Below are 57,671 nucleotides of genomic sequence, written 5' to 3'. Positions count from 1 at the left end.
TCTGTAAATACTCCAAATGAATCTTCTACTTGTTGCAGTTGCTCATCTTCGCCTTGGATCATTTCTATTTCTTTTTGAAGCTCGTCTTCTTTTTCTTTCTTTATTCGATTTTTATTACGAATGCCTAAGAGGATAATTGTTCCGCCAACGAGTGCGAATGGTAGAAACGGTAGCGGAGTAAAAATACCCATTGCGATAAATAAACCACCGAGCGCATATACAACGACTTCATGCGCTAATAACTCTTTAAAGATACCTTCTGTTACTGTATCCGGTGAGCCGTCAAATACACGCGTTACGATAATACCTGTTGAAATTGCAAGCATTAATGAACCGATTTGGTTTACGATTCCGTCACCGACAGTTAACTGTGTATAATGAAGAGCTGCATCTGCAAAGCTCATTCCTTGCTGCATCATTCCGACAATTAAACCGAAAATAATGTTTACAAATAAAATGACAATCCCGAAAATAACGTCCCCTTTAATGAACTTCCCGGCACCATCCATCGCTCCGTAAAACTCTGTTTCCATATTTAATTTTTTACGTTTTGCTTGTGCATCTTTTTCTGAAATAATACGCTGGTTTAAATCAGCATCGATAGACATTTGTTTCCCTGGTAAAGAATCAAGTGTAAAACGAGCTGCTACTTCAGCTGTACGAGATGCACCGTTTGCAACGATAAACTGGAATATGATTAATACTGTAAAAATAACGATACCAATTAATAAGTTTCCGCCAATTACGAACTGGCCGAACTCTTCAATAACATGACCGGCATTTCCATCTGTCAAAATCGCTCGCGTCGTCGAAACGTTAATCGATACGCGGAAAATCCCGATTAATAACAACATCGTTGGAAATGACTTTAATTCATCCCACTCGTTAATACTTGTCGCTCGCATATAAATAAGCACTGACATACTTAGTAGAAAAACGATAATAATATCAAGTATAAATGGTGGAAGTGGAATTAAGAGCGCCACTACGAATGACGCTGCTAAAAAGATAGAAAAATAGGTTCTTGCAGAATCTATCTTAAACAAAGAGATCTCCTCCAAACGCGCTATTATACTTCAAGTTCATTCGTCTGAATTAAATAGCGCATAACTTCAATTACAGCTACATATAAATCTTCTGGAATCGCCTCATCTTCCTCGACTTGATAATATAAAGAACGAGCAAGCGGACGGTTTTCCACCATTGGTATTTCTTGTTCACGGGCAAGCGTTCGTATATATAATGCGAGCTCATCTTCCCCTTTTGCAACGACAATTGGTGCTGCATCAACGTGTTTATTGTAACGAAGTACGACCGAAATATGAGTCGGGTTATTTACAATAAATGTTGCGCCATCCATCTTCTTCGCAATTGTTCCTTGCAAGATTGCATGCATAAAGTTTTTTCGTTTCCCTTTTACTTGCGGGTCCCCTTCATTATCTTTATGCTCTTGTTTCACTTCTTCTTTTTTCATCTTAATATCTTGTTCATACTCCCATTTTTGATAAATAAAATCAATAATAGAAAGAACGATTAAAATAATTAAAATTGCTAAGAAAATAAATTTAATTTCCCTAATAATTTCAGTAAGTGATGCAGTCCAGTTAAATCCAATCATACTGACGATTTTCTCTAAATTCTTTTTAAAAAGAACATAAGCGACGTAACCGATTAATCCCATATAAAATAGTGATTTCAAAATATCAACTAAACTTTTACGACTAAACAGTCTCGTAAAATAGTTTTTCGGATTAATACGTGACGCCTTCGGTTTAATGACTTTAGAAGAAAATAGGAAACCGACTTGAATCATATAATTGAATAAATGAAAAGCGTATACGAGTATTAATATCGGAGCCGATACTTTCAGTAATAAAATCCCCATTAAATAAAAATACTCGGTTGAATCTGTATTTTTTCCAATTTGATCAAACAGCACCGCTACGGAATTCGCAATCTCATACCCTAGCCAATCTCCGAAGAAATAAACGACAACTGCTAATACGAGAATGGAAAATAAATTATTTAAATCTTTACTCCGGGCAATATTCCCTTCTTCACGCGATTTTTTACGCTTCTGCGGGGTGGCCTTTTCTGTTTTATTATCCTTTGCCATGCGCGTCCCCCTACTTCGTTAAGAAAAAGTTAAATAGTTTCGTATATTCTTCAAGTAATACATCCGTCATATTTTTAAACACATAACCGAGCATCGGTACACTCATCGCAATAAACAAAATACCACATGTAATTTTAATTACGTATGCATTCATAAAAACGTTTAATTGCGGAGCGTTTTTTGCAATTAAAATTAGAACAAAGTTAATGATGAATAAACTTCCCATCAGCGGCAGAGCAATTTCAACCGCTGATGTGATCGCAAATAATAGCGTTGCGAGTAGACTATCTAAAAAACTAGTCGTCAGCAATTTTGAAATCGCCTCTGTATATTGAAACGACTTTAAAATAGTGGCAACGAAATAATTAATGCCGCCAAGTGAAATAAAAATAATGAGGAAGAACATATCAAAAAGTGTTGAAAGTAAAGTAGACTGTGATCCTGCATTCACATCAAACAAACTTGCCTGTGATAAACCGATATCAAAGTCTAAAATATGTCCAGCCATTTTCGGAATGTTCCACAGCATTTCTACAATTTTTGAAAGAGATAATCCAATTACAATTTGCGTCGCTGCATAAGCAGCTACATCCCAAACCGTCTTTATGTGAGAAACATCAACTTGATCGGCAACTGTAATCGACAGACCGAGCCCAAATGTAACCTTCGCCATAGCTGGAATGGATCGTCCTGAGAAAAACGGTAAAAAATATAAAAATGAAGTAATGCGGCAAAACGCAAAAAACGTCGCCGCCCATAATTCCATATTCATTTCAGTTCACCTATCTTAGTACGAACGCAATAGCGATGGGATTTTATCAAATAAATCTAAAATAAGCGTCGTTAACTCTTGGAACATCCACGGACCTAAAATGATAATAACGAGGACGATACTCGCCATTTTCGGTAAAAACGTCAGCGTTTGCTCTTGAATTTGCATCATCGCCATAATGACAGCGATGATAATAACGACAATCATACTTACGCCGGCAACCGGCATTAAAATCATAACCCCTTTATAAAAAAAGGTTTGAAAAATATCTATAATTGGTGACGTATTCATTTATATGACTCCTATCACATAGCATCAAACGCTTCAGGCGACCGTTTTAAACATAATGTCGACGATTTTTGTATATCCACCTAAATATACGAAAACGAGTATTTTAAACGGTAAACTTAAAATCATCGGCGGTACCATCATCATCCCGAGGTACATTAAAAGTGTACTAATAATCAAATCTATAAATACAAACGCTAAATAAATGAACATCCCTGTTAGTAAACCTTTTTGAATTTGCGTTAACGTAAAGGATGGTACGAGCGTAAATAGTGAAAGATCCTTTAAATCTTTCGGCAACTCTTCTCCGCGTACTTTCAACATCATTTTTAAATCATGCTTATACGTATGCTTTGACATATATTCTTTCATAATAGGAGCTGTCGTTTCCGCAGCTTGACTTACTGTTATTTTCTCTTTCGTCATCGGATCCCACACATCACTCTTCAGTTGCCCAAGTACAGGCTGCATCGTAAAGAGTGATAAAAATAATGCAAGTCCAACAAGCACTTGGTTTGGTGGTAAATTCATTACCCCAAGTCCTTGACGTGTAATCCCTAGAACGATCATAAAATAAGTAAAATGTGTAAATAATAGAACGATAGAAGATGATAATGATAAAAGGGTAACGAGCGCAAATAGTTGTACACTTGAATTACTCGTAAACTCTTTTCCATTTTCGAAATTAATAAAACCGTTCGGGGCTGCATACGCTGGATTTACAAAAATAATTGAAAAAACGATAGAAAATACGAAAATAACGGCTAATAATGATAACTGTTTCTTTATTCTCATGATGGATCCTCTACTTTTTTCGTTTCACTCTTCACCGCGTCTTCTAGTGCTTGTTGAAACTGATTTCCTGTTCCGGTTAATTGCACAGACTGTACACCGTTATTACTAATAACAGTGAACACTTGCTTGCCGTCCACTTCAAATAAAAAGGCACTCGTTTGATGATTTAAATAAACGCCGTCTTTTACTTGTATATGGCCATTTTCACCCTGCTTAAAAAACTGCTGTTTGCGCGTCTTTTTCGTCATATAATATGCACCGTAACCGAGCGCACCAAACAGTAAAACGACTTGAAATAAGGTCGTCATATACGACATATGACTCCTCCTCTACTCTTTATCTTGCATTTGACTTTGCGCTTTCATAAGCGCCGCTTGTTTCTTATCAGCTTCAATTTCAGAAATGATAATACCGAATTTCTCGTCCATTACGATTGCTTCACCGATGCCGACTTTCATATTACTTAAATACACATCTACTTTATGTCCTAAGTTTTTCTCTACTTCCAGAACATCGCCAACTTTTAACTGCTTCACATCACCAAGCGTAATAGATGACTTTCCAAGCTTTACACCAAGTTCAATCGAAATATCTGAAACAGTATCAATATGTGCTTTACCTGCTTCATTTCGCTTTCCTGCAAAATCTTCTAATCCCATTAATGACACAGGAGATACTTCATGCTTCATATGGATCCTCCTACTCTACAAAACTTTTAAATAGGAGCGCCTTACGCGTTCCATCTTTTCCAATAAAACAATTAAATTTATGCTTTCCATCTACATAACCAAGTAATTCATCCGAAACTTTCGTATGAAGCGGAATAATATCGCCTTCTTCAATTTGTTCAATTTCACTCATTGTCATTTTCTGCTCACCAATTGCAACGTGAACAGGTTTGTACACTTGATTTACTTTCACTTCCACTTCAGACGTATACTTTTTGCGCTTGTCTGAAGAATGTTCGACAATATTTTCAGACGTTAACTTATCCATAATTTCTTCAACAGATAAGAATGGAATCCCGATACGCACCGTCGTATTCCAAAAATCTGTCTTCATATTTACGTTAAGTAATGAAATGATATCGCTCGCTGTCGTAATCTTTAGTGCATTCGGATCTGTTTCTGTCGTTACAAATTTCGGTTCAATCGCAACAACACTTTCAAATGATTGCTCTAAATTTTTACAAAGAAGCAAGAATATATTATCAAGCGTTAAAAACTCAAACGCTGTTAACGGTCTGCGCATCGTAAAGTTACGTTTACTATCTCCGCCAAGCCAACATTCATGAATATAAATAACGAATGCTAAATCAATCTCAATAACAATTTCTCCAAGCTCTGGTAAACCGAGATCAATTACGCAATATAAATAATAATCTTTCGGCATCTTCTCCACATACTCACTCGTAAATGGAACTTGCTCAACTGTTGAAGGCTCTAGTTCAATCGGAATACGCATACGCGCTGATAACGTCTGTGACGTCTGCTTTCCAAACGTAGAAGCAATCGCTTGCAAACTACGTAAATGCTCAACACCGAACTTCTCTGGTCTATTAAAATCATACTCTTGAAATTTCTCTTGCTTTCCTGCTTCTTGTGCGAAAGCTGGCATTTCCTCGCCTTCATTTACCGCCTTCAGCAGGGCATCAATTTGCTCTTGGCTTAATTTTTCGCCACTCATGACAATCCCCTTCCCTACCTTTTCAATTCAACGATTTCAACGTACATTTTTCCATTCTTCGTTAAAATCTTTCCGGTTCCAATCTCTTCATTCTCAAGCATAAGACGCACCGTATTTTTCGTTGAATTTTCAAGACGATACAATGTACCTTTCGTAATATGAAGCAGATCTTCAATTTTCTTTTTCGTATTTCCGATTTCAAAATAAATTGTTAACGGAATATCATCTTGTAATTTCAAATCTAGCCAACTCCCATATCATGTTCACGAAAATTTCATGTTCTCTCTATATATGAAACTTCTTATTTTGAAACGTCGATATTTAATATTTTTTTAATATATCCTTGCGTTTCTTTAAATGGCGGCACGCCTCCGTACTTTTTCACATTGCCAGGACCAGCATTGTAAGAAGCAAGTGCCAATACTAAGTCACCGTTATTTTTCTTTAAATAACCACTTAACTCTTTCACGCCACCTTCAATACTTTCAGCTGGTGAAAAGGGATTCTTCACACCCATCTCCTTCACATTCGCTGGCATAAGCTGCATAAGACCCATCGCACCTGCATGTGACACCGTTTTCGGATTAAAATTAGACTCTACTTCAATCATTTTTTGAATTAACGTTTTTGGAATTCCATATGTACGACTTACACGATCAATAATATCCTCATACTTCCCTTCATTGGAAGAACGTATTTTTTGAATATTATACTTCTTCGTTAATTCCCACGTATCAGCAGCCTCATTTTTCGTTTCTGGGAAACGTCGTTCAAACTCTTTTTGCGCAACTTGCACTTCATCTGCTTTCTTCGTTTCAACCTTTTCTTCAGGCTTACTCGCTTCCTCTACTTTATTAATAGATTCTGTCGGTTTATTAACAACCGCTTCTATTTTCGTAGATTGTACCGGCTGACTCATATCTTCTACTTTTGCCGGCTGCGTAGTAGCCTTCGTCTCCTTCGCAGGTTCACTCTGCAACTTCTCTTGAAAACGACTACTAACAAATGCTTGTGGACTACTTAGCTTTTGCTGAATTTGCCCTTTCTTATATGCAAGCACTTCTTTTACTATATTTCCAACTATCATAATATCACCTTTTCGGTAAACAAAGATAATCTAATATTAGAGTTTTTTTTTAAAGTTTGCAATAATCCTTTTGATAATATTGTAATAAAAAAAATGAACAAATAGGAAATTATCATTTTTTTATATTCATTAATTACAATTATTCGTTGACACGATATATACCAAGGATTACAATTAATCTCGAAATTGATTTTTTTGCATATTTACGTTTAACAATTAACAGAAAAATCAATATAAAAAAATGGGGGTTTCTTAACATGAGAATTAATACAAACATTAACAGCATGCGTACGCAAGAGTACATGCGACAAAACCAAGACAAAATGAATACTGCGATGAATCGTTTATCTAGCGGTAAATCTATTAACAGTGCAGCTGACGATGCGGCTGGTTTAGCTATCGCTACTCGTATGCGTGCAAAAGAAGGCGGATTAAACGTCGGAGCACGTAACACGCAAGACGCTATGTCTGCTTTACGTACTGGTGACGCTGCTTTGGGATCTATTTCTAACATCTTACTTCGTATGCGTGACCTTGCTACACAGGCTTCTAACGGTACGAATAACACTGAAGATACTGCTTCTTTAAACAAAGAATACGAAGCATTAAAAAGTGAAATTGATCATATCGCTAACAAAACATCTTTCAATGGTATTAAATTCTTAAGTACTGATAAGGGTGGTGCGGCTGATATTAAAGTTCAACTTTCTGATGCTTCTGGCGATACAATGACAATTGACTCTCTAGATGCAAAGAAAATTACAACAGCTAATCTAACTACTTTAGCAGACAGAGGAACTGCTGAGACTGAAATAAAAGCTCTTGACACTGCTATCCAAGAACTAGCTGACGCTAGAGCAACTTTCGGTTCTCAATTAAACCGTTTAGACCATAACTTAAACAACGTAACGAGCCAAGCTACTAACATGGCAGCAGCTGCTTCTCAAATCGAAGATGCTGATATGGCAAAAGAGATGTCTGAAATGACTAAGTTCAAAATCTTGAACGAAGCTGGTATCAGCATGCTTTCTCAAGCTAACCAAACACCACAAATGGTTTCTAAATTATTACAATAAGCCATTTGATTATATAAATCTCTTTGTCTACAAAGAGATTTATATATAACTAAAAAACTAAAGATAACAATGGAGGTTCTTAACATGAGAATTAATACAAATATTAATAGTATGCGTACGCAAGAGTACATGCGACAAAACCAAGACAAAATGAATACTGCGATGAATCGTTTATCTAGCGGTAAATCTATTAACAGTGCAGCTGACGATGCGGCTGGTTTAGCTATCGCTACTCGTATGCGTGCAAAAGAAGGCGGATTAAACGTCGGAGCACGTAACACGCAAGACGCTATGTCTGCTTTACGTACTGGTGACGCTGCTTTGGGATCTATTTCTAACATCTTACTTCGTATGCGTGACCTTGCTACACAAGCTGCAAACGGTACGAATAACGCTGAAGATACTGCCTCTTTAGACAAAGAGTATGTTGCCTTAAAAGATGAAATTGATCACATTGCTGGAAAAACGAATTTTAACGGTAATTCTTTCTTAGATACAACTGCCACTCCTCCCGGAAAAGATATCGAGATTCAACTTTCTGATGCTTCTGGTGATACAATGACACTCAAAGCCATTGATACAAAATCATTGACAACTGGCACTTTAACTAATTTAAAAGATAGAGCCACTGCTGAAACTGAAATAACAAAACTGGACACTGCAATTCAAAAAATTGCTGATGAAAGAGCAACTTTCGGTTCTCAATTAAACCGTTTAGACCATAACTTAAACAACGTAACGAGCCAAGCTACTAACATGGCAGCAGCTGCTTCTCAAATCGAAGATGCTGATATGGCAAAAGAGATGTCTGAAATGACTAAGTTCAAAATTTTAAACGAAGCTGGTATCAGCATGCTTTCTCAAGCTAACCAAACACCACAAATGGTTTCTAAATTATTACAATAAGCCATTTGATTATATAAATCTCTTTGTCTACAAAGAGATTTATATATAACTAAAAAACTAAAGATAACAATGGAGGTTCTTAACATGAGAATTAATACAAATATTAATAGTATGCGTACGCAAGAGTACATGCGACAAAACCAGGACAAAATGAATACTGCGATGAATCGTTTATCTAGCGGTAAATCTATTAACAGTGCAGCTGACGATGCGGCTGGTTTAGCTATCGCTACTCGTATGCGTGCAAAAGAAGGCGGATTAAACGTCGGAGCACGTAACACGCAAGACGCTATGTCTGCTTTACGTACTGGTGACGCTGCTTTGGGATCTATTTCTAACATCTTACTTCGTATGCGTGACCTTGCTACACAGGCTTCTAACGGTACGAATAACACTGAAGATACTGCTTCTTTAAACAAAGAATACGAAGCATTAAAAAGTGAAATTGATCATATCGCTGACAAAACATCTTTCAATGGTATTAAATTCTTAAGTACTGATAAGGGTGGTGCGGCTGATATCAAAGTTCAACTTTCTGATGCTTCTGGCGATACAATGACAATTGATTCTCTGAATGCAAAAACAATTACAACTGATACTTTAACTACTTTAGCAGATAGAGCCACTGCTGAAACTGAAATAACAAAACTGGACACTGCAATTCAAAAAATTGCTGATGAAAGAGCAACTTTCGGTTCTCAATTAAACCGTTTAGACCATAACTTAAACAACGTAACAAGCCAAGCTACTAACATGGCTTCAGCTGCTTCTCAAATCGAAGACGCTGACATGGCGAAAGAAATGTCTGAAATGACTAAGTTCAAAATCTTGAATGAAGCTGGTATCAGCATGCTTTCTCAAGCAAACCAAACTCCACAAATGGTTTCCAAATTATTACAATAAGCCATTTGAGTTAGTTTCCTGAATAAACCTCTCTGCTTGCGGAGAGGTTTATTTTTTATAAAAACTTCTTTTTTTGATGGAAGAGAGCATCTGCGGTGCATAGAAGCGGTTAGTGCTTATCTTGATCCCCTCTTATGTTAAAACACAAATAGCAAATAAGCATAAGCCTTTTTATCTTTTCATAACCGTTTATTAACTTTAGAACACTGACTATATCAATCTATAAGGAGTGTCTATTATGCGTATTGGTACGAATATTTTAAGTATGAATGCTAGGCAGTCGTTGTATGAGAATGAGAAACGTATGAATGTGTCAATGGAGCATTTGGCGACTGGTAAGAAGTTAAACCATGCTTCTGATAATCCCGCTAATATTGCAATTGTGACTCGAATGCATGCGAGAGCAAGTGGTATGCGCGTGGCGATTCGTAATAATGAGGATGCGATATCAATGCTTCGCACGGCAGAAGCTGCCCTTCAAACTGTGACGAATATTTTACAGCGTATGCGTGATTTAGCCGTTCAATCTACGAACGGTACGAATTCAAATAAAAACCGTGATTCACTGAATACAGAGTTTCAATCTTTAACAGAACAAATTGGCTATATTAGCGAGACAACTGAATTTAATGATTTATCCGTATTTGACGGTCAAAACCGCCCTATTACATTAGACGATATCAGTCATACGGTACATATGACGAAACATATTCCCCCTTCCCCTACACAACATGACATCAAGATTTCAACAGAACAAGAAGCAAGCGCGGCGATTCTTAAAATTGAAGAGGCTTTACAAAATGTATCACTTCACCGTGCCGACCTTGGCTCTATGATAAATCGTTTACAGTTCAATATTGAAAATTTAAATAGCCAAAGTATGGCGTTAACAGATGCTGTATCTCAAGTTGAAGATGCGGATATGGCGCAGGAGATAAGTGATTTTTTAAAGTTCAGATTGTTGACTGAAGTTGCGCTTAGTATGGTTTCACAAGCAAATCAAATTCCGCAAATGGTTTCTAAACTACTACACTCGTAAAAATTCATCTTCCTTCTTTGGAACGATTCCATACAAAATAAAAGGGAGATACATATAAACTATGTATCTCCCTTTTATTTTGTACCCAAATTTTATTACTGTGTTACGGTCATAACTTGTCCGCTACGATCAACCATAATTTTCATTTTACCGTCCTGTGCATTATATAGCCCTAGTTTATGTAATTCCATTTTACAATCTTGTACGAAAGTTGGTAATTTACGTATTTGATCAATATCAGAACTTGTAATGAAATGAATTAAAAGCTGCGTCATACCTTTAATATCTTGTACAAGATCTTCTTTCTCTCGTTTTAGCCTTTCATTTTCTAGTTGTAACGACTGCAATTCATCTTCTAAGCTACGTGTATTCTTTGCTTCTCTAGAACGCCCTGCCGCCATGCTAGAAAGCTTATAAATACCTTCCATAAACTGATGTAGTTCGTCTTCTTTCCTTTCACTACACTGATTAATTGTTTCAAAGTTATCAACGATACCAGATATAACTGTTACAAGATTTTTTTCATCCTCTTTATGCTGGATTTCTTCTTTTAATTCGTACTCGTTTTCTTGTTTTCTTGCAACGATTGTCTCTTTTACTGGTATATATTTTCGCTTTCGTCCCGGTTTTTGTTTTTCAATATTTTCAAACGGTATTTCACGTTTTTTCAATTTATAATACGTATTTTGCAATTGACTTTCCGTTTTAGGAAAAAGATTTAGTTCATTTTTACTTACGTATTTTGAAATATTTAAAATGTTTAAACCGTGACGCTGACAAAATTGATACACTTCATACAGTAGCTCTAGTTCAGACTTCAGCCATGTAATTGTTGATTTTTCATATGCTCGCATCCCGCCATTTTTTTCTATATCTATTTGGAATAATACCATTCTATTATGTAAATCAACTAATTCTTCATACTTTACTTGGAATTCTTTTTCTATTTTTTTAAATTCCACCTCTAGTTGCATATCGTTCATTTTATTATTTGACATGTTTTGTAAAAGACCTAATACATTAATTGCTGTGTGGTGATACATAATCTGTGCCACTCCCCCTCATCCTTTCACAATTCTCATCTGACTCCCATGTCTTTTAAGAAAATAGCAATTTTTACACATCCATATTATAACAGTTCAAAATTATCTGTCAAATAATAAACATACAAAAATGTATAGAAAGTATAAAAATTTGGAAAATATTTTTTGATTAATATGTAAAATTGCATATTAATTACATTTAATTATATTATATGGTATTTTAAATGTTTTTTCACCGAAAAAATTTGCGTTACCACGAAATATTACTAAAATAACAATCGAAAATACGTTTGCCTATATTTTTAAATCAAAAATCTCTAAATAAAGATTATTCACACATACAGCGACAAACACCCAAGAAACCTTTCATTTTTCTACCAGCTTAAAGTATAGAATACTAAAAAGGAATTAGCCATATGTAGCATTGGCTAATTCCTTCCTCTCTCTAACAGAATAGAGTTATAAACCCAGTCTTCAAATCCTCAATCGAAGTCTCACTTCTTCTTACCTAAAACTACTTCATACCTCTGAACTCACATCGCATGAGACTCTATTAAGCACTGAAAACTTCCTTACATAAGTAGTTCCTCTATTCCTACTAAATAGAAAAATGTTATACACCAGCTCTTCTAGTTACCTATATCTCAACATCGCATAGGGCTCTATTAAGCACTGACCGCTCAACACTTGGCTAGAGCTTCTATTCCGGCTAAATAGAAGCTTTTAAAGCACTAACTTATCAACTAAACCAATTAGCTCTTGAATATCTGGCTTACTTACTTGAGCATTTGCTCCTACAGCTTCACCTTTATGGAATAATTCATTTGTAATTAATGAAGAGAAAATAATGACTGGTAAACGATTCATTACTTCACTATCCTTAACCACTTTCGTTAAATGATGTCCATCCATTTTTGGCATTTCAATATCCGTAATTAGCAAGTGAATATGTTCAAACATTTTTTCGCCTTGCTCTTTCGCTAATTTTTCAATTTGTGCTAACGCTTCTGCACCATTGCTGAAGAAGTTCATTTTCGTATATCCAGCTGATGATAATGTTTCTTCTAATATTTGGCGAAGCATCGCTGAATCTTCTGCAATGTAAATTACTTTTTCAGCTCGATCTGTTTTTTGTTCTAATCCTGCAATTGATTTATTGTCATAACCAGTGCCGCTAATTTCACATACAATTTTTTCATAATCTAATAGTAAGATGATTTTTCCATCTAGTTTTACAATACCAGATGTCGTTTCTTCTAGTCCCATAGATAATGAAGCTGGTTCATCAATTTGTTCCCACGAAATACGTTGAATACGATGCACTTCATCAACGCGGAAAATAACTTTCATTTGGTTTAATTCTGAGATGATAAATTTCGTTTGATCAAGTGGCTTTGTTGACTTTAAATTAAGAGCCATCGCTAAGTTAATAACAGGTAAAATTTCACCACGTACTTGAACAACACCTTCAACTACATGATGAGATTCTGGCACAGTTGTAACAGGGAATGGATTAATGATTTCACGTACTTTCATTACATTAATACTAAATAGGTTTTCACCAACAGTGTACGTAACAATCTCTAATTCATTTGTTCCGCTTTCTAATAAAATACTTTGTGCTTGTGACATAAAGGTGTCGCTCCCCTTCCATTAATTCCGTATATCTAATTATTAAGCTTTATAAAAGAGAAAAAGTCAACTACCTATATAAAAAATATAGATAGTCGAACGATTCATTTTATTAAAAAACAATTAATCTTGTATAAACGAAGCAAGTGCCTCTAATAAAACTTCTTGTGCACCTACAATTTCCGTCGGCATTGCTTCCCATTTTTTCGAAAGCTCTGTCTCTACTCTTATTCTCAGTTCAGAATTCATTTCTGCTAGCACATATTCTTTCGTTGCTATATCAACATCAAGTAGCGCGAGTGCATATAGTTCCGGGTCATTTATTTTTTTAAATAATCGTTTTAATACCACTGGTGCTATATGTTTTAATTTTTCAATATGAATTTCCTTATCCGAAAATAGTAACTCATATTGAATAAACGTAACATTTTCTTTAATCACTTTAAAATAGCAATTATTTTTTTTATCGTTTACAAAATAACCGTTTGGATCTGCAATAATACTTTCTACTTTACGAATTAAATCTGGCAAACTATTCGCCGCCATTACAGTCCGCTGCTCAACCTCACTCGGCGAAATGAATGTAACGCGATACTTATTTTGCGCCATCCTCTTCACCTCTCCTTTTATAAAAATCTATCGTCACAAACATATGAAATGAAACTAGCATACTCTCATTTCATTGCCCTATTGTCACAACTCACAGACTATAAAAAGTACTGACTTGCTATAAAGAGATTATTGTTCAACCATTCCAGTACATTTCTATAGTTCTCTTCTTACAGCTCCGAGCCACCTAAGACTAAAAACACTTTTAAGCGCCTTTAAGCAACTCGATATTGTTGAACCAAAACGCAATTTGCTGATCCGTAATGCCTGATAATGTAACAAAAAACTCACGGCACTTCATCTCGTCCTTAAACAGTTGATACTTCCATGCGCCATCACTGCCAATACTGACGAAATAAAACTCATGAATACGACCAATAATCGCTTCCTTTTCAGCAAATGAATACGGGGGCACTTGCTTAATTTCAAATTGATCTGGTAAATATACATGCTCTTCTCGTTCCATTTTTAGCACTTGCTCAGCAAGTTCACGTTTATTCTCGAAAAATGGCAATTGTAAAATTCGTTCTTGTCTTGTCATACGAATAAAAACCCTTTCTACTACATTACGATCTTTCTTTATAATACATTATCGAATTAAGTTTACAACTTCATTTAATACTTCATCTGACACTTTAATTACTTTCGCATTTCCTTGGAATCCACGTTGATATAACATTAAGTCAACGAATTCTACAGATAAATCTACGTTTGAACTTTCTTTTGCTGAACCTCTTACATTACCTGCACCATTCTCACCAGCAACACCTATCCCTGGAATCCCTGCTGATGGTGTGGCAATGTAATTGCCATTCCCAGTTTTCATTAATCCACCTGAATTAGGGAATGTAGCTACAGCTAGTTGTCCTACAACCTTCATACTACCATCCGAATATCTCATCATAACGAAACCACCGTCAGAAATTGAATAGTCATTTGCAATTGCAGCTGGACGCCCCGTTACTTCTGTTGTAGAAATAGTTTTCCCTGTTGGATAATTTGTTAAACCACTTAAGTCCAGTGTCAGTCCCTTACCAAAAGGAATTTTAACCGTTCCACCTTTAGTAATTTCACCAGTTACTGGATTTTTTTGTACAGCTTCATCTGTCTCCTTTAGATTTCCTAATGTATCAAATTTAAGATTTTTTTCGCCCGTCATGCCTTCAACCGGCTTAAACTCTTTTTCGTTTTTAGAATCATTTCTTACAGAAACCGTATACGTATATTCACCTGGCACAGGCTTTTCAACTTCTTTACCATCTACAGTCTCTTTTGTAGTCTTTTGTTTAATATTTACACGTAACGTTAACGAGTTCCCTTCCTCATCAAAAACTGTGAATTCGTGAGATAATGCATTTTGATTTCTAGGAAGGTTTCCACCTATTGTTGCTTTATCTGTTTGAATCCCACCAACAGCTGATCCCATTGGAATATGAATTGGACTTGGTCGTGAAGAAAAATCTATTTCTTGAGTTCCTGTTTTCACACCATACCCTAGCACATACTGACCACTTGTATTTGTAACATAGTTATCTTTCGATACACCGAAAGACCCTTTTCTCGTATACTCTACATTTCCGCTATTACGATCGCCAACTAAAAATAAACCATTTCCCTCTATTGCTGTCTCCATCTTATCACTAGTTAAAGTAATAGAACCATCACTAAAATCTGTAGATGTCCCACTAAACTTTACACCGTTACCGATACTCTTTGGATTCGTACCAGCATAAGCACCATCCCCACGTGAACCAACCGTATTATTATATAGCAGATCATCAAAAATAGCTTTTTGCTTTTTATATCCAACTGTTTGTGCATTTGCAATATTATTTGAAGTAACACTTAATGCATTTTGTGCCGCATTCATCCCTGTAATACTCGTATATAACGCTTTAATCATAACCTATATACACTCCTTTTATTAATTTTGCTTAACCTCTTCATTTTTCTCTATATCATCTTTCTTCTCATCTTCTGGATTTGTTTCTGCTATCGGTTTATCTGAAACCCTTTCTACAAAACGAAGTGAGACAACTTGATTATCAACAATAAGTTGTACATCGTTATTTTCGGCAAGTCGAACTGTTTCCACTTGACCAGTCACTTGCTCCCCCTTATTGTTTATACCTCTAACATACTTTCCTAAAAATTTCATCCCACCATCAAGAGCTGTCGTATACATCGTTGATTGTAGTTTATCTACTGCTTTCGTCATATTTTGTACTTGCTCCATAAGCGATAGTTGAGCCGTTTGATTCATCATTTGGTTCATATCCATCGCATTAAACGGGTCTTGATGTTGAAAGCTCGCTAAAAAAAGTTTCAGGAAATCATCTTTATCCATAATACCGGGTGTTTTTTGATTACTTGCTGATACTCCGTTTGTTTGTTGAACTGGCGATTGCACACCATTTACAGATGCGTTTTTTGTTTGCGCTCCTGCTTGTAACGGAATATGATTTGTACTCGTTGTATTTAATCCAACTGTTGGCACGCGTTATTCCTCCAATAATCCCGCAAATTCTGTTGATTGTTGTTTTTCATGATTTGTATTTGCTAATTTCTGTTTTTGCCTTTGCTCTTGTTCTCGCTGTTCTTTACGATTTTCATCTTTATCTGAATAGCTAATTTGAATATTGATTTCTTTTTCTTTTAACTTTAATCTCAATTCATCAAAAATGATTTCAACACGTTTTTTCGCATCGTGTTTTTCCATTTCTACGTGAACGTCAATTTGATCTCCGTGTTTTTTCATAAACACTGTTAATGTACCAAGTTTTTCTGGATTTAACTGGAATAAAACACGTTCTTGTTTCACTACAAATTTTTGCAGCGCTTCTACTTGCACTTCCATTTTCTTTCCTAAGTCAGGTAATGAAACTTTCTCAGCACCACTATTTGATTTCCCTATTTGTTCGGTACTCGTCGTTTTATTTAATAATTCTGCACCTGCAGAGCTCGAATCGTTTAATGCATCAACTTCTGGCAACTCTACCTTTGCATCATCGCTCTCAAGTTTCGGAAGATCTACCTCTTTAGACTCTTCTTGTTCCTTTGCAATATTACAAGTTTCTGTTTCTACAACCTTCAATGCTTGCATCGTTTGCTCTGGCATCTTCATTTTGTCTAATACCATTTGCATTGTATCTTCTAAACATATAGCATTTTTGATATTCATATTTGAAAGAAGTTCTTGTAATTGTTGTAATTCAGCTACAGGTAATTCATTAAGTTTAATATTGCCATATTCTTTATATAGCTCTTGTATTTTTTGTATGTATTGATATAACAATTCCGGCTGCACATGTAATTGCTCAATTGCAACCATTTGCTCAGATACAGCTAATAACAACTGTTCTGTCTCTTTTTTTTCTTCTTTCTTTACAATAGGTTCTTCTTCCGTTACCGATTTTTTAGAAAGAATATAATCTTTTCTCTCTTCTTTTGGTGCTTCTTCTCGTTTCGTTTTCTCCGTTTGCGGCTGTTTTTTATTTTCCATTCTCATCGTACGATCGAATGAAGAATCTTCATTTTTTGATTGTACTTCTAGCCCTTTTTCTTTTTGCGGAGGTAAACTTTGTTGCACCGGTAATACAGACTGTATCACTACATTCACCTCATCCATTCATACACATTTTCAAATCCAGAAGCATTTTTTCTTCCAGCTTTTCTTGTGCTTTCGCAAGCTTTTTGCAATCTTCTTGATACATCTCATCAATGACACGTTCTTTTTCTTTTACTTGCTCTAAAAGACTTTCATTTTTTTGAATAAAACCTTCCGTTTTTTTAATTTTCCGATTCCATTCTTCTATTCTTTCAGGTGAAAACGTATGTGAAGAAAGCATACCAGCCATAATACGTTGCCCAGTTTGTACGACTTTACTACGCGATTTCACAACATATAAATCATATTCTTTTTTTTGTTCTATTTTTCTTTTTTCAGCTGTTAATTCATACACTTCTTTTAAAATATGTTCTTTTTCTTGATTTATTTGCAATTTTATTGTGTCGTACTGCTGTTTATCCACCTGTTTTCATAACCCCTTTCTATTATAACGTTCTCTTTTTCTATTATATAGTTTTTTTCCAAAAAAATCTGTGAAATATTAAAAAACAAAAAAATAAGACCTCTTATGCAGAGGCCTTATACTATATGCTGTATCGCTTCAACGATATCATCAAATTGGAAACTATCCGATCGACCTTGCTTTAAAAATGTATTTATGCCTTCTACTTTATTTTTACATTCAAAAATATAAGCATTTTCTTCATTTTCTTGAATCGTTCCTAGCTTAAAATACAATTCATTTTCTTTATAAATTGATAAAATCTTTCTCATTTCATTTGCAAGTTGACAATGATGTGGCGAAACAATTTCTTCCATAATCCTACTTACTGAATCTAATACTGAAATTGCAGGATAATGACTAAGCGTTGCAAGCTCACGCTTTAATACGATATGTCCATCTAAAATACCACGTGCTAAATCTGGTACAGGACCATTTAAATCGTCCCCATCAACAAGCACCGTATAAATACCTGTTATAGATCCCTTTTGTGTTTTTCCGGAACGCTCTAACAACTTCTTCATATAACTTTCCATTAACAGTGTTTTACCACCAATCGGTAACTCTTTAACAGCAATATCAACACTTCTTCGTGCATCGGCAAAACGAGTAACAGAGTCCATCATAAGTAATACGTTATTGCCTTGATCACGGAAGTATTCAGCAATAGACGTTGCAAGTTTCGCTGCACGAAGTTGCATAAGGTGACTTTCATCTGACGTCGCTACAACAACGACGCTTTTTCGCATCCCTTCCTCGCCTAACTCTTTTCGAATAAAGTCTTTTACTTCCCGGCCACGTTCTCCTACTAAACTAATAACGTTTATATCAGCTTTTGCATTTTTTGCTATCATTCCAAGTAAAGTTGATTTACCAACACCTGACCCAGCAAAAATACCAATCTTTTGACCGATACCAATTGTTAGCATAGAATCAATTGATTTTATTCCTGTTTCAAATACATCAGTAATCTCTTCACGTTCAAATGCATGTATAGGCGGTGCATCTAGTTTTATTTTCTGTAATGGAATGTTTTCAGCTTCCTCATTTAACACTTCACCATTTGCACTTAACACTTTTCCGAGCAAGTGATTACCACGTGGTACAACAACATCTTCTGAAACTAGTGTCACTGAATCTCCATAACATACTTTTTCTGTCTGTTCAAATGGAAGTAGCATATTATTTTCTTTTTCAATGGCAATCACTTCACATAAGACGTTATGTTCTCCAACGAAGCAAACATCTCCGATCTTCGCTTTCGGCCCTTTTGCTACGAAAAACTGTTCTTGTACACTATGAACTTTGCCTACTTTCGTATACAGCGGTGTTTCAATGAACTTATTCCATTTTTCGTTCTCATTCATTAACAGGCGGCTCATACATTTTGCTCCTCAAATAACTTCTCTTCTTCCCATTTCTGACGAAGTTTCGCAAATATAGGTGCAAATTTAAATTCAAAGAACTCTTTCTCTTCTTCCAGAACAAATTCACCAAACTGCAGGGAGAAATCATATTTCCATTCTACTAATTGTAGTAACCAATATTCTTTCGTATTCTCCTTCTCTTCTTGAATACGTTCAAACGTTTCTGGATGTACTGTAATGATTAATTTTTCAAACGAAGTTGGCAATGTTTGCACGATGCCAGTTAAAATAGGTAGCACATCAAGCAATCGTGAATCTACCGCTTGATTCACGATTTTTTCTGCTAAATGAAATGATTGATCCCATAATAACTCTGTCCATTCATATGCTATTTCTTGTTGTTCTTTTTGAAACTGCACACGCGCTGCTTCCATCTGTTCCATTTGTTCATGAATATGCATTTGAAATTGTTCTTTATCTTGTAATAACTGCTGACGCTCTCGTTCTAGCATTTGCTGCTCTTGCCTTAGCTGATTCATTTCCATATGTAATGATTCTTGCTGGGCGCGAAGCTCTGCATGATCTGCTTGTAATTCTTCCTCTTCTATTTGGACTGAAGCTGGTTTTGGAAATTGTAATTCATACGTTTCTTCAGAAAAAGAAACAGAATTCTTCGGAATTCTGTTTTTAAATAAGGACATCCTCTTCACCTCTTTGAACGATAATTCTTCCTTCTTTCTCTAGCTTTTTCACTGTACCCGTGATCGTTTGCTGCGCTTTTTCAGCATCCGTCATCTTAAGCGGTCCTAAGCCATCTAATTCTTCTAGAATCATCTCTTTACGGTTTGAAGACATACATGTAAATAATTTCTCTTTAATTTCTTCTTTTGCAATTTTAAGTGCTTTCGCAAGAACACCGTTATCTGTAATTTCTTCTAATACACGGCGAAGCGCAAGATCTTCAAGACCAAGTAAGTCTTCAAAGACAAACATATTTTCTTTAATTTTCTCAGATAACTCATAATCGACTTCATCCAGTTTTTGAAAGACTGTTTTTTCAACACCTCGTGAAACATTATTTAAAATGTTTACGATTGTTTTCAAGCCATCAGTTTTATTAATTGCACTAAATGCCATATTATTTAATTTCGTTTTTAACAACTCACCAATTTGATTAATTAATTCACCATCAACTTGTTCTAGTTTCGCAATACCCATTACCGTTTCTACTCGCTTATGATCTGGCAATCTCTCAATTAATTGAGACGCAAGTTGCGGTTTAATATAAGAAGCGATAATTGCAATTGTTTGTGGTGACTCATCATTAAGCACTGTAAGAAGTGGTTCTAAATCTGTAAGTGAATTTAAGAATTCAAATGGATTATCTTTGTTATACCAAAGGTCTTCCAATAATTTTTCCAGTTCGTCTTCTGGCATGTTTTTAAATATACGACGAATATACTCTTTATCTGGAGTGACTAAGTTCAATTCTTTTACATTTAGTTCATATAAGAACTCTCCTAGTACATTCTCTAACGTTTCTGGTTTATATACACGAAACTTCGCAATTTCACGAAGTAATACTTCTTTTTCCTCAGCTGTCATATATTCAATGACTTTTGCTGCCACCCCTTCGTCTAATGTACGAATGAGGATGGCAGCTTTTTCTTTGGAGGAGATTTCATCTAACATCGTTGTTCCTCCCTTACTGTCCGTTTAACCATTTTTTAATTACTTTTGCAGTACCTTCTACATGTTCTTTCGTAGCATCCTGCACTTGTTCATCTAACGTTGGTTCTTCTGGTTCAGGTTTTGGCTCTGGCACTATTTTTTCTTCAGGAATTTCCAAGATACTTTCATTACTTGCAGCAATTTCATCTTCTGCTAAGTATTCTTCATATTCCTCTTCTTCTTTCTTTCTCTTACGTCTTGCTAATAAGAACCATACTAGACCACCGATTGCTAATAAGCCAGCTGTAATTCCACCGAATAACCACCAGTTCATACCACTTTTTTCTGGCTCTTTCTCTTTTTCAGCTTTCGGCTGATCGAACTGAACAGTTACAACGTTAACTTGACCATTTATAAAGTTACCGTTCGGATCAGCTTGAAGTCCTGCCGCTGTTCCAATTGCTTCTTTGAAAGTAGTCATATCAATTCTTCGTTTTACTAACGTATCATTATCTACCCATACAACAACATTTGTTTTCGTTAATTCTGGGTGTTTCTTAATTGTTTCAACTGTTTTATCTATTTCATAGTTTTCGATTTTGTTGCCATTTTTATTATCGTAGACAACTTTACCATTTTGATTATTGTTCGTACCGTAGTTTGGCACTTCACCGTTCGCTGTAATACCAGCACCTTGCTTTGTATCTGCCCCTTCTTGCGCAGTAGAGCTTTCCTCTTGCTCTTGTTTACTACGAAGTACACCTTTATCACCATACTTCTCTGACTGACGTGTAACTTCATCGTAGTTTACAGATACTTTCGTATTCACTTTATATTCATTCGGTTTAAACATCGTCATTAACGTTGCATCAATATCTTGCTTTAATTTACCTTCAAGTTGGTGCTGCATCTCTACTTCTTTCTCATAAGAAGAGGAACTACTAGAATGTGCTTCATCTGCTCCTTTTGAGATAACACCTTTTTTACTATCAATAACACTTACTTCTTCTGCTTTCACACCAGGAACCGCTGCACTAATCATTTGCTGTATACCTGCAACTTGATCAGCTGTTAACAATTGTCCACGTTTCACTCCAACCGTAATCGCCGCTGTTCCTTTCGCTTTTTCTTCATCAAAAATTGTCTCTTTTTCAGGCAATGTAATTTGAACATTTGCCGTTTCAACTGTCGCAAAGTTTCTTACAATATCTTGTTCCAATTGCTTCTTCGTACCGACAATTTGCTTCATTTTTTTATCTTGTTCACTTGAACCGAGAGAGCTTTCTAATAAAATTTCTTCACCGCTTTTCGAATTAAACGGTAAGCCCATCCCATTCATTTCTTTTCGAACCCATGGAGCATCATTCTTTTGCACACGAATTGAACCATCGGCCGCTAATTGGTAATCGACACCTAACTTCGATAATTCTGCTGTAATCTCTTGTTTATCTGCATCATTTAAATTTTGATATACAACAACATATTTATCTGGCAAGGTGAAATATAAAAGTGCTCCTGTTACAATCGCTAAAAGCGCAGCACCGATTACTAACTTATGCCACGTTTTTAACGATTGGATAACATTTTTCATCTTTTCCATTTAAACACACCCGTCCACTTTCCTAAATTTGCATATTAATTAGTGACTTATAATTTTCAATAAGATTATCACGTACGAGAGCAGCCGTTTTCATTTGAGACTCAGCTTTCTTTTGCTGAATTAAAACGTCATGTGTTTCTCCTACCCCTTTAGTTAGTAAATCATATACTGCTGTTTGTGCATTGTTTTGTGTTTGATTCATATCTTCCAATAAATCAATAAACTTTTTCCCCTCAACTACAGATGTTTGAGAAGTTTTCGGTGCACCAATTGACTGAATTGCTCCAAATGGTTGTGTATGTAACATTGGTTGAATTTTCATATTACTATCTTCCCCCTTATCCTCGGCCGATTTCTAAATCTTTATCAAGCATTTTTTTATTCGCATTTAATACACTCGTATTCGCTTCATACATTTTTTGAGCAACCATTACATTCGTCATTTCAGCAGTTACATCAATATTGGGATAACGTACATATCCTTCTTCATTTGCGTGCGGATGCGTCGGATCATACACTAAATTTTCCGTTTTGTCTGCTTCAATACTTTTTATTTTTACTCCATTAGTAGGAGCCCCATCTAGCATACTTGCAAAACTATTGTTTGATTCTAGCACCACACTACGACGCTCATATAAATCTGCCCCCGGAGCCGCCGTCGTATTTGCATTTACAATATTGTTAGAAGTAACTTCCATCCACTTTCTCGCTGTTGTTAGCCCTGAGCCACTTGCATTAATTGCCTGAAACATTCGTTGTCTCTCCTTCTACTTTTAACGTCCGCGTGCCGCTTGGTTAATTGCATATTGTGTATTAATCGCGTTAATTGAAATACCGTATAACTGATTTGCTTTCATTAAATCTAGCATTTCTGTCGTTACATCCACACTATTTCCGTCTTTATTCGTTTGCATTGATTTTGTTTGAATCTTTGCATATGTATTTTTCGTATTTACTGTCGGCAAGTGCATTTCATTCGTTTGATATAAATCTGGATTGCTCTTTAAATCAGCCGCATTGTTTTTATATAATGCACTACTTTTATTCATCTGCTCAGCAAATGTTACATCTTGTGCTTTATAGCCAGGTGTATTCGCATTTGCAATATTACTGGAAACAGTATTTCGTTTCGTTACTAAATAATTCATATAATGGCTTACATCACTCACTAAATCTGGCATATTCCACACCCTTCCTTTTCTAACGTAATGATCCACTGATAGAAGTTTCACTTCATTATTTATTTTCTTATATGCGTTTATTAAAATATTTACTATTATGTACCCTTACATATTTTATTCCATTTTTTCATTGTTGTCTTTAGAAAAATACAAAAATATAAAAAAAGAATGCAAAAAACTGTATACACATAGTAATCTATAGAACATTTCAATATATAAACTATAAACTAAAGTCCATTTTTCTATTATTTAGATTACTATTATTTTTTCATCACAGTCATAAAATGAAACCTCAATCAGCGGAGTTCTTTATGTAAACGAAGGAATAGACCCCCTTTTAAAAGGGGAATCTGTTTCCAGACGTTATTATTAATATTTACCGTAAAATGAATTAGCCTTCATTCGCCCATCATTTGCCATTATCATTTCTTCCAAAATCTTTTGCTTATCTCGAATGTGCTGTGCTGCCTTAATAATGAATGGGCTTACTTCTGCTGCAACTTGTGCACGTCTTTCTTCATCTAGTGTCATCATCCAGCGATTTAACATCTCACTCTTCTCAGCAAACTCTTCATCTGACACTTGTAATTCACCGATTTCATTAAAACAACTGACAAACGTTCGATAAATATCATTGTTCATTTTCAAGCGCTCCACGGTATCCATCTATTAAATCTTGTAACACTTGCACAATGGCATCAATGTCTTTTACTTCACGCGTGACTTTCATCGTTTGAATTTGAATGCTAATCCAATCATATAAACCAAATAAACTATCGTATAAATCTTTCGTAATATCAGGATTTAACTGGAGCTTCAACTCTTCAAATATACGTTCTAACTTTTCAAGAAGTTCATCACCATCTTGAAGTTTGAATGTATTTAAAAGTTCTTCCAATTTACGAAACTCAATGATGCATCTTTCATAAATAAATATTGTATTTTTAATTGGATTACTCGTCATAATATCATTTTGCATATAACGTTGCCATGCTTGCATACAATCACTTCCTCAGCTTTCATTAGTCATCACTTTTTGTTTTTGTCATTGCTTGAATTGTCTTCAACTGACTATCAAGCAATGCTAACTGACTTTCTAATTTTGCATATTTATCAATAATTGTTTTTTGTTTTTCCTTATTAACTGTATCAATATCTTGAATTTTTCTCTCTAAATCAGTTACTTGCTTTTCAATACTTTTAGAACGTTTCCCAATAATTCCTTCATCTCCAAATATCCCATCTAACTTTTTCTCTGTATCATGACCTAAACCATTTAAACCAAAGAAAAATTGTTTCGTAGATTCCGGATTCTCTTTAAAAGCTGTTTTTAATTTTTCTTCATCAAGAGTCATATTGCCTTTTTTATCAATTTGAATTCCAAAAGAAAATAAATACTTATCATCTTGGGAAAATTTAAAAATACCTGTCATTGCATTATTGATAGCAAATGACACATTACTCCCTTGCATTACTCCATTTTCTCCAGCAAATAAATCCAAACTTTTAACAGCCTTATTATACTCGTCTTTCATTTTTTTTATTAAATCTATTGAATTTTTTATATCAGAATCTTCAATAGTTAATTTTATTGGCTCTGTAGTTTCTTTTTCTAAATTAATGGTTAATCCTGGAATTGTATCAATCTTATTTGTTTTACTAGTTCCTTTTATTCCGTTTATTGTATACTCAGCATTTATTGCTCCTGTCACTTGATGTGCAACAACATTCGTTCCATCCGGATTTTTCGCAGAAGTAACTAACCCTATATTTTGTAAAAAACCATTGGCGCCATCCGTTAATTTCAGCTCTCCAGCTTCTCCTGCAGTAGTCGATGTGAAAAATAGTTGATCCCCTAATGTGTATACTGATGCACCATAATTCCCATTATTTATCTTATTGACAAGATCTTTATACGTCATATCTTTTGAGATTTTAACTTCTTTTCCATTTATCTGAAATACATCATCTACTCCAAGTTTTAAATCTAAACTAAACTTTTGCTCCATACCTTCAGGAGTTTTTGAAGGAGTAAGTGGAGCTGTAGTTATTTGATGTCTTTCAGCTACCCGTTCTACTGTAATCGTGTATGTTCCAGGAATTGCAGCAGCGTCTGCTTGTGCTTTCATAAAACCATCTTTGGATAAAGTTGTTTTCTTTTCATCACCTTTAAATGCGTATAAATCTTTGAACACTTGTACAAGATTTCCAAATTCTTTTTTCATGCTTGCATACACGTTTTTTTCATTTGTTAATGTTTGTTTTTGTGTAGTATAAGGTGATTTTTTCATTTCCAATGCTTGTAACTCTAAATCTACTAACTTCTTTGTATCTATTATGTTATTTCCTAAATTCCATATTTGTTGTCTGCCACCATAATCAGATATTGTTCCTGCCATATTTTTCACTCCTTATCATTTACATGTAATCTAAAATACTCGTTTTACTCATCGTACTAACAGCTTTTAATGTCGCTTCGTACGTTGCGTTTATATAAGCTAAATCAGAAATTGCGACCGCTAAATCAACATCCTCAATTTCTTTACGGTTTTCTTGAAGTGCTACATTTTGCTCACTTAAAATTGTTTTAAACGTCTCCATTGTGTTCATTGTTGAACCAACTTCAGTTGTACGGTTAATGATGCCATCTAAGTTTTGCTTATTTTCTTCTAATAACGGTTTTAATGCTTTTTGGTCACCGTTTTGCATCGCTTCACTCATCTGTTTTAACGTTTTTATAACAGGGGATAATAATGCTTCACCGTTACGGAACGCTTTGAATTCATAACCGTCATTTAGTTTCCAGTTCACATCATTTTTTCCACCCTGGTACGTACCATCTTCTGTAAATGGCAGATTTTCTGCACTATCACCACCGAAAATATAACGACCTTGTTCTTTTGTATTCGCTAAATAGACGACCTGTTTTAAAATTTGATCAATCTCTACACCAATAGCCTGCAATTCTTTTTCACTATTTGTACCATTTAACGCTTGTACTGTTAATTGGTCTGCTCTTGTTAAAGATTTCAAAACACCTTGTAAAGTATTTTCAGTTTGTGTTAATACATTTTTCGAATCCGCTATATCTTTCTGCATTTGCTCCATATTTGCCAATGAATGTTGAATCGCAAATGATTTACTTGCTGCAAGTGGATCTTCACTCATAAGAAGGTTTTTCTTCCCTGAGGTTACTTGATTTCGGTGGTATTGCTGTTGCACATTTAAATCCATCAACTGATTCTTTGCCCAGTTTGCATTTTGAAATGTAGATACTCTCATTTCTATCTCCTCCTTAAATATTTCCAATTACCAACTATACATGACTACTCCTTATCTAATAATCGAAAACAAACTATCAAACACTTCATTCATAGTAGTTATAGCTTTAGAATTCGCCACGAAGTATTTTTGGAAGGCCATTAAATTAACCATTTCTTCTTCCATATTTACGCCCTCGATGCTCATCTTTTCTTGCTGGATACCTTCTAATAAATCCTTATGAATATTTTGATATGCATTTACTGAACTTTTATCAGAGGCTACACCAACTAAAAATTGATCTAAGGCTTGCTTATATGTAAGTCCATCCTTATAGCCTTTATCTGTAATAGCCGCAAGGTTGTTGGCAGTTTCAGCCGAAATTTTCATTTTTGAAATATCTTTTATAAAATCAGGATTCAATTCAAGCTTCTTCGCATCTTCTCCTACAAAAAGCTCTTTCTTCATAGTATTATTCACTTGTTTTTTTAACGAATTTACAAACTCATTCAGATTATCTTTATAATTTGTAATCTTTGCTTTCGTATCAATTGCCGATAAAATTGTTCCACCACTTAATGGGATATCTGTTCCAGATATTTGTACAGACATTGGCTTTTTATCCTTCTGTAATTGAAGTGGGTATGTATCTTGACCATTTACAGTTAAAACACCATTCATCCTAACACTTGCAATATTAGGATTTGTAGCTTCATACGATACTTCTATATCTGCATACTTAGACATTTCTGTCATAATACGATCACGTTCATCTAATAGTTGATTTGGTACTTGTGTACCAGCTTGTCCAATTTTCTTGTTCGCTTCTGCTAAACTAGCAGCAAGTCGATTAAATTCATTAACATGCGCTTCAATATCTTCTGTCGTCTGTGCTTCCACTGTATCCAAGTTTTTCGCAAGACGACTTACTTGACTTGTGAACTTCCCCATTTCAGCAATTAATGTATCGTAGTAATTTGATTGCTCCGGATTTTTTGCAACTTCACGAAAAGCATTGAAAAACCCATCCATTAAACTAGATAATGAATTTTTACCTGTCGTTCCTACCATAGACTCTACTCGCGACAAAGTAGAATTCATATATGCATAGTAAGAGAACTGTGACATTTGATCATTATATTGCTTTGTCTTCACTTCATCTGTAATACGATCAACACCTAACGTTTGTACACCATACCCTATTCTTTGTTCTGGTGCATACCCTTTACTCCCTCCAGCAGATTCGTAATTCACCATTTGACGAACATAACCTGGTGTATGAATATTAGACAAGTTTTGTTTCGTTGTTTGTAACCCCATTTGAGCCGCCAACATACCCGATAGCGGTGTATTATAATCAGATAATCTCATAAAGCTTCACTTCTCCTTTACAATAGTTCGTTCATAAAGATTTGCGAATTATTGTTTCGCTCTAAGTTATATTCAGAAACAGAATCCACAATACTTTCTGTAGTTTTTAATAGTACGTTTAAGTAATATTGATTTTTCAAAAGAATCATTTTTACATTCTCTTCTAATTCAGTTACGTTTTTTTGTAATTCATCCATTTTTTCAATTTCTTGTTGAGAAAAATACGAAAATAACGCACTTACACGAAACGATTCAACTCCTTGTTCTTTACAGAACTGAACAACCATTTCTTCAAATGAGCTTGATAACCCTTTTAAACCATCAATGTACTGCAATTGCTCTACTTGCAACTTTTGAACTGCATTTACATTTTTATTTTTTAAATTCTCATATATTTGCTCTCCAAGCGCTTGAATATTTTCATACGCTTTTTGAATAATAACGAGTTTTTCATATAATTGTATGTACATATAGCTTCCTTCCTTTTACAAGACTAAATTCACAATTAAACCATGGATTTCTCCAATTTGATTTAACATTTCTAAATGTCCTGTTTTCGTATTAATTAGATTCATCACATCTTCTAATTCATTCAATCCCATTTCTGCCTGTTTCACAATCGTCATTTTCTGTGAATATCCGTAACGTGGGTGACGAGACATGACATCTTTATACTGCAATACATTATCAACGTAGAAATTCAAAAATGATTTTACTGTGTTTTTGTATTCCATTACATTATCAAGCGTTAATTCCATTTCAATTTTCTCTTTAATTTCTCCAATATTATCGACAAACGCTTCCATTTGTTCTAGTAATTTATCTTTTTTCGGATCTGCATGCAAATTATCCGAAAATGCAAGTCCTGTCCTGACATTTGCTTCTTTCGGCATTTGAGTAGCAGGTGGTATATGCGATAAAATTGGATTATGCGAGATAGAACGTAGCATATATATCACCTATTTATTTTTTTATTTCTTCCTAAACTTAATCGTAAAATCCAGTTATTTATAATTATACTCTGAACAGTAATATTTTGCAGTTATTTTTTATAAAAGATATGTTACAATTTAGCATGAGGTGGCACAATTCTATGAATATTTTCCTTTGTGGTTCAAATCAATTAACAGCATTAGATCAAGAAGAAATTAAAAAATTTTTAACTGACTATGCTCACAAACATAAAATTTACATATTATGTTATAAATCTATTGAAAATGAGGTTCTTCGTTTTTTCGTTGAGAATGAAAGACTCGCTCAAAATTTATGCCTTTACACGCTGCAACCATTGCAAGCAATTACAGATGAATTCCAAGAAGTCGTTGATTACTTAAAAAAACACGGAGCCGAATATGTTGCTTTTGATCATCCTTCTGACTCCATTTACCGATCAGATTATATGTTTTTTGTTAAACAAATTATTGAAGACACTGATTTAGTTCTCTGTTTTTATAATGGGGACAAACATACATCTGTCATCCCTGTCGATGTTGCAAAAGAAGCAGGTATTGATGCTGTCATTTATGATTTACCAGGATTACATGAAAAGCAAATGAAAAAAAGCTTTGAACAAAAAATTCGTATGATGTAAAGGGGGAGGCACAATATCATTATTGTGCCCATTGTAAATATGATAATTGAACAAGATTATGATCATTTTATCGCGAGTTTTAAACAACAATTCAATATGGACATCGCTTCATATAAACAAGATAGAATGCGCCGTAGAATCGATGCTTTCATTTCGAGAAAAGGCTTCGAAAACTACACTAATTTTTTAAGCAAATTACGCGCTGATCAAAATTTATTTTTAAATTTTATTGACTATATTACAATTAACGTTTCAGAGTTTTTTAGAAATAAAGAACGATGGCAAACTTTAGAGTCGAAAGCACTACCAAAATTACTCGAACAAAATAGCGGAAAATTAAAGGTATGGAGTGCCGCTTGCGCTGCTGGTGAAGAACCGTATACACTCTCTTTAATTTTATCGAAGCATCTTGCTCCATTTCGTTTTGAAATTCAAGCAACAGATCTTGATTTTCATATTTTAGAAACCGCAAAACGCGGTCAATATACAGAACGTTCTTTAAAGGAATTACCTACTGATTTGAAAGAACGTCATTTCACAAAAGAGAATGATCTATATTCATTGCATCAAAACATTAAACAAAACGTCTCGTTTAAACAACATGACCTTTTAATGCAGTCATTCGATACAAATTATGATTTGATTATTTGTCGCAATGTAATGATATATTTCACAGAAGAAGCAAGAGTAAAACTTTACGAAAAATTTAGTCGTTCTTTACGAAAAGGCGGTGTACTATTTGTTGGTAGTACGGAACAAATTTTAACACCCGAACGTTACAATCTTCAGCGATTTGATACATTCTTCTACGAAAAAATATAAAAGAGGTCGTCACAATGGAGTGACGACCTTTTTACATAACTCGAATTAAAATAATACCAACAATCCATATAAAGAGAAAAAGAAGCGTCATAGACCATTTATGTTCTTGCATCGTTTGTTTCAATGCCTGTGATAATTGTGTCATGTTCATTTCCGCAAGCGCCCTCCATACACTTACATCCCGATCTTTAGCAATGCGGTCTGTAACACTAATTAAAATTGTTTCGTTAGACAATTTCGTTATATAAGCAGTAATAACCGTTACCATCAAATTTATATTTCCTTCTGAAGAATCACTTTCCACTCTAGAGATAAGTGCACTCACATCTAGTAACGGAATATGTACTTTTCTACCAAATGATAGTTGTACTTCAGCGAAATCATATGTTCCATCTAACAAAGGAAGTTCTTTTATATGAGCCTGCTTAACAAGCCCTTGTAGGCTTCTAATTACTTGTTCAAATATTTTTTCTGTTTGCTTTCCTTCTCCAGATAACGTGTGTAACTTTTTAAAAAGTTGTAACACTGTATCCATCTCTTTAGAAAGCATTTCCTTCATAATCTTTCCATCACTTAAACTTGCAAGTAAAATACCTATTTCATTATTTTTCGAAATAATTTTAGAATGTCCAGTAAACACTAAATTGCTACGCTTTCGTTCTTTCTGGATCTCATGCTCCGAAATAGCTGCAGGCTGTTTTAATGGTTGTAACGCCTTATCTTCAATTGTCGTACGTTTAATCTCCATTTAAGCGCCTCCACTACTATGAAATAATTAGCCCCATTCTTTATTACTCTTTAAAACTAAAAACAGTACGAATAAACCTGACATGATAGTAAACACATCAGAAGCTTGCACTCCCTGTTCACCTTTTTCTTCTTTCTTGTCTTTCGGTTCTTCTTTTTGTTCTTTCTTTTTAGAGGCAACTTGTTTGTTATTTTTCTCTTTTTGGTCCTTCGCCTTATGTACTTCCTTGTTGTCTTCAAACGGCTCTTTTATAACGTAAGTAAATTCCTCTTTCTCTTCCAACGGTTCTTTTATAAACTTATTTACTTTCTCATCTCGCTTCGGAATTTGAACAACTGGCAAATTTTCTTCTGGAACCGGGTTTTTGACTTTGGAATCTTCTTGCTTCTCATTTTCTTTCTTATCTTCTAATTCATTTTCTAGTTTATTATCTAATTTATCTTCTTTCTCTTCTATCTTTTTATCATCTTCATTTTTTGGCACCAAAACAGAAATGGTATATTCACTTTCCTCAACAAGTTTATTACCTGCTGCATCTATTATCTCTACAAGTAATTCGTATGGCCCAGCCGGCAATGCTTCTGTTATTTCAAATACTTTTTGCCAATCCATATCATGCTTGTTGTAGTCTAATAAAAACGAAAGCTCTTTATTTTCTTTCCCTTTTAATGTAACGCGCACTTCGTTTACAACCGATTCTATATCTGACGCTTTTACTCGTATATGTATAGAATCTCCCTGTTTTCGTTCAACTAAGTTCTCTTTTACTTCATCAATAGTAACTTCCTGTAACTTTGGCAATTCTTTATCTATAGTTGGCGTTTCATTTTTAATACGAATGAGCGGGACTTTCACTTCATTTTTTATGAGCTCTTCTTTCTCATTCTCTTTGTAACTTTGAACGAGCTGAAGATTCCAATCACCTTGCAAATCAAAATCCCCTGCTTTATAGTTAGCAACCCAGCTCTTCGTTTCTTCATCATACTCAAAAAATAACATTCTTTCTTGCGCATATTGCTCCCCATTTTTTTGTAACTGCAATATACCTTTCATACTTTGAATGTTTTTCCCATTTGGTTCTACAGCAATTCGCACTTCTTCGCCAACTTTAAGCTCCGGCTTATTTACTGTAATAATTCCTTGTTCTGTTTCTATCTTTCTTTCATTCAATTGTTTATTTACTACTTCTTGTTGCTCTGCTTCTTTTTGTTTCTCTTCATCTTGCTTCGTTTCCACTTGTTCTGACGATTCTTGAGATTCCTTATTTTCTTCTTGTACATTCACTTCATTTATTTTTTGATCTGACTCAATTTGTTCCTCAGCCTGACTTTGCAAGGGGAAGAACAAGCACACATGTATGCATAGCCAACTCATTAGAAAAAACTTTACGTTTTTCATCTACTAGTTCAAACTCCTATTTCAATGCCTTATAGTGATTTCGTCACTTTTACTCCAAAAAATCCATCTACATTTACAAGTTCACCATACGCCACTAATACATCATTTACATAAATACGAATCGGTTCATCAATATCCTCATCTAGTACAACTGCTTCATTTTCTTGTAAACTTAATATATCTTGAATCGTTTTCACTGTACTTCCAAATACAAATTTCACGTTCATTTCTACATTTTGTAGAATGGACGTGTCCATATATACTGGTTCCATTTGTTTTACTTCTTTAAATTCAATAGGTTGCACAACTGGTTCTACAATTTTTTCTTCTTCAATTTCTTCTGTGGCAATCTCTTCTTCTTCCACCATCGGATACAGAAGTCGCCTTACCATTTCTTTCGCTTCGGAAATTGGCAAAATTTGATACATCTTCGATTGAAGCAAATCGCCAATTTCAAGATTGAACGTAATTTGAACGAGTTCGTCCACTTCCATTGACTCTCCCAAATATTCCATTTCTTCTTTTAACGTTACAAATTTAACATTTGGCGGCGTCATGTCCATTTTTTCTTGAAACATTTCTGACATCGCCGTAGCAGCATGACCCATCATTTGGTTCATAATTTCTTTAATACCGCTCAGTTCTAATTCAGTAAGCTCTTTTTCTGGGTCAACTTCCCCTGTTCCCATCATCATTAAATCTACCATTGTTAAGGCAACATCTTTCGTAAATACAAATACATTCTCATTCTTTAGCCCTTCAACAAAGTCGACATTTAAAATAACAAATGGTACTGGTACTCCATCATAATGACGAACATTGATTGCTTCCACATTTGGTGTACTAATTGTAACTGGCTGATTTAAAAGCGTTGACAATACTGTTGAAGCGGAGCCAATTGAAATATTTGCAATTTCACCAAGCACATCTTTCTCTTCTTGTGTTAAATGCTCTTTTTCAACTTCTTCTACAATCTCAGTTTCCACTACTTCTGCTGGTTCGTCTGTTTCTTCTACTCCACCAGATAATTGCATTAATTTATTTACCATTTGTTTCGCATGCTCAACTGAAACAATTTGTACAAGTTTAGAGTTTACAAGATTATCTATCTTTAAATCAAACGATACTTTAACAATCGTATGATTCCCATCGATTTCAGAGATTTTCTCCATTTCTTCTGATAACTTTACAACTTTAATCGTCGGCGGAGACATATCTACTGTATCTTGGAAGAATTCCGACATAGATGTAGCTGCGAATCCCATCATTTGATTCATCGCTTCTTGTACAGCACTTAGCTCTAATTCACCAAGTTCTTTTCCGTCCTCCACTTCACCTGTTCCCATCATCATTAAATCAGCAATGGATAATGCAACATCTTGCTTAAGGACAAGAAGATTTTCCATATCCAATCCTTTTGTAAAATGAATGTTTAATACAACATGTGGAACTTCGACATCTCTTGAATCATATAAATCTACCAACTCTATGCGAGGAGCAGTAATGCTTACTTGCCTATTTAAAATTGTTGATAATACAGTCGAAGCTGAACCAAATGATATATTTGCAATTTCGCCAAGAATATCGCATTCTTGAGGCGTTAAATGCTCATTTTCTTTTTCTAGCACAATCGTGCTCGTATCCCCTTTTGTGTGTTGCTCAGGCATTTTCCCTGCCTCCTCATTTCTGTTTTTCTATCAAATAATATAAACTCTTATTTTATTTTAGCAAACTCATTAGTATAAAACGTTACTATGTATCCCATTATTAGATTCGTAGCAATTAGCCAAAAAGCTCCCCAATTGTATACAAGTGGGGAGCTTTCCTTCATTCCTATTATAAACCTTCTGGGTTTAAAATGAGGACCACTCGTCCATCACCGAGAATCGTCGCACCAGAGAAATAGTTAGAACTCTCTGCAAAGAAGTCACCTAATGACTTTAAGACTATTTCTCTTTGACCGATAATTGTGTTTACAATAAGTCCATAGCTGCGATGTGTATTACGAACAATTAACACAGGAACTATTTGACCATCATATGACGCAAACGCCTCATCTACTGTTTTTTCACCAAATACAGTACTTAAATGTTTCACTTCAATAATTTGATTACGATAATTTAACACATCTTTCCCTTGTAAGGATTGGATGTCTTCTCTCTTAATTCGAATTGCTTCAACGATATTTCCAAGAGGTAAAGCATAACGCTTATCATTCGTTTGAACAAGCATAGATTGAATAATAGACAACGTTAATGGAAGTTCAATTCTAAATGTACTTCCCTTTCCTTCCTCAGAATCAATAATTAAATGTCCACCTAAACTATGAATCGTATGTTTTACAACATCTAATCCGACACCGCGTCCAGAAAGATCTGATACAACTTCAGCTGTACTAAATCCTGGTTGGAAAATAAGATCAAACACTTCACGATCTGTTAATCTATTCGCATCTGCTTCAGTTACAACGCCATTTTTAATCGCTTTTTCTAATACTTTCCCTTTATTAATACCGTTTCCATCATCCGTAATTTGAATAACGACATGATTTCCACTATGAAAGGCTTCTAATTTAATCGTACCTGTCTCATTTTTACCTGCATCACGTCGTTTTTCAACAGTTTCAACACCGTGATCGATTGCATTTCGAATTAAATGAACGAGCGGATCACCGATTTCATCAATAACAATTTTATCTACTTCAGTATCTTCACCTGTAATTTGTAAATCGATTTTTTTCCCTAAATCTTTCGCTAACATACGTACCATACGCGGGAAACGATTGAACACAGTTTCAATCGGCACCATACGCATATTTAATAGTACATTTTGAATATCTTTTGAAATATCGCCTAATCGATTTAAATGTTCAATTAGCTCCTTGTTTTGAATCGTTTGAGCCAATTCATCAATGCGCCCACGTTCAATTACACTTTCTTCAAACATATTCATTAATCTTTCGATTTTCTCTAATTGAACACGAATTGAACGATTCTCCACTTTAGCATTTTTCGTTTTTGTAGTACTTTTAGCTGGCATAGCACTTGAAGGTTGATTCGTTGCCTCTATTGGTGATTCTACCTGCGTAGCCACAGCTGGTTGTAGCTTTTCTTCTACTTGCACAACTTCTTGTGTAACGACTTTTTTAGAAGCTACTTCCTTCGATATAGGTTCTCCTTGCTTTACTTCCACTTTCTCAATTTCAGAAACATGAAGTACTACTTGTTTCAATTCTTCTATACTACAATCCGTATCCATAAATACTGTAAATTCAAATCCGAAAGCATCTGCTTCAATTTCTTCAATACTCGGAGCTGTTTTTTGTATATTCCCTACATTTTGCAATGCTTCAATACACATAATGGCACGTACTGCTTTTAAAATCGCTTGCTGTTCAACTGTTATATGCACTTCATGCGAAACTGCATCATCGTTGTCTATATGATTTTGCTCTATATGTTCCGTAGGAGTTTCTACATTGCCGTTCAATAACGCTTCTAATTTCTGTTTAGTTGAGGCTACATCAATATTGCCCATTCCACCTTGTTGCACATCTGCAACCATCTTCTCCAAATTATCAATGCACTCAAAAATCACATCAATAATATCCGCATTTACAACTATATTTCCATGACGAATTTCATCTAACACATTTTCCATCTTATGCGTTAAATCAGCCATCTCCGTAAATTCCATACTCGCAGACATACCTTTGAATGTATGAGCGGAGCGGAATATTTCTCCCACAACATCCATATCAGCAGGATTTTGCTCTAACACTAGCACATTTTCATTTAGCGACTGTAAATGTTCTTCTGACTCTTCGAAAAATATATTTAATAGATCTGTTTGCATTTTTATCCCCTACCTGTCTAACAAACATTTCATTTATGTATAACAATTTAGTGTTTTACAATGAGAAAAAAGGGGGCCACACGTCGATCTGCTATCACTGTTTTGATTCCTTGTGGCACCCCTTCTATATTAACTATTTGCTACTTTTGTTAAAGCTTCAATTACACGGTCGGCTTGGAATGGCTTTACAATAAAGTCTTTTGCCCCGCCCTTAATTGCATCTAATACCATACCTTGTTGTCCCATTGCAGAACAAATAACAACCTTTGCACTTGAATCAATTTTAATAATTTCTTTTAATGCTTCAAGCCCGTCCATTTCTGGCATAGTAATATCTAATGTTACAATATCAGGTTGAAGTTCTTTATACTTTTGAATCGCTTCTACCCCATTCTCTGCTTCGCCGATAACTTCAAAGTCAGCATTACTTTTTAATAAGTTTTTAATCATCGTTCGCATAAACATCGCATCGTCTACTACTAAAATTTTATGTGCCATTCTTTTTAATTCTCTCCTTCTATGTATAAATATATCTTAATATTTCACCTTATCATTCTCACTCATTATACAAAATAAAATGATAAAATTTAATATTTTTTTAAAAGAATTTTCGTATTTTTATTATTTTATTATTAAAATAATAATATACTACTCTTTTATATAAATAACAACGCGACGGTTTTTTTCCCAGTTTTGCGGTGAATCATTTGGTACAATTGGCTTTGTGTCTGCATATCCTACCGCAGCTAGCCTTTTATCATCCACATTATACACTTCAATTAAATGGTGAATCATATTTGCCGCTCGTGCTGAAGATAACTCCCAATTAGAAGGGAATTTCTCGTTATGAATAGGTCTACTATCTGTATGTCCCTCTACAACAATTGGGTTAGGTACGGATTGAAAAAATCCAACTAATTGACTTATTATCCCTTTCGCTTCGGGCTTAACGTTTGCATCGCCTGTATCAAATATTAAATTATCTACTATAACGACGCTTACCCCTGTATCCTCCCGATATACATTCACTTGACTAATACCGTTATTATCTACATACGCTTTTAACTTCTTATATAATTCATCCATTCTCTTTTTTGAGATCATTTTTTCATCATTTTTTTCATGTGAAATATCTGGTATTGTATTTTCCATTACTTTTGCATCTACTTGCCCCGTATCACTAAACTTTTCAAGCATCTTTGACAATTTTACTGCATCTTGCTTTGATGTAGCAACTAGTAATACAAAGAAAGTTAATAATAACATCGTTAAATCTGTAAAAGTCGTCATCCAACGAGGCGATCCCTTTTGCGGTCCTTTACTCATCATACCACTCCTTGAAATATTAGGCTGCTCCTTTTACCTTTTTTACCTTTGTTTCGTATACGTATGTATCCAGTTTCAACTTTAATTTAGAAGGGATTTGTCCACGATACAATTCTGAAATTGCTTCTATTACAAACTTCTTCTCTGTATATAAATCTTCAATACCACGATATACTTTTTCCGCAAGAGGGATTGCAATCATATTCGCAAGTACAGACCCATATAATGTCGTTAACATCGCAACTGCCATCCCTGTACCAATTTGCGATGTATCTTGTAAGTTTTGGAGCATAATGATAAGACCAATTAAAGTCCCTATCATGCCCCAAGCTGGAGCAAAATCACCAATTTTATCTAATAATGCTGCTCCTTTTCTTAACTCATACACTTCCGTTTCAATATCTTTCAATAACACTTCTTTTAATTCATCTTCATCGTAACCGCTTAACATTAATCGAATTCCTTTTTGAATAAAAGGATTATCCACTTGCTCTCCATCTACCTCTAAAGAAAGCAAGCCGTGCTTTTTAGACTTTTTCGAAAAATCGACAAACAAATCCGTTAACTGTTCTAAATCTTCTTCTCTTCTATGTAAAACAGTAAAAATGCTTTTCGTATATTTTTTTATTTCTCCAAATCGATATGCCACAACAATTGTCGCTGTTGTTCCCCCTATGACAATTAAAATAGATGAAACATCTAAAAAGTTTTTGAAAGCTTTTATTCCACCGCCGCCAAGCATAATTGCCGCTATCACTATAATGAAACCTACTATAATGCCCACTGGGCTAGAAATATCAAACTTCCTTTTTCTTCTTTGTGGTCTAGCTAATACTTGATTTTTCTCTCCCATATTTCTGCCCTTTCCTTTCCATTTTTATATAACATTTTTTTATTTTAATAATACGTTTTCACATATAACATGTATTATACGCTTATCATCTGTTTATCGCAATATACTCATGAAATTGACACATTTCATTTCTATATTAGAATTATGGTATGAATAAATGAGGAGGATCACGATGGAACACAACATTTTACAAGTCATTGCATTAGCAGAAAAACTAAAATATGAAATGCGACATAGCTGGCTTTCCAACGGACGTCAAGAAAGTGTTGCCGAACATACATGGCGTATGTCTCTAATGGCCATTTTAGTTGAACCTTATTTGGATCAAAAAGTAAATATTGAGAAATTACTTAAAATGGTTATTATTCACGACCTAGTCGAAGCCGAAGCTGGTGATATCCCTGCATTTGATACAATGAATAGTCATGAATTACAGCTACAAAAACAAAAAAATGAACTAGAAGCTATTTTAAATATTAAACAAACATTAACAGGTTCTCTCGGTGAGGAATTATATGACTTATGGATAGAGTTTGAAGCGAAAGAAACGTACGAAGCAAAAGTTGCTAATGCACTCGATAAACTTGAGGTAAAAATTCAGCATAACGAAGCTGATATTGATACGTGGCTACCAATTGAACATAAAATGACATTCCAAGTAGCAAAGCATACAAACTTTGATTCTTTCCTATCTAAATTACAAAAAATTATTGAACAAGATGGAGAAAAGAAGTTAATTGCTGCCGGCATTGATGTTGAGGCATGCAAGCAATAATGAAATAAGACACTCAACAAGAGTGTCTTATTTCATTATTGTTGATATAGCCTGCTTATAAATAAGCTGTTGTTTTCCATCCACTAAGATTAAAACTGTAAATTTATCTACTCCAACAACTTCTCCTATTATTCTAACACCACTCTTTAAGAAAATTGTAACTGTACCTTTTTCTTCTTTTATTTGTTTATACAATTCTTCCTGTAAATGTTCCAATTACTGTCCCCCCTTTCCGTGAAACATCTTAATATAAAAAACTATAAATTTTTTATTTATGCACTTTGTCTTTTACATTCATAAACTTATTAATTAGTATATCTAAATCTCGGCTAAATAACAAAACTTTATCATGATCCAATCCGTGTCTCGCAACAAGTTGAATTAACTCTTTCTTTTTGTTTTCTATTTTATTTTTTAATTGTCCCATCTCCATCTCTATACTAAAACTCCCTTTTCCCATAATATTACTTGTAAAATTATAGTACATATTCTCTCATAAAAAAATAAGAAAATGGTTTTTTTTACAATTTTTTATTTTTTATGCCTAAATTATGAATTACGTAAAGGTTTATTTACAAATCACTAACATGCAATCCTAATGAATCTACAGGCATTTGTCTAATTATAAATGAGACTGGCTCGTTTTCTATACAAAAAACATACTGTATATAGTAGTCCATGAACCATATAGATTAACTTACTAAAAAGGAGGAAAACATATGAGTTATGGTGGAAGTTGCGCTGGTTTCGGCGGTGGATTTGCTTTGCTTATCGTACTATTCATCCTTCTAATCATCATCGGATGTAGCTGTTGGGGTGGCGGCGGATACGGATATTAATATATCCTATCCTTGAAAAATGAACTAAAAACTATAGAAAAACAGCTCAAATATGAGCTGTTTTTTTTCATACTTTCGTATGAATTTATATCCCTCTTATTTGCGATTTCAACTAGCAACATATTGTTTACTATGGAATAAGAAACATTTTTCACTGATATAAAAGGTGGTTATACATACATATTACAAACAAAAATCATTTTAACATTAATTCTTGTCGGCATTTCATGGGGCATTATTGGAGGCGCTTATCAACTACTTCTAACGATCTATGCCGAAAAAATTTTCCATACGAACATTGGGATTTTATATACGGTTCAAGGGGCTGGGCTTATGATAGGAAGCCTTCTCGTTAATCTTTATATATCCCATAATAAAGAAAAAATGAAAAAAGTATTCGGTTGGGCCTACTTATTACAAGGAATTTTCTTTCTCGGATTCATTCTATCCGATCAACTTATTATCGGTATCATTACTTTATTCTGTATGCGTATAGCAGGAGGAATCATCGTTCCACTTGATACGACATTACTTCAAACTTACACACACGAAAATATGATAGGTAAAGTTTTTTCATTCCATTATTCTATTTACGGATCTCTTATTCAGTTATCGATGTTTTTTACAGGAGGGCTGTTAGAAATTCTTTCTCCTCAAATGATTGGCAGTTTATTAGCTACATGCTGTATTTTTGTAAGTTTTATATGGCTGTTCTTGTTTTATCGCGGGGATCTCAGTGAATAAATTAATGATAATCAATACATTTTGATCCCATTCATTATTTGTTTCCCCATAATAAAATTGTTTCAAAATGTAAGTCGGATTTTTTAGTTAAAGAGCCTTATATGGCAATACTATTTGAGAAAAAACTAGATATTTATGTTAAAATACAAATGAGTTTGTGAAATATTGCACTTAAATAATAGACTTTAACTAGTTAAACTTGATTAAATAGGAGGGCTGTTTTGGGTATAACATTCATTTTCGTATGTATTATATTAGTGGCTTCTATTCTGCAAGCAAGTACAGGTTTTGGCTTTTCCATAATGGCAACCCCTTTCTTACTTATGTTATTTCTACCACAAGAAGCTATACAAATAAACATTATTTTATCTTTAATTATTTCCATTTCACTCATTTGGAAAATAAGAATGGACGTTGATTTTGTTCTACTGAAAAGGTTTATTTTTGGAAGTATAGTTGGTGTTCCTTTTGGCATTTTAATTTTCATTTCCGTTAACATAAACACTTTTAAATTAGCAGTTAGCATCCTACTCTTACTATTAACATTATTGCTAATATGCAACGTTAAGATTAGATCAACACAATCTAGAGATTTCATAGTTGGTGGATTATCTGGTCTTTTAACGACAAGTATCGGTATGCCCGGCCCACCCCTGTTACTTTATTTTACAGGAACTGATACTGAAAAAGAGAAGTTAAGAGCAACTACATTAGCTTTTTATTTGTTTATATATTTCATTAGCCTAGTAACTCAAATACTCTTTACTGGCACAAACAAAACCATTTGGGAATCAAGTTTTTATGCCATTCCAATTGTATTTTTAGGTTTGTTTATAGGTCAAATTATTTTTAAATGGCTTAATCAACGGATTTTTAAAATATTTACGTACATTCTTTTAAGTTGTACAGGGGGGTATCTTCTTATTGAAAGTTTGAACTTGTTATAGAAGATGCTTTAGATTGCGCCATAACAGATATGTTCAAACAAAATTATTGCTGTATTTTCCGGCAGGGTATTCCATATCAAAACTTAAATAACTTTATTGACAGTTTACAATTAGCAATAATCTTTCTTTCATAAGATAAACATTTCAAATCAAATACTAAATAAAACGATAAAAAGCGGCTATTATGCCGCTTTTACTTACTATTGGCATTTCATTCTCATTTTCTATCACTTTTGTAAAAAATTATTAATTTTTATTTCTATGTATATGATAACAAACAAAATACCTAAGTTCAGAAAGAATAAACAACTTTCTGGGCTTAGGTATTAACAATCAAACTATTCACTTATACTAAAGTTTTATCACAAATCTCTGTTACATTTTTAAAATATTGCAGGTTCTCCTTCGCTTCACCTTCATTAAATAAATTGAGTTGCTTCATTATTTCAGTAGCAAATTCAACGTACGCAGACCCTACCGCTGTTATTATTTTTCCATCAACAGTTACATCTTTATTTTGTTTATATTCCCATTCATGTAAATGTGCTAACTGTTTTTCACCAGATGTTAATGATGTTGAGAATTTCTTCTTATTAAGCACTCCAGCCGCATGTAGTAAAGATGTTCCTGCACAAATACCCGCTATCCATTTATTTTGCTTATGTAATTCGTTCACGATAGATAACAATTGTTCATTTTCTAAATGATCAAAAATATGTCCTCCTGGTACGATAAACACTTCATAGTCCGCTACTTCAATATGCTCCATAGAGACATGTGGTTGACACAAAAACCCGCCTTCTCCTGTAACTGTTTTTCCATCTACTGTTGCTGTTATTATTTCGAATTCCTTACTGATCAAAAATAAACTCGCTATATTCACTTCAAATTCTGCAAATCCATCAAATAAAAAGATTAAAGCTTTTTTCATATTATCCCCTCCCTCTATACTTATTCGAAGACAATGACCTTTCTCCTCCAAAAAAGACAAACCTACATCACAGGTTTGCCTCTTTACTCACTTCTTATTTAATCCTTTTTCACTTAAGAACTCTTTCATATGCATTCTTTTTTCTTTAGACATAAACGAACTCATTGATTCCGTCCATGTTACGTTTTTCTTGTTTGATGATCTTTCTTTATAATACGCGCTCATCGTTTCATCATATTCATTTAATAATTCATCATATTTCTTTTCATCATATCCATTTTCATGAAGGATTGCTGCTACTGGTAAACGTGGTTTCACTCCATGATCTTCATCTGGTACGCCGACTGTCATTCCGAATACAGGATATACTTTATCAGGTAAATGAAGCAGTTCACTCACTTCTCTCGGATTATTACGAATACCACCAATATAACAAATACCGTATCCTAACGATTCTGCTGCTAGTGCTAAGTTTTGCGCAAAAAGCGAAGCATCTACCGTCGCAACGATAAAGTCTTCTACTCCCTCATGCTTTATCTCTGTACTATGTTTTTTACATGCAATTTCAAGTCGTTTTAAATCTGCACAACAAACAAAAAATGCTGCACAGTCCTTCACATGACGATTTCCGGATAGCTCTGCTAGTTTAGCCTTTAATTCCTGATCTGTTACATATATAACAGAATACGCCTGTACAAAATGTGATGAAGCTGCATGTTGCGCAGCGTGCACCATCTTTTCTACTACATCTTTCGGAATTGATTCTTCTTTATATTTACGAACTGAAACATGTTGCTCCATCTTATGTATGATCTCATTCATGAAAATCACTCCTTTTTTCTCTTCATAATGAAAAATTAACATATCTTTTTCAATTTTCACAACTTATAAGCACAAAAAGAGCAATTCTTTTTGAACTGCTCTTTTTTAAAACGTTTATCGATACGGTAAATGAAATTACACTTATCATATTACGCCGTTTTCAAAACTTTAATACCTTTTACGATATTCCAAATGAAGTAGTAAATTCCTACAAGAATGAACACTGCATATGTGATAGCCATTCCAATTCCAGCACCGTCAGATTGATTGAAACCTAAACCGTACATGCCTGATACTGCTAGTCCTCCAAATAAGATTGCGTATGGGAAAACATGTGACCAAAATGCTTTTTTCGCGTGATACTTCACTTCATCTTCTGCAACAAAGTACACGATAATTGGTAGTAAAAATGGTGCAAAAAAGATACTAAAGTAACATAACGAAGATAAAATATTATTTCCTTTCATCCGATTCACCTCTAAATAGTTTTTGTTACCTTCATTATGTCAGGAAATCATTCTAGAAACTATCGCTTTACCTTTCACGAACGTGACATATTTGTAAGATTTTCCTCAAACTAAATCCCGCCTGAGTTTCAGACGGGATCACTTTCACTATATTCGATTCATAAACCAATACTCTGTAATTGCTAAATATTCTCGTACATTCGATGGAATGATGATTGGTTTCGGTGTTTTTGCCGGAAGACCTTCTAATTGTAAACCTTGTTTGGCCGCTATTTTTTTCGCTCTAAACATGTGAAAATCGTTTGTTACGATCATACCTTTTTTCATATCGGCTGGAATTAACGGTTTTGAGAATGTAATATTCTCATCTGTACTCGTAGATTTGTCCTCCATTATAATGCGGTCTTCTGCGATATTTTGTTTTATTAGTCCTTGTTTCATTGCTAATGCTTCTGAAATGTCTTCGCCTTTTCCTTGTCCTCCAGATACGATAGCGATTGTTTTCTCATGTGATTTTAAATATTCAGCTGCTTTATCAATACGATATTGCAATGAATAAGATGGTTTCGTCCCATTTACTTTCGATCCTAGTACAATTATGTAATCAGCATCGTAGGTTGCATTCATATGCCCATGCTTATAAATGTGATATTGTAAAAAACCCGCATACACGGCGCAAATCATTATAACAACTAAAATGCCCTTCATTATTTTCTTCTTTCTCATATTCATATACTCCTATTTTCTTTTACTTCCTTCATGATAATATCCATTTATTTGTTTGTATACAGACAGATTCCAATAAACCCTAATTTATCCTCTGAAAGGTAATATTTATATTACTTTCGGGAATAGTAAGTACAACTTTACACGAAGGAGTGTCTCTATTGCTTCTCTTTTTATGTAACGTGTCGTTCTTTTTTATCTTATTTTTACTATCGCTTAAGTTACTCGGTAAATCCGCGTTAGCACAACTAACTCCTCATGATTTTGGGGCTATAATCTTTTTATCTTATTTAGCTTTCCAGGCCATACCCGTCTCTGGTGCTTTACAAGCATTTCTCGGTATGGTTGTTATCACATGTTTACATTTACTTCTTACAAAATTAAGCCTATTCAACAAACTAAATCGTTTTATTCTTGGACACCCTATCATTTTAATTAAACATGGTGATATTATTTTTGAGAACTTACAAAAAAGTAGATACCCCATTGCAGAACTACTTTCTAATCTTCGCGTTGCAGGATATCCAAGTGTTCATGAAATTGAATACGCTATTTTAGAAGCGAACGGCGCTATTAGTATTTTACCAAAAAGAGAACTTGTACCATTAACTCCAAAAGATTTAAACATAGAAGTTAAGTATGCTGGATTACCAATTGCACTTATCGTCGATTCACAAATTCAATACGATAACTTAAAGTTAATACATAAAGATGAAAAATGGTTATATAAAGAATTAAAAGAAAAAGGAATTACAAATATTAAAAACGTTGCCTTTGCTTCTGTTCAAGAAACAGATGGATCTTTTGCGATTAGTTTAAAGGAATAAAAAATCCCCTTAATTGCTTAAGGGGATTTTCTTCATCATATCGCTTCTTTCTCTCCTGCCATATTTAATGGCACAGGATGTTTCATGCGATTCATCGTAAATACGATAATTGCTGTCATTACTTCAGCAACTGGCATAACGAGCCAAATTCCATTTATACCAAATAATTTCGGCATAATCCATAACAATGGAATAATAAATAGTAATCCTCGGCTCATTATAATAAGTACTGATTTCTTCGTTTGTCGTACTGATTGGAAATACTCTCCATACACAATGTTATAACCTAAAAATACGTATTGGATAAAGAATAAGCTAATACCTGTTAAGGTTAACTCCAATAATTCTGGAGATTGAACATCAAATAAACCAATGATATATTTCCCGAAGAATAATCCGACAATTATCGCAATGCCTCCGAGGACAACTGCAATTTTCACAGCAAACTTCAATCCTTCACGAAGTCTCTCTGATAAATTTGCCCCATAATGGAAACTAGCAATTGGCTGTAATGCTGCTCCAGCACCAAAGAATAATAGTAATGTCATTGCATGAATACTATTCACCATCGCATAGGAAGCTACTCCTACTTCTCCTGCATATTGGACGAATGCGATATTAAAACCAATCGTTACGATTGCAACCGTACTTTCTGCTGTAAAACTTGGGAAACCAATCACCATAATTTGTTTGACAGTATCCCATTCAAAATGGAATTTCGTCCACTTTAAAATACTACTTTTTCTAAAGAAATGAGTTAATAATACAAGGAAACCAATCGCTGCCGAAAGAATAGTCGCTGAAGCAGCACCTGTTACACCCCATCCAAAGATAAAAATAAAGATATAGTCAAACACTATATTTAATACAGCTGTTACAACAAGACCAGCCATTGCTAAATTAGGATTTCCATCATTTCGTATGAATGTACTTAAAATATTTTCTAAAACGTATATCATTCCAAATGTTAATAATACGTGTAAATAGTCTAACGCATATGGTAGAATCACTTCATTTGCACCAAATAAATATGCTAAATCTTCTATTCTCCATAAGCAAATCGCTGCTAAAATCCCTACGATAACAACTGCTACCGTCATGGATTGAGTAAAAATAGACCTTGCTCTTTCTCGTTTATTTTCACCTAATGCAATGGAATATAACGTTGCCCCGCCCATTCCAATCCATAATGAAATAGAGAAGAAAATCGAAAACGCTGGAATAGCCACGTTTACTCCTGCTAAACCGTTCGCCCCAACTCCTCTACTAATCATGACCGCGTCAATTACAATATTCACTGACATTAATACCATTCCAAGAACGGCTGGTATTAAATATGAAATAAATAAACTTTTAATTGGTTTTTCTCTTAATTTTTCTGTTGCTTTCATACTATTATGCTCCTTTTTCAACTCTCTGTTCACAGTTTAAACCTTCAAGTAACTTGAAGGTCAAGAGAGAATTAAAAAATAGGTAACTGAATTATATTAATGAATGTAAATTTGTAATCAATTCAAAGGTTTTCATCTTATTTTTTTACTACAGGAATTTGAATTTCTGTTACTTGCTCCTCTGGATTTTCTGTTACAGACCAATCAATCAATCCAATCTCAATCGAATCTCCATGTACTTCGTAACCTTCTTTATCAATGTATGTAAGTAACTCCTTGTACGTTGCATCTGTTTCTTCATACGGTCCATGATGATAAGAACAAGCATATAAACCTTCTTTAATTTCATCTGAAGTATGCACTTCATACGGCATATAATCCAAAAGAATAAATACGCTGCTATATGCTTGAAACTCCTTTTGCATTAATGCTTTTTTGGAAATTGTCACACCTATATCTCCTGAAAATAGACTATCATCCATTTGCCTCATATTTTTTTGCAACGAATGAATGTAGTACTCAAACATATCATCCGTCGTATTCGGGGCAACCGCAATAGCTGTTATTTTTCGCTGCGGAATCTCTTTAATTACCATTTGTTCAGCTTTTGCTTTTGTTGCTTTCTTAATTAAATGAATTCTATGCTCCATTTTCGCCAAAGCATACTCAATTTCTCTTTGTTTCTTCAGCATCATCTCTTGTTGTTTTTCCAGTAAATTGAGTGCGTATGCTGGATTTCTTTCATCAATATATTTCTTAATTTCCTTTAACGGAATATTTAACTGGCGTAAAAATTTAATCGTATCTAACAGTGAAAATTGATCGATTGTATAATAACGATAATTCGTTTGAGGATCCACAATGGACGGATGAAAAATTCCTTTTTCATCATAATACCTTAATGTAGATTCTGCGATATTATGCATTTTCGCCATTTCTCCAATTGTAAAACGTTTATTTAATAACATCTTTTATTTCCTTCCATTTCTATTTATTTCATTATATGTTCATTTTCTCTTCAAAACAAAAAAGAATTCCCATACGAGAATTCTTTTTTACTATTAAACCTCTATTATTATAGGAAGAATCATCGGCTTTCGTTTTGTATTTGTATATATATACTTCCCTAATGCTTCTCTTACCTCCCTTTTCAAAATACCCCAGCTATTCACATTCTCTTTCTTTAAATTATTAATCGTAATAACAGCTAATTTATTTAATTCTCTTAGAAATTCTTCTGAATCACGGACATAGACAAATCCACGAGAAATAATATCTGGACCTGAAATTATTTCTCCATCCACTTTATTAAAAGTAATAACTATAACGAGCATTCCATCTTCTGAAAGTTGTTTACGATCACGTAATAATGCATTTCCAACATCTCCAATTCCTAATCCATCTACATATATATTTCCTGCCTGTATTCTTCTAGATTGAATTGCCACTTCATTACTTATATCTACAACATCTCCATTACGTACAATAAAGATATTTTCCTTTTCAATACCAATTGATTCTGCTAACAAACTATGGTGATGTAGCATTCTAAACTCTCCATGAATTGGAATAAAATATTTTGGCTTCATTAATGTAAGCATTAACTTCAACTCTTCTTGATATGCATGACCGGATACATGCACTCCAGTAGAACTACCTGATCCGTAAATCACCTTTGCTCCTAATGCAAATAAATTATCGATAATTCGAGAAACGTTACGTTCATTTCCTGGGATAGGTGTCGCGGCTATAATAACCGTATCTTCTGGTAAAATATCCACTTGTCTATAGTTTCCACTAGCTAAACGCGCTAAAGCTGCCATTGGTTCTCCTTGACTTCCTGTACAAAGTATTGCAACCTGCTTTGGATCTAAACGATTTACCTCATTTGCTTCAATCAACATACCTTCTGGAATATGTAAATAACCTTTCTCTAGAGCAACCTCTACTACATTTACCATACTTCTCCCTAGCAAAGCTAGTTTTCGATTTGTTTTTATACATGCTTCAACTATTTGCTGAACACGATTCACATTAGAAGCAAACGTAGAAATAATTACTTTTCTATTTGCTTTCATAAATATTTCCTCTATCCGTTCTCCTACTGACCTTTCTGATGGAGTAAAACCTGGGCGTTCTGCATTTGTGCTTTCAGATAATAAAGCTAGTACACCTTCACTTCCTATTTTAGCCATTTTATGAATATCAGGATGTTGATTATTTACTGGTGTTAAATCAAATTTAAAATCACCTGTATGTACTACAGTACCTTCTGGTGTATGAAAAACAATACCGAGACAATCCGGAATACTGTGGTTCGTTTTAAAAAAAGTTGCCTTAATAGAACCACAATCAATTTCTGATTCTGAATGAATAACGATTAATTCCGTATCATTTTGAAGATTGTGTTCCTTTAATTTAATTTCAATTAAACCTAACGTTAACTTTGTTGCATAGATTGGTACATTTAGTTGTTTTAAAAAATATGGTATTCCGCCAATATGGTCCTCATGCCCGTGCGTTACTATTAAACCGCGAATTTTTTCTTTATTTTCTTGCAAATATGTGACGTCTGGAATTATTAAATCAATCCCTAATAAACTTTCATCTGGAAATTTAGATCCACAATCAATGACGACAATATCATTTTCATATTGGATAGCATACATATTTTTTCCTATTTCATTTACTCCACCTAAAGCAACAATAGACAAGTTATTTTTTAATGCCTTCAAATTATAAATCCTCCCTTTCACAGTTATAGTTCGTGAAATAGTATGTAGACTTTATTATTTGTAATGGAAAAGGACTTCATACTATTTTATACATATAAAATTCACACACTACTCTTACACCTATATCCCAATAAGACAGCTTCTTCCTCAAAAAGCTCCCATTTTTTCATTGATTTTTTATAAAATCTATTATATATTAATTACAGGTTCAAATTACGAGTTCAAAAGAACTTGTAATCAGACCCTTTTGTTTAATGGGTTTTACATATTTTCATTAGGCAAATTCCGAGAAATCGTATGATAAAATTAAAAATGACGAGGAGAGGATCAGATGGAATTCGAATTTTTCTTTCAAATTGCACTTATTTTATTAAGTACAAAGCTTGCTGGTGATCTTAGTGTTAGATTAGGTCAACCTTCTGTACTAGGTAAATTAATTGTCGGTATCGTTATCGGTCCAGCTGTATTAGGTTGGATTGAAAATTCAGAGCTTCTAACTCAATTAAGTAATGTCGGGGTTATTCTCTTAATGTTTATGGCTGGACTTGAAACAGACTTAGAAGAATTAAACGCAAATCGTAATTCTTCTTTAGCAGTTGCACTCGGAGGTATCATTCTTCCATTCGTAGGTGGTTACGTTTCCGGCCTTATTATGGGAATGGAACAAGGAAACGCTGTATTCTTAGGATTACTTTTATGTGCGACAAGTGTTAGTATTTCCGTTCAAACACTTCGCGATTTAGGAAAGATGAAAACACGTGAAAGTACAACTATGCTAGGCGCAGCTGTATTTGATGACATTCTTGTCGTTATTTTATTAGCATTTGCAATGAGCTTCTTAGGTACTGATGATGTTAACTTAACAATGGTTATCTTGAAGAAAGTAGTATTCTTCGCTTCTATTATTTTAATCGGATGGAAAGGTGTTCCTGCGATTATGCGCTGGTTATCACCACTGCGCGTATCTGAGTCTATCGTGAGCGCGGCCCTTATCATCTGTTTCTCATTCGCATATTTCGGCGAATTATTAGGAATTGCTGGTATTATCGGTGCTTTCGCTGCTGGTATTGCAATTTCTCAAACAAACTACAAACATGAAGTAGAAAAGAAAGTAGAACCAATTGCTTACGCTATGTTCGTTCCAGTATTCTTCGTTAGTATCGGTATGAATATTACATTTGACGGTATCGGCAATCAAATTTGGTTCATCTTAGCATTAACTGTTATCGCTGTATTAACGAAATTAATCGGCTGTGGATTCGGTGCACGAATGACTGGATTTGACGCTAAGTCTTCTGCAATTATCGGTGCTGGAATGGTTTCTCGTGGTGAAGTTGCACTTATCATTGCAGGAACAGGACTTTCTTCAGGTCTATTGGCACAAGATTACTTTACAGCAATCGTTATTGTCGTTATTTTAACTACAATGATTACACCACCAATGTTAAAATACACTTTTGGTGCAAAAGATAAAGCAATGAAAGCAAGTAAATAAGTTTACTATAATAAAAGGAGATTGCTATTTTATAAGATAGCAATCTCCTTTTTGTTTTATCTTTAAACAATCTCGTTCTTTTTTAACCATTTTTCAAAAATAGTTCGTGCTTCTTCATCATTGATATCATCACTAAATGAATACACCTTAATACCATAATCATCTATATATTCACCCAGTTTCATTTCCTCCACTTTCTTATAAAAATCGTCTGCCTCATAGTGCGGAAGATAAGCATCCCAAACTGGTTCATTTATTCTTTTGTACGCCGTCACTTCTAAATCATATCCGTCTTCATAATATCCGATGTGATAATGTTTGCTCGGATCATATTTATCCATTAAAAGTCCCCTCCTATTAAACAAAAGCGAGCCTTATATTAAAGCTCGCTCCTCTCTCTATTTATTAAATACGTTCCATCGCCGTCTTCAACGTTCCAACAACAAAGGCAATTTCTTCACTTGAAATAATAAGCGGCGGTGCTAATGTTAAAACGTTATTATACCCTGCTGTTGTCATACCATTGCGTCCTATAATTAAGCCCTTTTCTTTACAAGCATTTACAACACTTGCAATTTTGTCGTTATCAATTGGCTCTTTCGTCTCTTTATCATTTACTAATTCAATTCCAACTAATAGGCCTTTTCCTCTAATATTCCCAACAAGCGGATGTTCTCCAATTTCATCTTTTAGTTGCTCTAATAAAAGGGAACCCATTTGCGCAGATCGCTCGATTAAATTTTCATTTTCCATAATCTCTAAGTTTTTAAGTGCTAATGCACAAGCTGCTGGATTTCCACCAAATGTATTAATATGGCGGAAGAATTCATATTCTCCTTTACCTTTAAAAGCCTCATATATTTCTTTTTTCACAGCTGTTGCAGATAATGGTAAATATGCGCTCGTAATACCCTTTGCCATTGTAATAATATCTGGCTTCACATCATAATTCATAAACCCAAATGCTTTTCCTGTACGACCGAAACCGCAAATTACTTCATCACTAATAAGCAAGGCACCGTGTTTTTGACACGTCTCATGAACAGCTTTCATATAGTCTTGTGGTGGCATTAATATGCCCCCGCCTGTAATAATTGGTTCCATAATAAAAGCGGCAATTGTTTCACTTAATTCCCACGTCATAACACGATCGACTTCTTTCACACATTCTACATCATAAATATGCTGCCCTTCAATCCCAGGCATACGGTAACAATCCGGTGGTATTACGTGTAAAAAACCTGAAGCAAACGGTTCATATTGATATCTACGCTGCGCTTGTCCCGTCGCTGCCATTGTCGCCATTGTATTCCCATGATACCCACGATAACGTGACATAAATTTATAACGATGTGGTTCACCTTTTTGAGCATAGTATTGTCTTGCTATTTTAAAAGCTGTTTCGTTCGCTTCTGAACCACTATTTGAGAAGAAAATAACATACTCTCCCCCAAGCCACTCATTTAACTTTTCAGCAAGCTTTATAGCTGGCTCATGGGATTGTGACATTGGAAAGTATGATAATGTTTGTAATTGCTTATAAGCCGCTTCTGCGAGCTCCTTTCTTCCATATCCACTATTGACACACCAAAGGCCACTCATACCATCTAAATATCTTTTTCCTTGTATATCTTCAACCCAGCACCCTTCAGCTTTTGCCCCTACCATTGTACTATTTGGACTAAAGGGACGCATTCCGTGCCAAACATATTGCTCATCTTTTGCTAATAATTCATCAGTTTGCTTCGTTTTCATCATTACTTCCACCTTCCATAACAACTTATTTTTCACAAAAGCTGCGCTGGTGCCATGATGACTTAAATTTCTCCCTGCTATTTTCATTCCACAAAATTAAGACAAATCCTACTTACAAATCAGTAATATTTACAAGAAAATGACAAAAGAAAAAAGAGCTTTTCTTATCTATCGAAAAGCTCCTCTTTTATTTAATGTGAAGACACATCACTAATACCGTGACCAGTATTAGATTTTACGAGAATTTCATCAAATTTCGCTGCATCTTCTTTCTTACTAGATAAAACAGTTCCTAAATATGCTGCAAGAAATCCGAGCGGAATTGAAATAATTCCTGGTGTCGTATATGGAAATATCGCTTCCCCAACAAAAATAGCTTTTCCAGCTACAGGGTTCCAAACATTCGGACTCAACGCTACGAGAACAATAGCTGATACGAGACCCACAATCATACCAGAAATAGCGCCCGTTGTATTAAAACGCTTCCAATATATTGTAAATAAAATCACTGGTAGATTTGCACTCGCTGCAACTGCAAATGCTAATGATACTAAAAATGCTACGTTTAATGTTTGGGCAAATAATGCAAGTATGATAGATAGTATCGCTACTCCAATAGATGCATAACGAGCCATAGATACTTGCTCTTTTTCCGTTGATTTCCCTCTGCGAATGATTTCATTATAAAAATCATGAGCGAATGCTGATGCTGCTGTTAATACAAGACCTGCCACTACAGCCAAAATCGTTGCAAAAGCAATTGCTGATACGAAAGCAAATAAGAAGTCTCCACCTAACGCTTTGGCTAATAAAGGTGCCGCCATATTACCAGCTGGGTTCGCTTTAATAATCGCTTCATTTCCTACAAACGCTGCCGCACCAAATCCTAAGAAAATCGTCATAATATAAAATGCACCAATTAACCACGTCGCATATACGACAGATTGACGTGCAGTTTTTGCATCACGTACTGTAAAAAAGCGGACAAGTATATGTGGTAATCCAGCTGTACCAAGTACTAGTCCTAAATTTAAAGACAGTGTATCAAGACCATCCTTATACTTTACACCTGGATTTAAAAATGAATCTTTTAAAGGGGTAGCTGTTTTCATTTGAGCGAACATTTCAGTCACGCTGAAGTTGAATTTTGCGAAAACGATAACAGAAATAATAAACGTACCAGCCATAAGTAATACAGCCTTTACAATTTGTACCCAGCTCGTTGCTGTCATACCACCAAAAATAACATACACCGTCATAAGTGTTCCAACGATTAATACAGATGTCGTATATTCAATCCCTAATAATAACTTAATAAGTGCACCCGCGCCAACTAATTGTGCAATCATATAAAAGATAGAAATCGTCATCGTATTAAGAGCTGCAACTCCGCGAACTTTTTTCGCATCAAAGCGTGCTGCAATCATATCCGCCAAAGTGTACTTTCCTAAATTTCTAAGCGGTTCTGCAACAAGATATAGTACAACTAAATAAGCAACTAAAAAACCGATACTATAAAAGAATCCATCAAACCCAGTTAATGCGATTGCTCCAGCTATACCGAGAAATGAAGCAGCAGACATGTAATCTCCAGCAATGGCCAGACCATTTTGCCAACCAGTTAATCCCCCTCCAGCCGTATAAAATTCACTCGCATTTTTCGTTTTTTTCGATGCAAAATAGGTTATGACGAGCGTACCAAGAACAATAATTAAAAATAGTGCAAATGCAGTAGTATTCAAGTTCAGCCCCTCCCTTTTTTCATATCTTGCAGAATTTTTCGGGAGATTTCATCAAATGATTCTGCTTTTTTGCTGTAAATCATACATAGTGCCCATGTCATGATAAATTGGGAAAAAGCAAATACCCACGCCCATGTAACGTCTCCAAATGCAGGTGTATTAAGCACCTTTGAATACGATGTTAGAATAGGTAATGCGATAAAAAAACTAAAAAAGAAAATACTCATTGGAATGATAAACTTCTTTTTCGTATTTAATAACAATTGAAATTCTTCCGACTGAACGACCTCTGTATAATTCACCTCATTTTGCAACTTACGTGCTGACGTATCGTCTCGTTTCATTAACCGTTCCCCTCTCTTACTTGAAATACACTTCCCCCTTGCATACCTAAAGACTAAATTTTATAAATATTCAGAAACTTATATTCATTTTAGACAATCCATGCATTCATGCAAAGATTTTTTGATAGACATTTTTCGGCAATTTCCCCTAAATTTTTAATATACTTTTTCAAAATAAAGTGACACTTTACTTATTTATCCTCATTAAGACAAAAGCAGTGCTTAACGCACTACTTTTGTCTTTTTTTCCTTTTCTAAATTACGAGCCGTTTCGCTTAGCTCAACATCTTTTCCGTCTTTAAGTGTTCCAAATATAAAATCGAATACTGGATTTGAAACACCAAACCAAAACTTTTCATTTTTATAATGGTGTAATATATGTTGTTTTTTTAGCCATCTTCCAAACTTAGTGACGGGACGAATCGGTCTATGAGCAATATAATGTTTCCATTCGTAAACGAGCAGCATAATAATCATTCCGATTCCAAATGAAAGTGTAATAGTAACACTTTTTGTAATACCATATGCTATAAGTAAATATATAGTAAAACTAGGTATACTAAACCATACAGGTAAAAACAAAAGTTTTAAATCATCTGGATATACGTGGTGATCATAATGCAATCTTCTTAACATTTTTAATAGAAATGTGTTTTTAGGTGGCTTTATATGGAATAAAAAACGATGTGTCATATATTCATTAAGTGTATAGAAAACAATCCCAAACATACATGCTAACATGCCAAACCACGTAAAAAATTGCATTTTTAAAATAATAATGAAAACAAATAGAATGCTATACATAATAACGATATCATGTTGTAAAAAGAACTCTTTCCCCACTTTCTTCATCTTGTTTCCCCCTTTTCCCAAAAAACAGCCGCAACATATCGTTACGACTATTTCTTTTCTATTCTTATTCTATTCACTTTACAAATTTGCCTGCTGTTCTATTGTCGAGAAAAAATTGTTTGGTCCAAATATATTTTGCTTCGGAATAATATGTTCCACTGCAAACACTGTTACTTCTCCTCTTTGCACTTCTCCAATAATGAGCCCAAATATTTCATGATTTACTGCAAACGTCGGTTGCTTTGTTTGTAACAATCTTGCAGCATTATGAAATACCGCTTCATATAGTGGATTTCTATCAGTAATTTCTTTTCGGATTTTTGGCGCTAACGTAATTATAATTTCTTTTCCGTCAATAGTGGTTCGATACATAAAAATCTCCCCTTCAATCTTATGTGAACAACTGTAAAGCTTTGTATGCAAAATGTATAGAGTAACCTACTAAAATAATACCTGCTCCGGCTGTTATGTAGCCAAGCGCTTTTGGTTTTAATAAAGTTCTTCCAAAATGTACAGAAAAAGCAATATTTAAATTCCATAAAATAATACCAACAATAATGCAAAGACTGTACAAAAAAGCTTCTTGTTTCGTTACCTTCGTAAGTAATGAGCTAAGTGTACTTCCGTATATACCAAACCAAAAAACAAGATTTAATGGATTGGATATCGCAATTAAAAATCCTGCCATAAACGATTGCTTAAGGCCACCTACCTCTTCTTTTTTATATTCCATATTCGAGTCGAAAATTCCTTGTTTTACACTTTGAAATCCTAAATAAAATAACAAGAAAAAACCCGTGCAATACATGAAGGCTTGTACATATGTATACATAAACACAGAAGATAAACCGAAATAAATGAGAAGCATAAATAAAACATCTGCAGTCATTCCACCAATTCCAACAACCCAAGCGTGCCAAAACCCACGTTCAATTCCTCGTTTTAACATTTCAATATTAATTGGCCCTACTGGCGCAGCTAATGATATACCTAATACGATTTGCTGTATAATTGCTCCAAACATCGCTCTATCCTTTCTACTCTCTTTACTACTAGTTAATGATGTAATTTGAAAAAATAGACTAGCTTTCATAATAAAATACCCTCGTATATTAATATTTAAGCCCTATCTCAGGCTTAGTTTTACTCTCTAATAAGAGTCCAGTAATAAAGAAAATACTTGGACGTCTCAAGATATTTCTAGATAATGGTC

66 protein-coding genes and 1 pseudogene (1 of these 67 running past the window's edge) are annotated in these 57,671 nt (G+C 34.4%); 12 read left to right on the top strand and 55 right to left on the bottom strand.

The genetic code is table 11. The annotated features are described in order from the left end of the window. The 10 genes from flhA to MR168_RS09680 form a co-directional block, all read right to left on the bottom strand. On the bottom strand, nucleotides 1–1,046 hold the 5' portion of the coding sequence (flhA, locus tag MR168_RS09725; RefSeq protein ID WP_086411993.1) for a flagellar biosynthesis protein FlhA. The gene continues 1,021 nt to the left of window position 1, outside the view; the window shows 1,046 of its 2,067 coding nt (coding positions 1–1,046); its start codon is at nucleotides 1,044–1,046; the stop codon falls past the left edge of the window. Between the two features lie 23 nt (nucleotides 1,047–1,069). Beyond that, a complete protein-coding gene (flhB, locus tag MR168_RS09720; protein WP_001030110.1) occupies nucleotides 1,070–2,116 on the bottom strand; it encodes a flagellar type III secretion system protein FlhB in 1,047 nt (348 codons plus the stop codon). A gap of 10 nt (nucleotides 2,117–2,126) precedes the next feature. Continuing rightward, nucleotides 2,127–2,888, bottom strand: coding sequence for a flagellar biosynthetic protein FliR (locus MR168_RS09715; protein WP_001055706.1), 762 nt, complete (start codon nucleotides 2,886–2,888; stop codon nucleotides 2,127–2,129). A 15-nt stretch (nucleotides 2,889–2,903) separates the two neighbouring features. Next, complete coding sequence (locus MR168_RS09710) at nucleotides 2,904–3,179, bottom strand: flagellar biosynthetic protein FliQ (protein WP_001098085.1); 276 nt, start codon at nucleotides 3,177–3,179, stop codon at nucleotides 2,904–2,906. Between the two features lie 33 nt (nucleotides 3,180–3,212). Next, nucleotides 3,213–3,971: a flagellar type III secretion system pore protein FliP gene (locus MR168_RS09705; RefSeq protein WP_001220582.1), complete on the bottom strand. Its 759-nt coding sequence runs from the start codon at nucleotides 3,969–3,971 to the stop codon at nucleotides 3,213–3,215. After that, a complete protein-coding gene (locus MR168_RS09700; protein WP_000121176.1) occupies nucleotides 3,968–4,288 on the bottom strand; it encodes a hypothetical protein in 321 nt (106 codons plus the stop codon). Before MR168_RS09700 ends, MR168_RS09705 begins: the two co-directional genes overlap by 4 nt. A gap of 12 nt (nucleotides 4,289–4,300) precedes the next feature. Beyond that, a complete protein-coding gene (gene fliN, locus MR168_RS09695; RefSeq protein WP_000680010.1) occupies nucleotides 4,301–4,660 on the bottom strand; it encodes a flagellar motor switch protein FliN in 360 nt (119 codons plus the stop codon). Between the two features lie 10 nt (nucleotides 4,661–4,670). Beyond that, nucleotides 4,671–5,657 carry a flagellar motor switch protein FliM gene (fliM, locus tag MR168_RS09690; RefSeq protein ID WP_000012360.1) on the bottom strand — a complete coding sequence of 329 codons (987 nt, stop codon included), beginning with the start codon at nucleotides 5,655–5,657 and terminating at the stop codon, nucleotides 4,671–4,673. 14 nt (nucleotides 5,658–5,671) lie between these two features. After that, on the bottom strand, nucleotides 5,672–5,896 hold the full coding sequence (locus MR168_RS09685; protein ID WP_000775712.1) for a flagellar motor switch protein FliN: 225 nt from the start codon (nucleotides 5,894–5,896) through the stop codon (nucleotides 5,672–5,674). Nucleotides 5,897–5,958: 62 nt separating this feature from the next. Further along, the gene (locus tag MR168_RS09680; RefSeq protein ID WP_000635225.1) at nucleotides 5,959–6,744 is read right to left on the bottom strand and encodes a lytic transglycosylase domain-containing protein; all 786 of its coding nucleotides are present in this window, start codon (nucleotides 6,742–6,744) and stop codon (nucleotides 5,959–5,961) included. Nucleotides 6,745–7,001: 257 nt separating this feature from the next. On the opposite strand from MR168_RS09680, the gene MR168_RS09675 reads away from it, so the two are divergent. The 4 genes from MR168_RS09675 to MR168_RS09660 all read left to right on the top strand — a co-directional run bounded on the left by MR168_RS09675 (nucleotide 7,002) and on the right by MR168_RS09660 (nucleotide 10,668). Next, the gene (locus MR168_RS09675; RefSeq protein WP_001222377.1) at nucleotides 7,002–7,820 is read left to right on the top strand and encodes a flagellin N-terminal helical domain-containing protein; all 819 of its coding nucleotides are present in this window, start codon (nucleotides 7,002–7,004) and stop codon (nucleotides 7,818–7,820) included. Between the two features lie 84 nt (nucleotides 7,821–7,904). Continuing rightward, nucleotides 7,905–8,726: a flagellin N-terminal helical domain-containing protein gene (locus MR168_RS09670; protein ID WP_001222373.1), complete on the top strand. Its 822-nt coding sequence runs from the start codon at nucleotides 7,905–7,907 to the stop codon at nucleotides 8,724–8,726. Between the two features lie 84 nt (nucleotides 8,727–8,810). After that, complete coding sequence (locus MR168_RS09665; RefSeq protein WP_001222376.1) at nucleotides 8,811–9,629, top strand: flagellin N-terminal helical domain-containing protein; 819 nt, start codon at nucleotides 8,811–8,813, stop codon at nucleotides 9,627–9,629. A gap of 238 nt (nucleotides 9,630–9,867) precedes the next feature. Beyond that, complete coding sequence (locus tag MR168_RS09660; protein WP_001219676.1) at nucleotides 9,868–10,668, top strand: flagellin N-terminal helical domain-containing protein; 801 nt, start codon at nucleotides 9,868–9,870, stop codon at nucleotides 10,666–10,668. A 95-nt stretch (nucleotides 10,669–10,763) separates the two neighbouring features. On the opposite strand, the gene MR168_RS09655 is transcribed toward MR168_RS09660, so the two are convergent. The 22 genes from MR168_RS09655 to MR168_RS09550 form a co-directional block, all read right to left on the bottom strand. After that, nucleotides 10,764–11,711, bottom strand: coding sequence for a DNA-binding domain-containing protein (locus tag MR168_RS09655; RefSeq protein WP_000274687.1), 948 nt, complete (start codon nucleotides 11,709–11,711; stop codon nucleotides 10,764–10,766). Nucleotides 11,712–12,434: 723 nt separating this feature from the next. Then, complete coding sequence (locus tag MR168_RS09650) at nucleotides 12,435–13,343, bottom strand: chemotaxis protein (RefSeq protein ID WP_242291243.1); 909 nt, start codon at nucleotides 13,341–13,343, stop codon at nucleotides 12,435–12,437. Nucleotides 13,344–13,466: 123 nt separating this feature from the next. Further along, nucleotides 13,467–13,952, bottom strand: coding sequence for a hypothetical protein (locus tag MR168_RS09645; protein ID WP_000068304.1), 486 nt, complete (start codon nucleotides 13,950–13,952; stop codon nucleotides 13,467–13,469). 205 nt (nucleotides 13,953–14,157) lie between these two features. Further along, nucleotides 14,158–14,493 carry a DUF3964 family protein gene (locus MR168_RS09640; RefSeq protein ID WP_000198175.1) on the bottom strand — a complete coding sequence of 112 codons (336 nt, stop codon included), beginning with the start codon at nucleotides 14,491–14,493 and terminating at the stop codon, nucleotides 14,158–14,160. A 48-nt stretch (nucleotides 14,494–14,541) separates the two neighbouring features. Then, nucleotides 14,542–15,855: a flagellar hook protein FlgE gene (gene flgE, locus MR168_RS09635; protein WP_000588310.1), complete on the bottom strand. Its 1,314-nt coding sequence runs from the start codon at nucleotides 15,853–15,855 to the stop codon at nucleotides 14,542–14,544. Nucleotides 15,856–15,876: 21 nt separating this feature from the next. Beyond that, on the bottom strand, nucleotides 15,877–16,449 hold the full coding sequence (locus tag MR168_RS09630) for a flagellar hook assembly protein FlgD (RefSeq protein WP_001143477.1): 573 nt from the start codon (nucleotides 16,447–16,449) through the stop codon (nucleotides 15,877–15,879). Nucleotides 16,450–16,452: 3 nt separating this feature from the next. Continuing rightward, nucleotides 16,453–17,562: a flagellar hook-length control protein FliK gene (locus tag MR168_RS09625; RefSeq protein WP_134207731.1), complete on the bottom strand. Its 1,110-nt coding sequence runs from the start codon at nucleotides 17,560–17,562 to the stop codon at nucleotides 16,453–16,455. Between the two features lie 10 nt (nucleotides 17,563–17,572). Next, nucleotides 17,573–17,983 carry a hypothetical protein gene (locus tag MR168_RS09620; RefSeq protein WP_000360855.1) on the bottom strand — a complete coding sequence of 137 codons (411 nt, stop codon included), beginning with the start codon at nucleotides 17,981–17,983 and terminating at the stop codon, nucleotides 17,573–17,575. A gap of 116 nt (nucleotides 17,984–18,099) precedes the next feature. Continuing rightward, the gene (locus MR168_RS09615; RefSeq protein ID WP_086411898.1) at nucleotides 18,100–19,404 is read right to left on the bottom strand and encodes a flagellar protein export ATPase FliI; all 1,305 of its coding nucleotides are present in this window, start codon (nucleotides 19,402–19,404) and stop codon (nucleotides 18,100–18,102) included. Then, a complete protein-coding gene (locus tag MR168_RS09610) occupies nucleotides 19,401–20,090 on the bottom strand; it encodes a FliH/SctL family protein (RefSeq protein WP_000051695.1) in 690 nt (229 codons plus the stop codon). The genes MR168_RS09615 and MR168_RS09610 overlap by 4 nt, the downstream gene beginning before the upstream one ends. Next, nucleotides 20,077–21,081 (bottom strand): flagellar motor switch protein FliG, encoded by a 1,005-nt coding sequence (gene fliG / locus MR168_RS09605; RefSeq protein ID WP_000883356.1) that lies wholly within the window; start codon nucleotides 21,079–21,081, stop codon nucleotides 20,077–20,079. The genes MR168_RS09610 and fliG overlap by 14 nt, the downstream gene beginning before the upstream one ends. A gap of 13 nt (nucleotides 21,082–21,094) precedes the next feature. Next, entirely contained in the window at nucleotides 21,095–22,660 is a 1,566-nt protein-coding gene (locus tag MR168_RS09600; RefSeq protein ID WP_086411899.1) for a flagellar M-ring protein FliF C-terminal domain-containing protein, read from the bottom strand. A gap of 22 nt (nucleotides 22,661–22,682) precedes the next feature. After that, complete coding sequence (gene fliE / locus MR168_RS09595; protein ID WP_000701672.1) at nucleotides 22,683–22,982, bottom strand: flagellar hook-basal body complex protein FliE; 300 nt, start codon at nucleotides 22,980–22,982, stop codon at nucleotides 22,683–22,685. Nucleotides 22,983–22,998: 16 nt separating this feature from the next. Continuing rightward, complete coding sequence (flgC, locus tag MR168_RS09590) at nucleotides 22,999–23,412, bottom strand: flagellar basal body rod protein FlgC (RefSeq protein ID WP_000484680.1); 414 nt, start codon at nucleotides 23,410–23,412, stop codon at nucleotides 22,999–23,001. 21 nt (nucleotides 23,413–23,433) lie between these two features. Next, the gene (flgB, locus tag MR168_RS09585) at nucleotides 23,434–23,892 is read right to left on the bottom strand and encodes a flagellar basal body rod protein FlgB (RefSeq protein WP_370445031.1); all 459 of its coding nucleotides are present in this window, start codon (nucleotides 23,890–23,892) and stop codon (nucleotides 23,434–23,436) included. Between the two features lie 318 nt (nucleotides 23,893–24,210). Beyond that, nucleotides 24,211–24,483 carry a hypothetical protein gene (locus tag MR168_RS09580; RefSeq protein ID WP_001058084.1) on the bottom strand — a complete coding sequence of 91 codons (273 nt, stop codon included), beginning with the start codon at nucleotides 24,481–24,483 and terminating at the stop codon, nucleotides 24,211–24,213. Then, the gene (locus MR168_RS09575) at nucleotides 24,473–24,841 is read right to left on the bottom strand and encodes a flagellar export chaperone FliS (protein WP_001149504.1); all 369 of its coding nucleotides are present in this window, start codon (nucleotides 24,839–24,841) and stop codon (nucleotides 24,473–24,475) included. Before MR168_RS09575 ends, MR168_RS09580 begins: the two co-directional genes overlap by 11 nt. A gap of 22 nt (nucleotides 24,842–24,863) precedes the next feature. After that, a complete protein-coding gene (locus MR168_RS09570) occupies nucleotides 24,864–26,240 on the bottom strand; it encodes a flagellar hook-associated protein 2 (RefSeq protein ID WP_000929220.1) in 1,377 nt (458 codons plus the stop codon). Nucleotides 26,241–26,259: 19 nt separating this feature from the next. Then, nucleotides 26,260–27,123, bottom strand: coding sequence for a flagellar hook-associated protein 3 (locus MR168_RS09565; RefSeq protein ID WP_001266408.1), 864 nt, complete (start codon nucleotides 27,121–27,123; stop codon nucleotides 26,260–26,262). A 51-nt stretch (nucleotides 27,124–27,174) separates the two neighbouring features. Continuing rightward, complete coding sequence (flgK, locus tag MR168_RS09560; protein ID WP_242291242.1) at nucleotides 27,175–28,473, bottom strand: flagellar hook-associated protein FlgK; 1,299 nt, start codon at nucleotides 28,471–28,473, stop codon at nucleotides 27,175–27,177. 17 nt (nucleotides 28,474–28,490) lie between these two features. Further along, the gene (locus tag MR168_RS09555) at nucleotides 28,491–28,943 is read right to left on the bottom strand and encodes a hypothetical protein (RefSeq protein WP_086411900.1); all 453 of its coding nucleotides are present in this window, start codon (nucleotides 28,941–28,943) and stop codon (nucleotides 28,491–28,493) included. A gap of 15 nt (nucleotides 28,944–28,958) precedes the next feature. Then, entirely contained in the window at nucleotides 28,959–29,423 is a 465-nt protein-coding gene (locus MR168_RS09550; RefSeq protein WP_000946323.1) for a YaaR family protein, read from the bottom strand. Between the two features lie 143 nt (nucleotides 29,424–29,566). Here MR168_RS09550 and MR168_RS09545 point away from each other — a divergent pair, with 143 nt between their 5' ends. Both MR168_RS09545 and cheR read left to right on the top strand, forming a co-directional pair. Continuing rightward, nucleotides 29,567–30,064: a flagellar motor switch protein FliG gene (locus tag MR168_RS09545; RefSeq protein ID WP_001020110.1), complete on the top strand. Its 498-nt coding sequence runs from the start codon at nucleotides 29,567–29,569 to the stop codon at nucleotides 30,062–30,064. A 39-nt stretch (nucleotides 30,065–30,103) separates the two neighbouring features. Then, nucleotides 30,104–30,886: a protein-glutamate O-methyltransferase CheR gene (gene cheR, locus MR168_RS09540; RefSeq protein ID WP_000582882.1), complete on the top strand. Its 783-nt coding sequence runs from the start codon at nucleotides 30,104–30,106 to the stop codon at nucleotides 30,884–30,886. Between the two features lie 31 nt (nucleotides 30,887–30,917). Here cheR and MR168_RS09535 read toward each other — a convergent pair whose 3' ends face one another. From MR168_RS09535 to MR168_RS09505, 7 genes are all read right to left on the bottom strand, one after another. Then, a complete protein-coding gene (locus MR168_RS09535; protein ID WP_075677464.1) occupies nucleotides 30,918–31,634 on the bottom strand; it encodes a hypothetical protein in 717 nt (238 codons plus the stop codon). Nucleotides 31,635–31,661: 27 nt separating this feature from the next. Continuing rightward, nucleotides 31,662–33,032, bottom strand: coding sequence for a transglycosylase (locus tag MR168_RS09530; protein ID WP_075677466.1), 1,371 nt, complete (start codon nucleotides 33,030–33,032; stop codon nucleotides 31,662–31,664). A gap of 29 nt (nucleotides 33,033–33,061) precedes the next feature. Further along, a complete protein-coding gene (locus tag MR168_RS09525; protein WP_001115014.1) occupies nucleotides 33,062–34,699 on the bottom strand; it encodes a flagellar motor switch protein in 1,638 nt (545 codons plus the stop codon). Between the two features lie 169 nt (nucleotides 34,700–34,868). Then, the gene (locus tag MR168_RS09520) at nucleotides 34,869–36,887 is read right to left on the bottom strand and encodes a chemotaxis protein CheW (RefSeq protein WP_242291241.1); all 2,019 of its coding nucleotides are present in this window, start codon (nucleotides 36,885–36,887) and stop codon (nucleotides 34,869–34,871) included. A gap of 129 nt (nucleotides 36,888–37,016) precedes the next feature. Next, nucleotides 37,017–37,385 (bottom strand): response regulator, encoded by a 369-nt coding sequence (locus MR168_RS09515; protein ID WP_000940565.1) that lies wholly within the window; start codon nucleotides 37,383–37,385, stop codon nucleotides 37,017–37,019. A 150-nt stretch (nucleotides 37,386–37,535) separates the two neighbouring features. After that, the gene (locus MR168_RS09510) at nucleotides 37,536–38,213 is read right to left on the bottom strand and encodes an OmpA family protein (RefSeq protein WP_000033627.1); all 678 of its coding nucleotides are present in this window, start codon (nucleotides 38,211–38,213) and stop codon (nucleotides 37,536–37,538) included. Nucleotides 38,214–38,232: 19 nt separating this feature from the next. Continuing rightward, nucleotides 38,233–39,066: a flagellar motor protein MotP gene (locus MR168_RS09505; RefSeq protein ID WP_000504191.1), complete on the bottom strand. Its 834-nt coding sequence runs from the start codon at nucleotides 39,064–39,066 to the stop codon at nucleotides 38,233–38,235. A gap of 172 nt (nucleotides 39,067–39,238) precedes the next feature. Here MR168_RS09505 and MR168_RS09500 point away from each other — a divergent pair, with 172 nt between their 5' ends. Continuing rightward, nucleotides 39,239–39,841, top strand: coding sequence for an HD domain-containing protein (locus MR168_RS09500; RefSeq protein ID WP_000400766.1), 603 nt, complete (start codon nucleotides 39,239–39,241; stop codon nucleotides 39,839–39,841). A gap of 27 nt (nucleotides 39,842–39,868) precedes the next feature. Here MR168_RS09500 and hfq read toward each other — a convergent pair whose 3' ends face one another. Continuing rightward, nucleotides 39,869–40,057: an RNA chaperone Hfq gene (gene hfq, locus MR168_RS09495; protein WP_000400664.1), complete on the bottom strand. Its 189-nt coding sequence runs from the start codon at nucleotides 40,055–40,057 to the stop codon at nucleotides 39,869–39,871. Nucleotides 40,058–40,109: 52 nt separating this feature from the next. Further along, nucleotides 40,110–40,328 carry an aspartyl-phosphate phosphatase Spo0E family protein gene (locus MR168_RS09490; RefSeq protein ID WP_000291689.1) on the bottom strand — a complete coding sequence of 73 codons (219 nt, stop codon included), beginning with the start codon at nucleotides 40,326–40,328 and terminating at the stop codon, nucleotides 40,110–40,112. Nucleotides 40,329–40,560: 232 nt separating this feature from the next. Here MR168_RS09490 and MR168_RS09485 point away from each other — a divergent pair, with 232 nt between their 5' ends. The 3 genes and pseudogenes from MR168_RS09485 (at nucleotide 40,561) to MR168_RS09475 (ending at nucleotide 42,371) form a co-directional block, all read left to right on the top strand. Then, entirely contained in the window at nucleotides 40,561–40,680 is a 120-nt protein-coding gene (locus tag MR168_RS09485) for a YjcZ family sporulation protein (RefSeq protein WP_000120179.1), read from the top strand. A 141-nt stretch (nucleotides 40,681–40,821) separates the two neighbouring features. Continuing rightward, nucleotides 40,822–41,424 (top strand): annotated as a pseudogene (locus MR168_RS09480) (MFS transporter); the annotation flags it as partial. A gap of 221 nt (nucleotides 41,425–41,645) precedes the next feature. Further along, entirely contained in the window at nucleotides 41,646–42,371 is a 726-nt protein-coding gene (locus MR168_RS09475) for a sulfite exporter TauE/SafE family protein (RefSeq protein WP_016122208.1), read from the top strand. Between the two features lie 346 nt (nucleotides 42,372–42,717). Here the strand turns inward: MR168_RS09475 and MR168_RS09470 are convergent, their stop codons facing one another. From MR168_RS09470 to MR168_RS09455, 4 genes are all read right to left on the bottom strand, one after another. Next, a complete protein-coding gene (locus MR168_RS09470) occupies nucleotides 42,718–43,302 on the bottom strand; it encodes a type 1 glutamine amidotransferase family protein (protein ID WP_016122207.1) in 585 nt (194 codons plus the stop codon). A gap of 87 nt (nucleotides 43,303–43,389) precedes the next feature. After that, complete coding sequence (gene nfsA, locus MR168_RS09465; RefSeq protein WP_016122206.1) at nucleotides 43,390–44,124, bottom strand: oxygen-insensitive NADPH nitroreductase; 735 nt, start codon at nucleotides 44,122–44,124, stop codon at nucleotides 43,390–43,392. Nucleotides 44,125–44,273: 149 nt separating this feature from the next. Beyond that, nucleotides 44,274–44,591 (bottom strand): magnetosome magnetite crystal formation protein family, encoded by a 318-nt coding sequence (locus tag MR168_RS09460; RefSeq protein WP_000678055.1) that lies wholly within the window; start codon nucleotides 44,589–44,591, stop codon nucleotides 44,274–44,276. A gap of 147 nt (nucleotides 44,592–44,738) precedes the next feature. Next, a complete protein-coding gene (locus MR168_RS09455) occupies nucleotides 44,739–45,317 on the bottom strand; it encodes a YdcF family protein (protein ID WP_006928736.1) in 579 nt (192 codons plus the stop codon). Between the two features lie 161 nt (nucleotides 45,318–45,478). Here MR168_RS09455 and MR168_RS09450 point away from each other — a divergent pair, with 161 nt between their 5' ends. After that, nucleotides 45,479–46,144 (top strand): DUF421 domain-containing protein, encoded by a 666-nt coding sequence (locus tag MR168_RS09450; RefSeq protein WP_000923924.1) that lies wholly within the window; start codon nucleotides 45,479–45,481, stop codon nucleotides 46,142–46,144. A gap of 35 nt (nucleotides 46,145–46,179) precedes the next feature. On the opposite strand, the gene MR168_RS09445 is transcribed toward MR168_RS09450, so the two are convergent. The 3 genes from MR168_RS09445 to MR168_RS09435 form a co-directional block, all read right to left on the bottom strand. Beyond that, complete coding sequence (locus MR168_RS09445) at nucleotides 46,180–47,535, bottom strand: MATE family efflux transporter (protein ID WP_242291240.1); 1,356 nt, start codon at nucleotides 47,533–47,535, stop codon at nucleotides 46,180–46,182. Between the two features lie 137 nt (nucleotides 47,536–47,672). Continuing rightward, on the bottom strand, nucleotides 47,673–48,503 hold the full coding sequence (locus MR168_RS09440; RefSeq protein ID WP_000925932.1) for a MerR family transcriptional regulator: 831 nt from the start codon (nucleotides 48,501–48,503) through the stop codon (nucleotides 47,673–47,675). 93 nt (nucleotides 48,504–48,596) lie between these two features. Continuing rightward, nucleotides 48,597–50,270 (bottom strand): ribonuclease J, encoded by a 1,674-nt coding sequence (locus MR168_RS09435; RefSeq protein WP_000645618.1) that lies wholly within the window; start codon nucleotides 50,268–50,270, stop codon nucleotides 48,597–48,599. Nucleotides 50,271–50,601: 331 nt separating this feature from the next. Between MR168_RS09435 and MR168_RS09430 the strand changes: the two genes are divergently transcribed. Next, a complete protein-coding gene (locus tag MR168_RS09430) occupies nucleotides 50,602–51,765 on the top strand; it encodes a cation:proton antiporter (protein WP_000393889.1) in 1,164 nt (387 codons plus the stop codon). Nucleotides 51,766–51,827: 62 nt separating this feature from the next. Here MR168_RS09430 and MR168_RS09425 read toward each other — a convergent pair whose 3' ends face one another. From MR168_RS09425 to MR168_RS09395, 7 genes are all read right to left on the bottom strand, one after another. Then, complete coding sequence (locus tag MR168_RS09425) at nucleotides 51,828–52,106, bottom strand: DUF3986 family protein (RefSeq protein ID WP_016122203.1); 279 nt, start codon at nucleotides 52,104–52,106, stop codon at nucleotides 51,828–51,830. A gap of 64 nt (nucleotides 52,107–52,170) precedes the next feature. Beyond that, the gene (locus MR168_RS09420) at nucleotides 52,171–53,520 is read right to left on the bottom strand and encodes an aspartate aminotransferase family protein (RefSeq protein WP_140159367.1); all 1,350 of its coding nucleotides are present in this window, start codon (nucleotides 53,518–53,520) and stop codon (nucleotides 52,171–52,173) included. 191 nt (nucleotides 53,521–53,711) lie between these two features. Next, nucleotides 53,712–55,262, bottom strand: a complete 1,551-nt coding sequence (locus MR168_RS09415; protein ID WP_001098243.1) for a solute symporter family protein — start codon at nucleotides 55,260–55,262, stop codon at nucleotides 53,712–53,714. 2 nt (nucleotides 55,263–55,264) lie between these two features. Further along, a complete protein-coding gene (locus MR168_RS09410) occupies nucleotides 55,265–55,606 on the bottom strand; it encodes a DUF485 domain-containing protein (protein ID WP_025709227.1) in 342 nt (113 codons plus the stop codon). Nucleotides 55,607–55,828: 222 nt separating this feature from the next. Continuing rightward, the gene (locus MR168_RS09405; protein WP_000755401.1) at nucleotides 55,829–56,458 is read right to left on the bottom strand and encodes a sterol desaturase family protein; all 630 of its coding nucleotides are present in this window, start codon (nucleotides 56,456–56,458) and stop codon (nucleotides 55,829–55,831) included. A 78-nt stretch (nucleotides 56,459–56,536) separates the two neighbouring features. Continuing rightward, complete coding sequence (locus MR168_RS09400; protein WP_000286361.1) at nucleotides 56,537–56,830, bottom strand: hypothetical protein; 294 nt, start codon at nucleotides 56,828–56,830, stop codon at nucleotides 56,537–56,539. A gap of 19 nt (nucleotides 56,831–56,849) precedes the next feature. Then, nucleotides 56,850–57,551 (bottom strand): LysE family transporter, encoded by a 702-nt coding sequence (locus MR168_RS09395; protein ID WP_000647917.1) that lies wholly within the window; start codon nucleotides 57,549–57,551, stop codon nucleotides 56,850–56,852. Between the last annotated feature and the right edge of the window lie 120 nt (nucleotides 57,552–57,671).

It is taken from the genome of Bacillus cereus group sp. BfR-BA-01356, assembly GCF_022663635.1.
Classification (GTDB): Bacteria; Bacillota; Bacilli; order Bacillales; family Bacillaceae_G; genus Bacillus_A; species Bacillus_A cereus.
Note: the sequence above shows the minus strand (reverse complement) of the source record. Positions and strands in the feature narration are given on the sequence as shown.

Coding starts and splice junctions, on each gene's coding strand:
- flhB (WP_001030110.1), bottom strand. CDS start 2,116: ATGGCAAAGGATAATAAAACAGAAAAGGCCACCCCGCAGAAGCGTAAA.
- MR168_RS09715 (WP_001055706.1), bottom strand. CDS start 2,888: ATGAATATGGAATTATGGGCGGCGACGTTTTTTGCGTTTTGCCGCATT.
- MR168_RS09710 (WP_001098085.1), bottom strand. CDS start 3,179: ATGAATACGTCACCAATTATAGATATTTTTCAAACCTTTTTTTATAAA.
- MR168_RS09705 (WP_001220582.1), bottom strand. CDS start 3,971: ATGAGAATAAAGAAACAGTTATCATTATTAGCCGTTATTTTCGTATTT.
- MR168_RS09700 (WP_000121176.1), bottom strand. CDS start 4,288: ATGTCGTATATGACGACCTTATTTCAAGTCGTTTTACTGTTTGGTGCG.
- fliN (WP_000680010.1), bottom strand. CDS start 4,660: ATGAAGCATGAAGTATCTCCTGTGTCATTAATGGGATTAGAAGATTTT.
- fliM (WP_000012360.1), bottom strand. CDS start 5,657: ATGAGTGGCGAAAAATTAAGCCAAGAGCAAATTGATGCCCTGCTGAAG.
- MR168_RS09680 (WP_000635225.1), bottom strand. CDS start 6,744: ATGATAGTTGGAAATATAGTAAAAGAAGTGCTTGCATATAAGAAAGGG.
- MR168_RS09675 (WP_001222377.1), top strand. CDS start 7,002: ATGAGAATTAATACAAACATTAACAGCATGCGTACGCAAGAGTACATG.
- MR168_RS09670 (WP_001222373.1), top strand. CDS start 7,905: ATGAGAATTAATACAAATATTAATAGTATGCGTACGCAAGAGTACATG.
- MR168_RS09665 (WP_001222376.1), top strand. CDS start 8,811: ATGAGAATTAATACAAATATTAATAGTATGCGTACGCAAGAGTACATG.
- MR168_RS09660 (WP_001219676.1), top strand. CDS start 9,868: ATGCGTATTGGTACGAATATTTTAAGTATGAATGCTAGGCAGTCGTTG.
- MR168_RS09655 (WP_000274687.1), bottom strand. CDS start 11,711: ATGTATCACCACACAGCAATTAATGTATTAGGTCTTTTACAAAACATG.
- MR168_RS09650 (WP_242291243.1), bottom strand. CDS start 13,343: ATGTCACAAGCACAAAGTATTTTATTAGAAAGCGGAACAAATGAATTA.
- MR168_RS09645 (WP_000068304.1), bottom strand. CDS start 13,952: ATGGCGCAAAATAAGTATCGCGTTACATTCATTTCGCCGAGTGAGGTT.
- MR168_RS09640 (WP_000198175.1), bottom strand. CDS start 14,493: ATGACAAGACAAGAACGAATTTTACAATTGCCATTTTTCGAGAATAAA.
- flgE (WP_000588310.1), bottom strand. CDS start 15,855: ATGATTAAAGCGTTATATACGAGTATTACAGGGATGAATGCGGCACAA.
- MR168_RS09615 (WP_086411898.1), bottom strand. CDS start 19,404: ATGAGCCGCCTGTTAATGAATGAGAACGAAAAATGGAATAAGTTCATT.
- MR168_RS09610 (WP_000051695.1), bottom strand. CDS start 20,090: ATGTCCTTATTTAAAAACAGAATTCCGAAGAATTCTGTTTCTTTTTCT.
- fliG (WP_000883356.1), bottom strand. CDS start 21,081: ATGTTAGATGAAATCTCCTCCAAAGAAAAAGCTGCCATCCTCATTCGT.
- MR168_RS09600 (WP_086411899.1), bottom strand. CDS start 22,660: ATGGAAAAGATGAAAAATGTTATCCAATCGTTAAAAACGTGGCATAAG.
- fliE (WP_000701672.1), bottom strand. CDS start 22,982: ATGAAAATTCAACCAATGTTACATACACAACCATTTGGAGCAATTCAG.
- flgC (WP_000484680.1), bottom strand. CDS start 23,412: ATGTTTCAGGCAATTAATGCAAGTGGCTCAGGGCTAACAACAGCGAGA.
- MR168_RS09580 (WP_001058084.1), bottom strand. CDS start 24,483: ATGAACAATGATATTTATCGAACGTTTGTCAGTTGTTTTAATGAAATC.
- MR168_RS09575 (WP_001149504.1), bottom strand. CDS start 24,841: ATGCAAGCATGGCAACGTTATATGCAAAATGATATTATGACGAGTAAT.
- MR168_RS09570 (WP_000929220.1), bottom strand. CDS start 26,240: ATGGCAGGAACAATATCTGATTATGGTGGCAGACAACAAATATGGAAT.
- MR168_RS09565 (WP_001266408.1), bottom strand. CDS start 27,123: ATGAGAGTATCTACATTTCAAAATGCAAACTGGGCAAAGAATCAGTTG.
- flgK (WP_242291242.1), bottom strand. CDS start 28,473: ATGAGATTATCTGATTATAATACACCGCTATCGGGTATGTTGGCGGCT.
- MR168_RS09555 (WP_086411900.1), bottom strand. CDS start 28,943: ATGTACATACAATTATATGAAAAACTCGTTATTATTCAAAAAGCGTAT.
- MR168_RS09550 (WP_000946323.1), bottom strand. CDS start 29,423: ATGCTACGTTCTATCTCGCATAATCCAATTTTATCGCATATACCACCT.
- MR168_RS09545 (WP_001020110.1), top strand. CDS start 29,567: ATGAATATTTTCCTTTGTGGTTCAAATCAATTAACAGCATTAGATCAA.
- cheR (WP_000582882.1), top strand. CDS start 30,104: ATGATAATTGAACAAGATTATGATCATTTTATCGCGAGTTTTAAACAA.
- MR168_RS09535 (WP_075677464.1), bottom strand. CDS start 31,634: ATGGAGATTAAACGTACGACAATTGAAGATAAGGCGTTACAACCATTA.
- MR168_RS09530 (WP_075677466.1), bottom strand. CDS start 33,032: ATGAAAAACGTAAAGTTTTTTCTAATGAGTTGGCTATGCATACATGTG.
- MR168_RS09525 (WP_001115014.1), bottom strand. CDS start 34,699: ATGCCTGAGCAACACACAAAAGGGGATACGAGCACGATTGTGCTAGAA.
- MR168_RS09520 (WP_242291241.1), bottom strand. CDS start 36,887: ATGCAAACAGATCTATTAAATATATTTTTCGAAGAGTCAGAAGAACAT.
- MR168_RS09515 (WP_000940565.1), bottom strand. CDS start 37,385: ATGGCACATAAAATTTTAGTAGTAGACGATGCGATGTTTATGCGAACG.
- MR168_RS09510 (WP_000033627.1), bottom strand. CDS start 38,213: ATGAGTAAAGGACCGCAAAAGGGATCGCCTCGTTGGATGACGACTTTT.
- MR168_RS09505 (WP_000504191.1), bottom strand. CDS start 39,066: ATGGGAGAGAAAAATCAAGTATTAGCTAGACCACAAAGAAGAAAAAGG.
- MR168_RS09500 (WP_000400766.1), top strand. CDS start 39,239: ATGGAACACAACATTTTACAAGTCATTGCATTAGCAGAAAAACTAAAA.
- MR168_RS09490 (WP_000291689.1), bottom strand. CDS start 40,328: ATGTACTATAATTTTACAAGTAATATTATGGGAAAAGGGAGTTTTAGT.
- MR168_RS09485 (WP_000120179.1), top strand. CDS start 40,561: ATGAGTTATGGTGGAAGTTGCGCTGGTTTCGGCGGTGGATTTGCTTTG.
- MR168_RS09470 (WP_016122207.1), bottom strand. CDS start 43,302: ATGAAAAAAGCTTTAATCTTTTTATTTGATGGATTTGCAGAATTTGAA.
- nfsA (WP_016122206.1), bottom strand. CDS start 44,124: ATGAATGAGATCATACATAAGATGGAGCAACATGTTTCAGTTCGTAAA.
- MR168_RS09460 (WP_000678055.1), bottom strand. CDS start 44,591: ATGAAAGGAAATAATATTTTATCTTCGTTATGTTACTTTAGTATCTTT.
- MR168_RS09455 (WP_006928736.1), bottom strand. CDS start 45,317: ATGAGAAAGAAGAAAATAATGAAGGGCATTTTAGTTGTTATAATGATT.
- MR168_RS09445 (WP_242291240.1), bottom strand. CDS start 47,535: ATGAAAGCAACAGAAAAATTAAGAGAAAAACCAATTAAAAGTTTATTT.
- MR168_RS09440 (WP_000925932.1), bottom strand. CDS start 48,503: ATGTTATTAAATAAACGTTTTACAATTGGAGAAATGGCGAAAATGCAT.
- MR168_RS09430 (WP_000393889.1), top strand. CDS start 50,602: ATGGAATTCGAATTTTTCTTTCAAATTGCACTTATTTTATTAAGTACA.
- MR168_RS09425 (WP_016122203.1), bottom strand. CDS start 52,106: ATGGATAAATATGATCCGAGCAAACATTATCACATCGGATATTATGAA.
- MR168_RS09420 (WP_140159367.1), bottom strand. CDS start 53,520: ATGAAAACGAAGCAAACTGATGAATTATTAGCAAAAGATGAGCAATAT.
- MR168_RS09410 (WP_025709227.1), bottom strand. CDS start 55,606: ATGAAACGAGACGATACGTCAGCACGTAAGTTGCAAAATGAGGTGAAT.
- MR168_RS09405 (WP_000755401.1), bottom strand. CDS start 56,458: ATGAAGAAAGTGGGGAAAGAGTTCTTTTTACAACATGATATCGTTATT.
- MR168_RS09400 (WP_000286361.1), bottom strand. CDS start 56,830: ATGTATCGAACCACTATTGACGGAAAAGAAATTATAATTACGTTAGCG.
- MR168_RS09395 (WP_000647917.1), bottom strand. CDS start 57,551: ATGAAAGCTAGTCTATTTTTTCAAATTACATCATTAACTAGTAGTAAA.